Annotated in this window: 49 protein-coding genes (1 of these 49 cut by a window edge); 30 read left to right on the forward strand and 19 right to left on the reverse strand. The window is 51.2% G+C overall.

Features of this window, described 5'->3' with window-relative positions; all coding sequences use genetic code 11:
- Positions 1 to 817: the 3' portion of an MFS transporter gene (locus tag ACLJRS_RS00830; protein ID WP_000109271.1), read on the forward strand. 332 nt of this gene lie to the left of the window's left edge; only the last 817 of its 1,149 coding nucleotides appear in the window; the start codon falls outside the window, past its left edge; it ends in the stop codon at positions 815 to 817.
- Between the two features lie 217 nt (positions 818 to 1,034).
- Positions 1,035 to 2,456 (forward strand): APC family permease, encoded by a 1,422-nt coding sequence (locus ACLJRS_RS00835; RefSeq protein ID WP_001134264.1) that lies wholly within the window; start codon positions 1,035 to 1,037, stop codon positions 2,454 to 2,456.
- 300 nt (positions 2,457 to 2,756) lie between these two features.
- On the opposite strand, the gene pflA is transcribed toward ACLJRS_RS00835, so the two are convergent.
- Positions 2,757 to 3,554 carry a pyruvate formate lyase 1-activating protein gene (pflA, locus tag ACLJRS_RS00840; protein WP_000067927.1) on the reverse strand — a complete coding sequence of 266 codons (798 nt, stop codon included), beginning with the start codon at positions 3,552 to 3,554 and terminating at the stop codon, positions 2,757 to 2,759.
- A 118-nt stretch (positions 3,555 to 3,672) separates the two neighbouring features.
- Complete coding sequence (locus ACLJRS_RS00845) at positions 3,673 to 3,999, reverse strand: hypothetical protein (protein ID WP_010989001.1); 327 nt, start codon at positions 3,997 to 3,999, stop codon at positions 3,673 to 3,675.
- Positions 4,000 to 4,129: 130 nt separating this feature from the next.
- On the opposite strand from ACLJRS_RS00845, the gene sopD2 reads away from it, so the two are divergent.
- Positions 4,130 to 5,089 (forward strand): SPI-2 type III secretion system effector SopD2, encoded by a 960-nt coding sequence (gene sopD2, locus ACLJRS_RS00850; RefSeq protein ID WP_410957735.1) that lies wholly within the window; start codon positions 4,130 to 4,132, stop codon positions 5,087 to 5,089.
- A 75-nt stretch (positions 5,090 to 5,164) separates the two neighbouring features.
- On the opposite strand, the gene pflB is transcribed toward sopD2, so the two are convergent.
- From pflB to ycaO, 3 genes are all read right to left on the reverse strand, one after another.
- Positions 5,165 to 7,447 (reverse strand): formate C-acetyltransferase, encoded by a 2,283-nt coding sequence (gene pflB, locus ACLJRS_RS00855; RefSeq protein ID WP_001292799.1) that lies wholly within the window; start codon positions 7,445 to 7,447, stop codon positions 5,165 to 5,167.
- A 59-nt stretch (positions 7,448 to 7,506) separates the two neighbouring features.
- A complete protein-coding gene (gene focA / locus ACLJRS_RS00860; RefSeq protein ID WP_000642539.1) occupies positions 7,507 to 8,364 on the reverse strand; it encodes a formate transporter FocA in 858 nt (285 codons plus the stop codon).
- Between the two features lie 404 nt (positions 8,365 to 8,768).
- The gene (ycaO, locus tag ACLJRS_RS00865) at positions 8,769 to 10,529 is read right to left on the reverse strand and encodes a 30S ribosomal protein S12 methylthiotransferase accessory factor YcaO (RefSeq protein ID WP_000194821.1); all 1,761 of its coding nucleotides are present in this window, start codon (positions 10,527 to 10,529) and stop codon (positions 8,769 to 8,771) included.
- A 136-nt stretch (positions 10,530 to 10,665) separates the two neighbouring features.
- Here ycaO and ACLJRS_RS00870 point away from each other — a divergent pair, with 136 nt between their 5' ends.
- From ACLJRS_RS00870 to ACLJRS_RS00935, 14 genes are all read left to right on the forward strand, one after another.
- Positions 10,666 to 11,358: a DUF421 domain-containing protein gene (locus ACLJRS_RS00870; RefSeq protein WP_000642866.1), complete on the forward strand. Its 693-nt coding sequence runs from the start codon at positions 10,666 to 10,668 to the stop codon at positions 11,356 to 11,358.
- A gap of 185 nt (positions 11,359 to 11,543) precedes the next feature.
- Positions 11,544 to 12,632, forward strand: a complete 1,089-nt coding sequence (gene serC, locus ACLJRS_RS00875) for a 3-phosphoserine/phosphohydroxythreonine transaminase (protein ID WP_000079584.1) — start codon at positions 11,544 to 11,546, stop codon at positions 12,630 to 12,632.
- 70 nt (positions 12,633 to 12,702) lie between these two features.
- Positions 12,703 to 13,986 (forward strand): 3-phosphoshikimate 1-carboxyvinyltransferase, encoded by a 1,284-nt coding sequence (gene aroA, locus ACLJRS_RS00880; protein WP_000445186.1) that lies wholly within the window; start codon positions 12,703 to 12,705, stop codon positions 13,984 to 13,986.
- 142 nt (positions 13,987 to 14,128) lie between these two features.
- Positions 14,129 to 14,890 (forward strand): M48 family metallopeptidase, encoded by a 762-nt coding sequence (locus ACLJRS_RS00885; RefSeq protein ID WP_000792301.1) that lies wholly within the window; start codon positions 14,129 to 14,131, stop codon positions 14,888 to 14,890.
- Between the two features lie 172 nt (positions 14,891 to 15,062).
- Positions 15,063 to 15,746: a (d)CMP kinase gene (cmk, locus tag ACLJRS_RS00890; protein WP_000125007.1), complete on the forward strand. Its 684-nt coding sequence runs from the start codon at positions 15,063 to 15,065 to the stop codon at positions 15,744 to 15,746.
- Positions 15,747 to 15,859: 113 nt separating this feature from the next.
- Positions 15,860 to 17,533: a 30S ribosomal protein S1 gene (rpsA, locus tag ACLJRS_RS00895; protein WP_000140324.1), complete on the forward strand. Its 1,674-nt coding sequence runs from the start codon at positions 15,860 to 15,862 to the stop codon at positions 17,531 to 17,533.
- 155 nt (positions 17,534 to 17,688) lie between these two features.
- Entirely contained in the window at positions 17,689 to 17,973 is a 285-nt protein-coding gene (gene ihfB / locus ACLJRS_RS00900; protein WP_000167332.1) for an integration host factor subunit beta, read from the forward strand.
- Positions 17,974 to 18,202: 229 nt separating this feature from the next.
- The gene (locus tag ACLJRS_RS00905) at positions 18,203 to 20,467 is read left to right on the forward strand and encodes a ComEC family protein (protein ID WP_000705772.1); all 2,265 of its coding nucleotides are present in this window, start codon (positions 18,203 to 18,205) and stop codon (positions 20,465 to 20,467) included.
- A 36-nt stretch (positions 20,468 to 20,503) separates the two neighbouring features.
- Positions 20,504 to 22,252: a lipid A ABC transporter ATP-binding protein/permease MsbA gene (gene msbA / locus ACLJRS_RS00910; RefSeq protein ID WP_000551246.1), complete on the forward strand. Its 1,749-nt coding sequence runs from the start codon at positions 20,504 to 20,506 to the stop codon at positions 22,250 to 22,252.
- Positions 22,249 to 23,226, forward strand: a complete 978-nt coding sequence (gene lpxK, locus ACLJRS_RS00915; RefSeq protein WP_000561677.1) for a tetraacyldisaccharide 4'-kinase — start codon at positions 22,249 to 22,251, stop codon at positions 23,224 to 23,226. Before msbA ends, lpxK begins: the two co-directional genes overlap by 4 nt.
- Positions 23,227 to 23,269: 43 nt before the next feature.
- On the forward strand, positions 23,270 to 24,502 hold the full coding sequence (locus ACLJRS_RS00920) for a winged helix-turn-helix domain-containing protein (protein ID WP_000056925.1): 1,233 nt from the start codon (positions 23,270 to 23,272) through the stop codon (positions 24,500 to 24,502).
- 51 nt (positions 24,503 to 24,553) lie between these two features.
- Positions 24,554 to 24,736, forward strand: coding sequence for a protein YcaR (gene ycaR, locus ACLJRS_RS00925; protein ID WP_000350061.1), 183 nt, complete (start codon positions 24,554 to 24,556; stop codon positions 24,734 to 24,736).
- Complete coding sequence (gene kdsB / locus ACLJRS_RS00930; protein ID WP_000011576.1) at positions 24,733 to 25,479, forward strand: 3-deoxy-manno-octulosonate cytidylyltransferase; 747 nt, start codon at positions 24,733 to 24,735, stop codon at positions 25,477 to 25,479. The genes ycaR and kdsB overlap by 4 nt, the downstream gene beginning before the upstream one ends.
- Positions 25,480 to 25,689: 210 nt before the next feature.
- A complete protein-coding gene (locus ACLJRS_RS00935) occupies positions 25,690 to 26,583 on the forward strand; it encodes a YcbJ family phosphotransferase (RefSeq protein WP_000436889.1) in 894 nt (297 codons plus the stop codon).
- On the opposite strand, the gene elyC is transcribed toward ACLJRS_RS00935, so the two are convergent.
- Positions 26,563 to 27,339: an envelope biogenesis factor ElyC gene (gene elyC / locus ACLJRS_RS00940; RefSeq protein WP_000899548.1), complete on the reverse strand. Its 777-nt coding sequence runs from the start codon at positions 27,337 to 27,339 to the stop codon at positions 26,563 to 26,565. The genes ACLJRS_RS00935 and elyC overlap by 21 nt on opposite strands.
- 135 nt (positions 27,340 to 27,474) lie before the next feature.
- On the opposite strand from elyC, the gene cmoM reads away from it, so the two are divergent.
- The 7 genes from cmoM to ACLJRS_RS00975 all read left to right on the forward strand — a co-directional run bounded on the left by cmoM (position 27,475) and on the right by ACLJRS_RS00975 (position 38,419).
- Positions 27,475 to 28,278 (forward strand): tRNA uridine 5-oxyacetic acid(34) methyltransferase CmoM, encoded by an 804-nt coding sequence (gene cmoM / locus ACLJRS_RS00945; RefSeq protein WP_001154027.1) that lies wholly within the window; start codon positions 27,475 to 27,477, stop codon positions 28,276 to 28,278.
- Positions 28,271 to 29,593, forward strand: coding sequence for a chromosome partition protein MukF (gene mukF, locus ACLJRS_RS00950; protein WP_001288828.1), 1,323 nt, complete (start codon positions 28,271 to 28,273; stop codon positions 29,591 to 29,593). The genes cmoM and mukF overlap by 8 nt, the downstream gene beginning before the upstream one ends.
- Complete coding sequence (gene mukE / locus ACLJRS_RS00955) at positions 29,574 to 30,278, forward strand: chromosome partition protein MukE (protein WP_000060024.1); 705 nt, start codon at positions 29,574 to 29,576, stop codon at positions 30,276 to 30,278. Before mukF ends, mukE begins: the two co-directional genes overlap by 20 nt.
- Entirely contained in the window at positions 30,278 to 34,744 is a 4,467-nt protein-coding gene (gene mukB, locus ACLJRS_RS00960; protein ID WP_000572746.1) for a chromosome partition protein MukB, read from the forward strand. Before mukE ends, mukB begins: the two co-directional genes overlap by 1 nt.
- Positions 34,745 to 35,088: 344 nt before the next feature.
- Entirely contained in the window at positions 35,089 to 36,936 is a 1,848-nt protein-coding gene (ldtD, locus tag ACLJRS_RS00965) for a L,D-transpeptidase (RefSeq protein WP_410957736.1), read from the forward strand.
- 259 nt (positions 36,937 to 37,195) lie between these two features.
- Entirely contained in the window at positions 37,196 to 37,744 is a 549-nt protein-coding gene (locus ACLJRS_RS00970; RefSeq protein ID WP_000357052.1) for a YcbK family protein, read from the forward strand.
- Positions 37,745 to 37,771: 27 nt separating this feature from the next.
- Complete coding sequence (locus ACLJRS_RS00975) at positions 37,772 to 38,419, forward strand: MBL fold metallo-hydrolase (protein ID WP_001109471.1); 648 nt, start codon at positions 37,772 to 37,774, stop codon at positions 38,417 to 38,419.
- A 61-nt stretch (positions 38,420 to 38,480) separates the two neighbouring features.
- Here ACLJRS_RS00975 and aspC read toward each other — a convergent pair whose 3' ends face one another.
- Positions 38,481 to 39,671 (reverse strand): aspartate transaminase, encoded by a 1,191-nt coding sequence (aspC, locus tag ACLJRS_RS00980; RefSeq protein WP_000462653.1) that lies wholly within the window; start codon positions 39,669 to 39,671, stop codon positions 38,481 to 38,483.
- A 184-nt stretch (positions 39,672 to 39,855) separates the two neighbouring features.
- Positions 39,856 to 40,947, reverse strand: a complete 1,092-nt coding sequence (ompF, locus tag ACLJRS_RS00985; protein WP_000977709.1) for a porin OmpF — start codon at positions 40,945 to 40,947, stop codon at positions 39,856 to 39,858.
- A 283-nt stretch (positions 40,948 to 41,230) separates the two neighbouring features.
- On the opposite strand from ompF, the gene ACLJRS_RS00990 reads away from it, so the two are divergent.
- Positions 41,231 to 41,389, forward strand: coding sequence for a hypothetical protein (locus ACLJRS_RS00990; protein ID WP_001132012.1), 159 nt, complete (start codon positions 41,231 to 41,233; stop codon positions 41,387 to 41,389).
- A 164-nt stretch (positions 41,390 to 41,553) separates the two neighbouring features.
- On the opposite strand, the gene asnS is transcribed toward ACLJRS_RS00990, so the two are convergent.
- Together asnS and ACLJRS_RS01000 are read right to left on the reverse strand one after the other, a co-directional pair.
- Positions 41,554 to 42,954 (reverse strand): asparagine--tRNA ligase, encoded by a 1,401-nt coding sequence (asnS, locus tag ACLJRS_RS00995; RefSeq protein ID WP_000117870.1) that lies wholly within the window; start codon positions 42,952 to 42,954, stop codon positions 41,554 to 41,556.
- A 200-nt stretch (positions 42,955 to 43,154) separates the two neighbouring features.
- Positions 43,155 to 43,616 (reverse strand): Lrp/AsnC family transcriptional regulator, encoded by a 462-nt coding sequence (locus tag ACLJRS_RS01000; protein WP_000762343.1) that lies wholly within the window; start codon positions 43,614 to 43,616, stop codon positions 43,155 to 43,157.
- 316 nt (positions 43,617 to 43,932) lie between these two features.
- Between ACLJRS_RS01000 and dpaL the strand changes: the two genes are divergently transcribed.
- Positions 43,933 to 45,147, forward strand: coding sequence for a diaminopropionate ammonia-lyase (dpaL, locus tag ACLJRS_RS01005; RefSeq protein WP_000544853.1), 1,215 nt, complete (start codon positions 43,933 to 43,935; stop codon positions 45,145 to 45,147).
- A gap of 245 nt (positions 45,148 to 45,392) precedes the next feature.
- The gene (locus tag ACLJRS_RS01010; RefSeq protein WP_410957737.1) at positions 45,393 to 46,826 is read left to right on the forward strand and encodes an alanine/glycine:cation symporter family protein; all 1,434 of its coding nucleotides are present in this window, start codon (positions 45,393 to 45,395) and stop codon (positions 46,824 to 46,826) included.
- Positions 46,827 to 46,906: 80 nt separating this feature from the next.
- Here the strand turns inward: ACLJRS_RS01010 and pncB are convergent, their stop codons facing one another.
- From pncB to ACLJRS_RS01050, 8 genes are all read right to left on the reverse strand, one after another.
- Positions 46,907 to 48,109, reverse strand: a complete 1,203-nt coding sequence (gene pncB / locus ACLJRS_RS01015) for a nicotinate phosphoribosyltransferase (RefSeq protein WP_000191406.1) — start codon at positions 48,107 to 48,109, stop codon at positions 46,907 to 46,909.
- 194 nt (positions 48,110 to 48,303) lie between these two features.
- Entirely contained in the window at positions 48,304 to 49,596 is a 1,293-nt protein-coding gene (locus ACLJRS_RS01020) for a tyrosine-type recombinase/integrase (protein WP_001262314.1), read from the reverse strand.
- 44 nt (positions 49,597 to 49,640) lie between these two features.
- Entirely contained in the window at positions 49,641 to 49,889 is a 249-nt protein-coding gene (gene xis / locus ACLJRS_RS01025) for an excisionase Xis (protein ID WP_000065276.1), read from the reverse strand.
- Positions 49,890 to 49,929: 40 nt separating this feature from the next.
- The gene (locus ACLJRS_RS01030; protein ID WP_001237031.1) at positions 49,930 to 50,169 is read right to left on the reverse strand and encodes a DUF4060 family protein; all 240 of its coding nucleotides are present in this window, start codon (positions 50,167 to 50,169) and stop codon (positions 49,930 to 49,932) included.
- Positions 50,170 to 50,211: 42 nt separating this feature from the next.
- Complete coding sequence (locus ACLJRS_RS01035) at positions 50,212 to 51,369, reverse strand: RecT family recombinase (RefSeq protein WP_077906096.1); 1,158 nt, start codon at positions 51,367 to 51,369, stop codon at positions 50,212 to 50,214.
- Positions 51,332 to 54,511: a RecE family exodeoxyribonuclease gene (locus ACLJRS_RS01040; protein WP_410957738.1), complete on the reverse strand. Its 3,180-nt coding sequence runs from the start codon at positions 54,509 to 54,511 to the stop codon at positions 51,332 to 51,334. The genes ACLJRS_RS01035 and ACLJRS_RS01040 overlap by 38 nt, the downstream gene beginning before the upstream one ends.
- Positions 54,512 to 54,640: 129 nt before the next feature.
- Positions 54,641 to 54,976 carry a hypothetical protein gene (locus tag ACLJRS_RS01045; protein WP_000799631.1) on the reverse strand — a complete coding sequence of 112 codons (336 nt, stop codon included), beginning with the start codon at positions 54,974 to 54,976 and terminating at the stop codon, positions 54,641 to 54,643.
- 74 nt (positions 54,977 to 55,050) lie between these two features.
- On the reverse strand, positions 55,051 to 55,335 hold the full coding sequence (locus ACLJRS_RS01050; protein WP_000613375.1) for a YdaE family protein: 285 nt from the start codon (positions 55,333 to 55,335) through the stop codon (positions 55,051 to 55,053).
- A 430-nt stretch (positions 55,336 to 55,765) separates the two neighbouring features.
- Between ACLJRS_RS01050 and ACLJRS_RS01055 the strand changes: the two genes are divergently transcribed.
- A complete protein-coding gene (locus tag ACLJRS_RS01055) occupies positions 55,766 to 55,945 on the forward strand; it encodes a hypothetical protein (protein ID WP_024135615.1) in 180 nt (59 codons plus the stop codon).
- A 443-nt stretch (positions 55,946 to 56,388) separates the two neighbouring features.
- On the opposite strand, the gene ACLJRS_RS01060 is transcribed toward ACLJRS_RS01055, so the two are convergent.
- Entirely contained in the window at positions 56,389 to 56,814 is a 426-nt protein-coding gene (locus ACLJRS_RS01060; RefSeq protein ID WP_001224472.1) for a helix-turn-helix domain-containing protein, read from the reverse strand.
- 96 nt (positions 56,815 to 56,910) lie between these two features.
- Here ACLJRS_RS01060 and ACLJRS_RS01065 point away from each other — a divergent pair, with 96 nt between their 5' ends.
- Together ACLJRS_RS01065 and ACLJRS_RS01070 are read left to right on the forward strand one after the other, a co-directional pair.
- Positions 56,911 to 57,165, forward strand: a complete 255-nt coding sequence (locus ACLJRS_RS01065; RefSeq protein WP_001033909.1) for a helix-turn-helix domain-containing protein — start codon at positions 56,911 to 56,913, stop codon at positions 57,163 to 57,165.
- On the forward strand, positions 57,152 to 57,646 hold the full coding sequence (locus tag ACLJRS_RS01070) for a hypothetical protein (RefSeq protein ID WP_001669257.1): 495 nt from the start codon (positions 57,152 to 57,154) through the stop codon (positions 57,644 to 57,646). The genes ACLJRS_RS01065 and ACLJRS_RS01070 overlap by 14 nt, the downstream gene beginning before the upstream one ends.
- Positions 57,647 to 57,671 lie beyond the last annotated feature (25 nt).

Raw genomic sequence — 57,671 nt, forward strand, 5'->3', positions numbered from 1 at the left:
TTGGGTGGTTGTCGAGAGCGCGTTGATGTGCAGCGGAACCTCGCATAATCGCGGGCGCCTGCTGGCTGCCTATATGATGGTCTATTATATGGGGACCTTCCTTGGACAATTATTGGTCAGTAAAGTATCTGGTGAATTGCTGCACGTTCTTCCCTGGGTGACCGGAATGATTCTGGCGGGAATTCTGCCGCTACTCTTTACCCGAATTGTAAATCAGCAAACGCAGGCACGTCATTCCTCTTCTATTAGCGCCATGCTGAAGCTACGCCAGGCGCGTCTTGGCGTGAATGGTTGTATTATTTCCGGCATTGTTCTTGGTTCATTATATGGCCTGATGCCGTTATATCTGAAGCATCAGGGGATGGCTAACGCCAGCATCGGTTTCTGGATGGCGGTGCTGGTGAGCGCCGGCATTTTGGGGCAATGGCCAATGGGACGTCTGGCGGACAAATTTGGTCGCTTGCTGGTGTTACGCGTACAGGTATTCGTTGTCATACTCGGTAGTATTGCCATGTTAACCCAGGCGGCGATGGCGCCAGCTCTGTTTATTCTGGGGGCGGCGGGTTTTACGCTTTATCCCGTTGCAATGGCCTGGGCCTGTGAAAAAGTCGAACACCACCAGCTTGTGGCAATGAACCAGGCGCTGTTGTTAAGTTATACGGTAGGGAGCCTGTTGGGGCCGTCTTTTGCTGCGATGTTAATGCAGAATTATTCAGATAATCTGCTGTTTATTATGATCGCCAGCGTATCGTTTATTTATCTGCTGATGCTGTTACGTAACGCCGGCCAGACGCCTAATCCTGTCGCCCACATCTAACTGTTCTCTGAATCGTATGCAGGACGTGAGTCTTGCATACTCTTTGTTTATGTTTTACGTAAAATAATTGACCTGCATAATTTTCTTGCTTTACTGAAAAATAAAATGTGCCGAAGGTTATAATTTTGCGCTCCTCTATTTTCTCTCTTCGTCTTTACCGCGCATAATCCCCCGCTTCATTTATAGTAATAGCATTGTGTTCACGAAGGATCGCGTTATGCCGAATGTGCAGGAAAAACAGTTGCGATGGTACAACATCGCCTTGATGTCGTTTATTACCGTTTGGGGATTCGGCAATGTTGTCAATAACTATGCTAACCAGGGGTTAGTGGTTGTCTTCTCCTGGGTGTTTATTTTTGCGCTCTATTTTATTCCTTATGCCTTAATCGTGGGGCAACTGGGCTCAACCTTCAAAGAGGGAAAAGGGGGCGTCAGTACCTGGATTAAGCATACGATGGGGCCGGGGTTGGCTTACCTTGCGGCATGGACTTATTGGGTCGTGCATATTCCCTACCTGGCGCAAAAGCCGCAGGCGATACTCATTGCATTGGGATGGGCTTTAAAAGGCGACGGCTCGTTGATAAAAGAATATACCGTCGTTGCCTTGCAGGGGCTGACGCTGGCATTGTTTGTTTTCTTTATGTGGGTTGCTTCCCGGGGGATGAAATCGCTAAAGGTTGTTGGGTCTGTGGCCGGGATTGCCATGTTTATCATGTCAATTTTATATGTTGTGATGGCAGTGACTGCGCCAGCAATTACAAACGTTGAAATTGCGACCACTAACATCACCTGGCAGTCATTTATTCCTCATATCGATTTTACCTATATCACCACCATCTCTATGTTGGTCTTTGCGGTTGGTGGGGCAGAGAAGATCTCGCCTTACGTTAACCAGACGCGGAATCCAGGAAAAGAATTTCCGAAGGGGATGCTCTTTTTAGCCGTCATGGTTGCGGTCTGCGCTATCCTCGGTTCGTTGGCGATGGGAATGATGTTTGATTCCCGGCATATACCTGACGATTTAATGACCAATGGGCAATATTATGCATTCCAGAAATTGGGTGAGTATTACCATATGGGTAATTCATTAATGGTGATTTATGCCATTGCCAATACTCTGGGGCAAATCGCCGCGCTGGTGTTTTCTATTGATGCGCCACTGAAAGTCTTACTGGGTGATGCAGACAGTAAATATATCCCGCAGCGCTTATGTCGTACTAACGCTTCAGGTACGCCAGTTAACGGTTATTTGCTGACATTGGTGTTGGTCGCTATCTTGATTATGTTGCCAACGCTTGGCATCGGCGATATGAACAACCTGTACAAATGGCTGCTTAATCTCAACTCAGTTGTTATGCCGCTGCGCTATCTGTGGGTATTTGTCGCCTTTATTGCTGTCATTCGACTGGCGCAAAAGTACAAACCCGAATATGTGTTTATTCGCAACCGGGCGTTGGCGTTAACTGTGGGAATATGGTGTTTTGCCTTCACCGCGTTTGCCTGCCTTACCGGTATTTTCCCCAAAATGGAGGCGTTCACACCGGAGTGGACATTCCAGCTGACGTTGAACATCGTGACGCCTTTTGTCCTGGTCGGGTTGGGATTAATTTTCCCACTGCTGGCGCGTAGAAACACATAACGACGTTCTTTTCCACGGCGCTCCTGCCAGGCGAGCGCCTTTTAAGGTTACAGGTGCCTGGGTTCCAGGCGGAGACCATGGTATTAACAGGCGCCGGGGGCAGCAATAGTTGTCAGACCTTCAACCCAGCAGCAGATAAGCGACTCAACGTCTCTACATTTGATACCTGGTAAGCGCAATATTGTTAACCAGGCCTGTCTGACGGCAGGGTCGGGTATTTTAGCGGTAAGAGCGTTATCCAGACAGCAAAACGGCTACCGTCATGGGTAGCCGTTTAAAAGCGGGTAAGATAGCAGGCGATTAATACATCACTTTATGACCATACTGCTCAAGAATACCCTTTACACGTTCAATGGTCTCTTTTTTAGGCGGCTTCACGCCATCCAGTTTATATTCTTCGCCCATTGCCACCCATTTATGTTTGCCCAGCTCATGATAGGGCAGCAGTTCGATTTTTTCGACATTACCCATATCGCGGGTAAACTCGCCCAGGCGATGCGCGGAATCATCGTCGTCAGACCAGCCGGGAACGACAACGTAACGGATCCAGACCTTCACATTTTTCTTTGATAAATACTGCGCGAATTCCAGCGTCCGGTGATTGGAGACACCGACCAGATTCTGGTGGATCTCATCATTCATCTGCTTGAGATCGAGCATCACCAGATCGGTAACGTCCAACAGTTCATCAATCACCGGGTCATAACGGCGCACAAAGCCGTTGGTGTCGAGACAGGTGTGGATACCTTCTTTTTTACAGGCGCGAAACCAGTCGCGTACAAATTCTGCCTGCAAAATGGCCTCGCCGCCGGATGCCGTCACGCCGCCGCCAGAAGCATTCATAAAATGCCGATAGGTCACCACCTCTTTCATTAAGTCTTCAACGGTGATTTCTTTACCGCCATGCGTATCCCATGTGTCGCGGTTATGGCAATACAGGCAGCGCATCAGGCAGCCCTGAAAAAAGGTAATAAAGCGGATGCCTGGGCCATCAACGGTGCCACAGGACTCAAAGGAGTGAATGCGACCAATAACCGGCTTTTTATCAGCAGTTACTGCAACACTTTCATTTGTAATACAATCGGTTAAGTTACTCATATCGCTTCGGCTAGCTCTAAATAACATGGGGTTTATGGACACATTCCGGGCATGTTGAGCACCCTGGTAAGGGGGTTGCATCCTGTAAAAAAGCGGTACTGCGAGCGTAAATTTTGGACTACAGAATGTGTGGCTGTTCCAGAATGTGCTGCAATGGAGCTATTTTACCTCTATTCAGTATAAAATATACGGCAAATCTATGCTGCATAACTCGCACCGCCAGAAATTCTGGCTCATTCATCAGCTCGTAACGCCTCAACCGCAATACATACTGCAAGTGTATCATCCATAGCGCCCTGGTTTTACTGTTTATGATCCGCCTCTTTTTTCGAATGGTTGGCGCCGTTTTGTTGTGGTCAGAACGAAAATAATTCTCAACATAATTCAGATGTGTCCAAAGAACGTTATGCGCTGTCCAGCGCCTGGCGTCGCATTCAACGCGCAATCAGGTGTAAATCTGATGTCATTTCTAAACCCAGGCTGATTCAATCTCTTAAATAGAGTGTGGTTTTAATCAAAAAATGAGAGCAACGGATTGGATCTTGCTTTCGCGGTAAATAATCAAGGGAGTTATTATGCCAGTTACGTTAAGTTTTGGTAATCGTCATAACTATGAAATTAATCATTCACGGCTAGCCCGTTTGATGAGTCCTGATAAAGAAGAAGCGCTATACATGGGGGTATGGGATAGATTTAAGGACTGCTTCAGAACACACAAAAAACAAGAGGTGCTGGAGGTATTATATACACTCATCCATGGATGTGAACGTGAAAATAAAGCTGAACTTAATGTTGATATAACCGGCATGGAGAAGATACATGCCTTTACACAATTAAAAGAATATGCTAACCCATCTCAACAAGACCGCTTTGTTATGCGTTTTGATATGAATCAGACACAAGTTTTATTTGAGATTGATGGCAAGGTTATTGATAAATGTAATTTGCATCGTCTCCTCAATGTTTCAGAAAACTGTATTTTTAAAGTGATGGAAGAAGATGAAGAAGAGTTGTTTCTTAAAATATGTATTAAGTATGGAGAAAAAATTGCCCGCTATCCAGAATTATTAGAAGGATTTGCTAATAAACTTAAAGATGCAGTTAATGAGGATGATGACGTTAAGGATGAAGTTTATAAGCTTATGCGATCTGGAGAAGATCGAAAAATGGAATGTGTTGAATGGAATGGTACTCTTACTGAAGAGGAGAAGAATAAACTACGCTGTCTTCAAATGGGGTCTTTTAATATTACTACCCAATTTTTTAAAATAGGTTACTGGGAATTAGAGGGGGAAGTCCTGTTTGATATGGTTCATCCAACACTTAGCTATCTGCTACAAGCATATAAACCGTCATTGTCATCTGATTTAATAGAAACTAACACCATGCTGTTTTCTGATGTATTAAATAAGGATTATGATGATTATCAAAATAATAAAAGAGAAATTGATGCTATTCTAAGAAGAATATATAGATCACATAATAACACTTTATTTATAAGTGAAAAGTCGAGTTGTCGCAATATGCTTATATAAAAAGTCATTAAAAAGGCCCCACTGATATGGAGCCTTTTTTGTACGCTTTTTATGGCGTAATTTCAGTCAAACCCATTACATGGTCTGCGTGAAGGTACGAGTAATAACGTCCTGCTGCTGTTCTTTCGTCAGGGAGTTAAAACGTACTGCGTAACCAGATACACGGATGGTCAGCTGCGGATATTTTTCCGGATGTTCCATCGCGTCCAGCAGCATTTCACGGTTCATGACGTTGACGTTCAGGTGCTGACCGCCTTCGATGGACGCTTCGTGGTGGAAGTAACCATCCATCAGACCTGCCAGGTTAGTCTTACGAACTTCGTCGTCTTTACCCAGTGCGTTCGGAACGATAGAGAAGGTATAAGAAATACCATCTTTCGCGTAAGCAAATGGCAGTTTAGCAACGGAGGTCAGAGAAGCGACAGCGCCTTTCTGGTCACGACCGTGCATCGGGTTAGCACCTGGTCCGAACGGCGCGCCAGCGCGACGACCATCCGGGGTGTTACCGGTTTTCTTACCATACACAACGTTAGAAGTAATGGTCAGAACAGACTGTGTCGGGATAGCGCCACGGTAGGTGGTCAGTTTCTGAATTTTCTTCATGAAACGTTCTACCAGGTCAACCGCCATGTCATCTACACGAGCGTCGTTGTTACCAAACTGCGGGTATTCGCCTTCGATTTCGAAGTCGATAGCCAGACCATCTTCGTCACGAATCGGTTTAACTTTCGCATATTTGATGGCAGACAGGGAGTCAGCAGCAACGGACAGACCTGCGATACCACACGCCATGGTGCGGATAACGTCACGGTCGTGCAGCGCCATCAGAGAGGCTTCGTAGCTGTACTTGTCGTGCATGTAGTGGATAACGTTCAGCGCGGTGACATACTGTTTAGCCAGCCAGTCCATGAAGTGATCCATGCGATCCATCACTTCGTCGAAGTTCAGAACATCGCCTTTGATCGGTTCGGATTTCGGACCAACCTGCATTTTCAGTTTTTCATCAACGCCGCCGTTGATAGCGTACAGCATGGTTTTCGCCAGGTTTGCACGCGCGCCGAAGAACTGCATTTGTTTACCAACGATCATCGGGCTTACGCAGCATGCGATAGCGTAGTCATCGTTGTTGAAGTCCGGACGCATCAGGTCATCGTTCTCGTACTGCAGAGAAGAGGTGTCGATGGAGACTTTAGCGGCGAATTTCTTGAAGTTCAGCGGCAGTTTTTCAGACCACAGAACGGTGATGTTCGGCTCCGGAGACGGCCCCATGGTGTACAGGGTGTTCAGGAAACGGAAGCTGTTTTTGGTGACCAGAGTACGGCCATCAACGCCCATACCGCCGATAGATTCGGTTGCCCAAATCGGGTCGCCGGAGAACAGTTCATCATATTCAGGAGTACGCAGGAAGCGAACCATACGCAGTTTCATGACCAGGTGGTCAATCATTTCCTGTGCGTCTTGCTCGGTGATTTTGCCTGCTTTCAGGTCACGTTCGATGTACGCATCCAGGAAGGTGGATACACGACCGAAGGACATTGCTGCGCCGTTCTGAGATTTAACCGCAGCCAGGTAACCGAAGTAAGTCCACTGGATTGCTTCCTGAGCGTTAGTCGCCGGACCAGAGATATCGCAGCCGTATTTAGCTGCCATTTCTTTGATCTGACCCAGAGCGCGGTGCTGTTCAGCGATTTCTTCACGCAGACGGATAGTCGCTTCCAGATTTACGCCGTTTTCCAGATCGGATTGCAGAGACGTAAACTGTGCGAATTTGTCTTTCATCAGGTAGTCGATACCGTACAGCGCTACGCGACGGTAGTCACCGATGATACGGCCACGGCCATACGCATCCGGCAGACCGGTCAGAACGCCGGATTTACGGCAACGCAGGATGTCCGGAGTATAAACGTCGAACACGCCCTGGTTGTGAGTCTTACGGTATTCGGTGAAGATTTTTTTGATCATTGGGTCCAGCTCGCGATTGTACGCTTTGCAGGAACCTTCAACCATTTTGATGCCGCCGAACGGGATAATCGCACGCTTCAGCGGAGCTTCAGTCTGCAGACCAACAATTTTCTCAAGCGCTTTGTTGATGTAGCCAGCGTCGTGAGAAGTGATGGTGGAAGCAACGGAGGTGTCAAAGTCAACAGGCGCGTGAGTGCGGTTTTCCTGTTTAACGCCTTCCATTACGCTGTCCCACAGCTTGGTGGTCGCGTCAGTAGCGCCAGCCAGGAAGGACTCGTCACCCTCATACGGAGTGTAGTTTTTCTGAATGAAGTCACGGACGTTTACTTCATTCTGCCAGTCACCTTTGGTAAAACCTTCCCAGGCTGTGGCTAACTTTTCATTAAGCTCGGACATGTAACACCTACCTTCTTAAGTGGATTTTTTATTTACTGCGTGTAATGGGCATCAACAGATTAATGATGCTCGTTACCACGCAGGTAAATGACCCAGTATGTCAACCCGACCAACAAACCGCCGCCGATAATATTACCGATCGTGACCGGAATCAGGTTATCAGTGATGAAGCTCATCACGGTCAGGTGAGAAAAACTTTCCGGAGACGAACCAACCGCGGTCCAAAACTCCGGTGTAGCAAAATCGCGTATTACAATACCCATAGGAATCATAAACATGTTTGCGATACTGTGCTCAAAACCGCTGGCGACAAACATGGCGACGGGCAGTACCATGATGAACGCTTTGTCCATCAGGCTACGACCTGAGTAGCTCATCCACACGGCCAGACAAACCATCAGGTTCGCCAGAATACCGAGGCAGACAGCTTCAATAAAAGTGTGGTGCATTTTGTGGTCGGCGGTTTGCAGGACGTTAAGTCCCCATTGACCGTTGGCAGTCATATACTCGCCGGAAAGCCACATCAGTAACACGAAAAGCAGAGCGCCAATCAGGTTACCAAAATAGACGTTTAACCAGTTTTTAGCCAGTTGCCCCCAGGTGATGCGACCGCTAGCTTTAGCTACAACGATCAGAACAGTAGAGGTGAAGAGATCAGCGCCGCAAATAACACAGAGAATCAGTCCCAAAGAGAAACAGATACCCCCGATAAGTTTCGCCATGCCATAAGGCATCGCGCCAGTACCGGTTGTCGCAGTAATATAAAAAACAAAGGCAATTGAAATGAATACGCCGGCGGTAATCGCCAGATAGAAAGTCTTAAGCGGATGTTTCGTTGCTTTATAGACGCCTGCTTCTTCAGCCACTTTGGCCATTGCTGCAGGGAGTAAAAGGTCAAAAGGGTTGTCAGCTTTCACACTAACTCTCTCTTTATTAAGTCGGCGACGAGATACTAACAAAGCATTATAGATGAGAATTTGATATAGATCATATCTCGCCTGGCTTATAGGCCCGTAAGTCGCATGGCTTTTATGCAATTACGGTGTAACTTTTTGATTATCCTAATAAAAATAAATTTTAAAAATTATAAATAGAGTTGAATTTTTTCCTGACTCCTCCTGCTGCACGGTTAATTAATATGGAGTAATCAACAAATAAAGTAACATCACTATGTCAATTAATTTAATATCAACAACCAATATTTAACCTTGTTATTACATTTTTCGCCGTTTAGCGAAAATAAATAAAACGGGGCCGCAAAGGCGCCCCGTAATATAACGCAGCCGAGAGGGTAAACCTACCCTAAGTCACTCATATGGCCTTATTTTGACCAGTATGCCGCTTTCGCGCGCTGTAATTTATCATACGCTTTTAACAAGGACTGATGCGCCGGGAACGCTTGTAGATCGTGGTCGACAGCCGGTAGTCCATAAAAAGCCGCTTCACCGCTAAGCGCGGCGCTGGCGGCCTCTACAGCCTCTGCGCCATACATTTTTATAAAAGCATTGAGATATTGCAGTGGCTGACGCGCATCTTCTTGCGACAGGAGCAGCAGAGTTTGCAGGCAACGGTAATAGTTTGCGCGTGCCGGACTAAAGACCGACGAATTGAACTCCATCGTCCATTCTGTCCAGATTAGCGCCTGCTCCAAATCGCCGCCCGCTAACGCTAACATTGCTTTTAATTCGCCGACGCGCAGTGTATACCAACCATTGTCCGCTCCGGTCGCCAGACCCAACAGTTCACGCACGCGGGTGAAATCGTCAAAACCTTCTTCATCCAATTGTTCAATCAGATTGAGATAATCTTCTTTATTCCAGGCGCTACCGGGCAGCGAAAGCAGAGTCTCACGAAGATGGCTACCCATATTGTTGTTGGCCAGCCACAGATCTTCGGCAGGATAAATATCAGACATTCCCGGTACGATAATACGACAGGCGTATACGCCGAGATGCTCGTAATCGGCAATGTAAACTTCTTTATCTTCAGCAGCAAAGATGGCCATCAGCGTGGCGAATTCTTCTTCGGTAGTGCCGGAAAAACTCCAGTCCGTGAACGGATAATCGGCGTCCTGTTTGAACAGATCCCAGGAAATCAGGCCGCTGGAGTCGATGAAGTGGGTCTCCAGATTAGTGTGCTCCGCGACTTCTTCATCATCGAACGTTGGTGGCGTGAAGACATCAAGATCTTTCAGTCCGCGTCCCTGGAGTAGCTCGGTCACTGTACGTTCCAGAGCAACGCCAAAGTCAGGATGCGCGCCAAAAGAAGCAAAGCAGGTACCGTTAGCCGGGTTGAACAGCACGACGCAGATAACCGGATACTTACCGCCCAGCGAGCCGTCATAGGCGAAAATCGGGAAACCCTCGGCTTCCAGCGTGGCGATTGACTCCATTACCGCCGGATAACGCGCCATCACCTCTGCGGGAATCTCCGGCAGACTGATACTTTCCGCAATGATGCGATTTTTCACATAACGCTCGAAGACTTCCGACAGTCCCTGAACGCGGGCTTCATTACGCGTATTGCCGGCGGACATTCCGTTAGAGACGTACAGGTTGCCGATAATATTCATCGGAATATACACGGTCTGGTTATCGGACTGACGGGTAAATGGCAGACCACAGATGCCGCGAGCTTCATTGCCGGACTGAAGATCAATTAACTGGCTTCCGGTGAGTTCATTTTCCGGATCGTAAAACGCGCGCAGACGGGCATCAAGCAAGCCTTCCGGTACGTCGTCATTTTCAGTCAGCGGAAACCACTTTTCGTTCGGATAATGCACGAATGGCCCGTTGGCGATCGTTTCGCCAAGCCAGAAATCAGCAAAAAAGTAGTTGGTTGACAGACGCTCGAAGTATTCGCCCAGCGCCGAGGCCAGCGCCGCTTTTTTGGTCGCGCCTTTTCCGTTGGTAAAGCATAACGCGCACTCTTTATCGCGAATATGCACTGACCAGACGTTTGGCACCGGGTTCAGCCAGGAGGCCTCTTCGATGTGAAAGCCGAGGTCGAGTAACTTTTGCTGGAAGCGGGCGATGGAGTCTTCCAGCGCGGCGTCTTTGCCGGGAATAAATGTTTGCGTCATGAAAATCACTTTTGTCGTACGGAAAGCGCGCAATGATACGGGTTTTATGTGACGGGCGCTATCTCGCCGGGACATCGGCGGAAATAAAAGTATTGGCTATGCTTTTACACTGGAATTCACAGGAAGAGCATAAAAAATGAAAGCATTTGATTTGCAACGAATGGCGCTGGATAACGTGCCGGTAGCGTTTTTGGGGGAAGTGGCGCTACGTAGCTTTTACACCTTTGTTCTGGTGTTTCTTTTCTTAAAGGTGACAGGACGACGCGGCGTACGGCAAATGTCGCTTTTTGAAGTGCTGATCATTTTGACATTGGGGTCGGCGGCAGGCGACGTCGCGTTTTATGATGACGTTCCGATGCTCCCTGTTCTGGTGGTATTCATCACCCTGGCGCTGCTCTATCGCCTGGTCATGTGGCTGATGGCGCATAGTGAAAAGTTGGAAGATCTGCTGGAAGGCAAGTCGGTGGTCATTGTTGAAGACGGCGAACTGGCGTGGGAAAAACTGCAGCGCTCGAACATGACGGAGTTTGAGTTTTTTATGGAGCTTCGCTTGAATGGCGTTGAGCAACTGGGGCAGGTCAGACTGGCCATTCTGGAGACAAACGGACAAATCAGCGTCTATTTCTTTGAAAATAAAGACGTTAAGCCGGGGTTAAGCATTCTTCCTGAGCACTGTACGCCACGCTTTATCGTGGCGCCGGAGGCTGGCGACTATGCCTGCGTACGTTGCAGTGAAGTGATACGCATGAACGCCGGGGAAAAGCAATTATGTCCGCGCTGCGCAAATCCAGAATGGACGAAGGCAAGCCGGGCTAAACGCGTTGTTTAACAGCGAAAATATCGGATTTATACGGTTAATCCGGAAGATTCTGTTGTGTGACGCATGCCGCATTTTCTCCTCGCATTGTTTTACCCATTGCGGCGCGTGTCACTGAATGATAAAACCGATATTCACATGAATAACGTTTGCCTGATGTCTGTCAGGCAGGAAACAATGCAGCGTGGTGAGGGGAAATGGCTCAGGTCTTTAATTTTAGTTCAGGTCCGGCGATGCTACCGGCGGAAGTACTTAAACTGGCGCAACAGGAGCTGTGTGACTGGCACGGTCTTGGTACGTCGGTAATGGAAATTAGCCATCGAGGCAAAGAGTTTATCCAGGTCGCTGAAGAGGCGGAGCAGGATTTTCGCGATCTCCTTAATATCCCCTCCAACTATAAAGTCTTATTTTGTCACGGCGGCGGTCGCGGGCAGTTTGCTGGCGTGCCGCTCAATCTGCTGGGCGATAAAACCACGGCGGATTATGTCGATGCCGGTTACTGGGCGGCGAGCGCCATCAAAGAAGCCAAAAAATACTGTGCGCCGCAGATTATCGACGCCAAAATCACCGTGGACGGCAAACGTGCCGTAAAACCGATGCGCGAGTGGCAGCTTTCCGATAATGCCGCTTATTTGCACTATTGCCCGAATGAGACCATTGACGGCATCGCCATCGATGAAACGCCGGATTTTGGCCCGGAGGTGGTCGTCACGGCGGACTTTTCTTCTACCATCCTGTCTGCGCCGCTGGACGTCTCTCGCTATGGCGTAATTTATGCTGGCGCGCAGAAGAATATCGGTCCGGCAGGACTGACGCTGGTTATCGTCCGGGAGGATCTGTTAGGCAAGGCGCATGAGAGCTGCCCGTCCATCCTCGACTACACCGTCCTGAATGATAACGACTCGATGTTTAATACGCCGCCGACTTTCGCCTGGTATCTTTCCGGTCTGGTGTTCAAATGGTTGAAAGCGCAGGGCGGCGTGGCGGCGATGCACAAAATCAATCAGCAAAAAGCGGAGTTGCTGTACGGTGTGATTGATAACAGCGATTTCTACCGTAACGATGTCGCACAGGCCAACCGTTCGCGGATGAATGTTCCGTTCCAGTTAGCGGACAATACGCTGGACAAGGTCTTTCTGGAAGAGTCTTTCGCCGCCGGTCTGCACGCCTTAAAAGGGCACCGTGTTGTTGGCGGTATGCGCGCCTCTATTTATAACGCCATGCCGATTGAAGGGGTAAAAGCGCTGACCGATTTCATGATCGATTTTGAGCGTCGCCACGGCTAATACGTTTCTTTTTTCATCCCCACGGCCAGTCTGTGGGGTTTTTATTTCTGTTTTTTGAGAGTTGAGTTTCATGGAATCCCTGACGTTACAACCCATCGCGCGGGTCGATGGCGCCATTAATTTACCTGGCTCCAAAAGTGTTTCAAACCGTGCTTTGCTCCTGGCGGCTTTAGCTTGTGGTAAAACCGTTCTGACGAATCTGCTGGATAGCGATGACGTCCGCCATATGCTCAATGCCTTGAGCGCGTTGGGGATCAATTACACCCTTTCTGCCGATCGCACCCGCTGTGATATCACGGGTAATGGCGGCGCATTACGTGCGCCAGGCGCTCTGGAACTGTTTCTCGGTAATGCCGGAACCGCGATGCGTCCGTTAGCGGCAGCGCTATGTCTGGGGCAAAATGAGATAGTGTTAACCGGCGAACCGCGTATGAAAGAGCGTCCGATAGGCCATCTGGTCGATTCGCTGCGTCAGGGCGGGGCGAATATTGATTACCTGGAGCAGGAAAACTATCCGCCCCTGCGTCTGCGCGGCGGTTTTACCGGCGGCGACATTGAGGTTGATGGTAGCGTTTCCAGCCAGTTCCTGACCGCTCTGCTGATGACGGCGCCGCTGGCCCCTGAAGACACAATTATTCGCGTTAAAGGCGAACTGGTATCAAAACCTTACATCGATATCACGCTAAATTTAATGAAAACCTTTGGCGTGGAGATAGCGAACCACCACTACCAACAATTTGTCGTGAAGGGAGGTCAACAGTATCACTCTCCAGGTCGCTATCTGGTCGAGGGCGATGCCTCGTCAGCGTCCTATTTTCTCGCCGCCGGGGCGATAAAAGGCGGCACGGTAAAAGTGACCGGAATTGGCCGCAAAAGTATGCAGGGCGATATTCGTTTTGCCGATGTGCTGGAGAAAATGGGCGCGACCATTACCTGGGGCGATGATTTTATTGCCTGCACGCGCGGTGAATTGCACGCCATAGATATGGATATGAACCATATTCCGGATGCGGCGATGACGATTGCCACCACGGCGCTGTTTGCGAAAGGAACCACGACGTTGCGCAATATTTATAACTGGCGAGTGAAAGAAACCGATCGCCTGTTCGCGATGGCGACCGAGCTACGTAAAGTGGGCGCTGAAGTCGAAGAAGGGCACGACTATATTCGTATCACGCCGCCGGCGAAGCTCCAACACGCGGATATTGGCACGTACAACGACCACCGTATGGCGATGTGCTTCTCACTGGTCGCACTGTCCGATACGCCAGTTACGATCCTGGACCCTAAATGTACCGCAAAAACGTTCCCTGATTATTTCGAACAACTGGCGCGAATGAGTACGCCTGCCTAAGTCTTCTGTTGCGCCAGTCGACGGGCTGGCGCGCCGAGTCCGTATTCGCACTATTTTTATAATTATGACTAATGCTAATTTGTTGATGATTTAACACATTGATTTATGTGTTTTTTATAATAGTTATCAACGGAAGATTAGTATGAAAAATAAATCATTACTACTGGCGGTGGCGATTTCCGCCACGCTACTGGCAGGATGTAAAAATGGCGTGAATGGCAATTTAATCGCCAGTTCAGGCATGTCAGCCTACAAAGCCGCCACACTGTCCGATGCGGATGTTAAGGCATTATCTAATAATGCCTGTAAACAAATGGACAGCGAGAATCAACTGGCAGGTTCGAAAAGCAAATACACCAAACGTCTGAGCAAAATCGCCAAAGCGCTGGGTAACAACATTGACGGTACGCCGGTTAGCTATAAAGTCTATATGACCAGCGATATCAACGCATGGGCGATGGCGAACGGTTGCGTTCGCGTATACTCCGGCCTGATGGATCTGATGACCGATAATGAAATTGAAGGCGTACTGGGCCATGAACTGGGCCATGTCTCTTTAGGGCACTCTCGCAAGGCAATGCAGACCGCTTATGCCACGCTGGCGGCTCGCGATGCGATTTCCGCCACCAGCGGCGTCGCAGCGCAGCTTTCCCAGTCTCAATTGGGCGATCTGGCGGAAGGCGTCATCAATTCGGCGTTTTCTCGCAGTCAGGAGTCGGATGCGGATGACTTCTCTTACGATCTGCTGAAAAAACGCGGGATTAACACCCAGGGCTTAGTCACGGCATTCGATAAATTCGCCACAATGGACGCAGGTCATGCAAAATCATTGATGGACTCCCACCCGGCTTCAGCCGATCGCGCGCAGCATATGCGCGACAGAATTGCCGAAGATAAAAAGTAAATCATTGTCATCTTTCGGGCTGGTTTCTCGCCGGCCCGCTATAATTGCGCAATTATTCCGCATCTGATTACAGACAAAACTGGTTTTTGCACGCAACGTTAACGGTCGCGAGCGTTGGCGCGTATAATGCGCGGCGTTTACGTTAACGGTACGCCTGTTTAAGGAGATAAAGATGACGGCAATTGCCCCGGTAATAACCATTGATGGCCCAAGCGGTGCAGGTAAAGGCACCTTGTGCAAAGCAATGGCGGAAGCATTGCAATGGCATCTGCTGGATTCCGGCGCGATATACCGCGTACTGGCGCTGGCGGCATTGCATCACCATGTCGATCTCGCCTCTGAAGATGCGCTGGTGCCGCTGGCGTCCCATCTGGACGTGCGTTTCGTCTCAACGGACGGCAACCTGGAAGTTATCCTGGAAGGCGAGGACGTTAGCGGCGAAATCCGTACGCAGGAAGTCGCGAACGCGGCATCCCAGGTGGCAGCATTCCCACGCGTGCGTGAAGCGCTTCTTCGCCGCCAACGCGCATTCCGCGAAGCGCCTGGTTTAATCGCCGATGGACGCGATATGGGGACCGTGGTCTTCCCGGATGCGCCGGTAAAAATTTTCCTTGACGCCTCCTCGGAGGAACGTGCGCATCGACGTATGCTACAGTTGCAGGAGAATGGCTTTAGTGTTAACTTTGAACGCCTTTTGGCCGAGATCAAGGAACGCGACGATCGCGATCGTAATCGCGCTGTAGCGCCGTTAGTTCCTGCTGCTGATGCATTAGTTTTGGATTCTACCCGATTAAGCATTGAGCAAGTGATTGAAAAAGCGTTACAATATGCGCGCCAAAAATTGGCTCTCGCTTAAATGCGACCGAATTTGTAGTACCCCCGTTGCAAAGGATTGACAGCGGGTATGTTAAACAACCCCATCCGGCACGGAGCCAGGTGGACGTTAAATATGAAACCTGAAGATTAAACATGACTGAATCTTTTGCTCAACTCTTTGAAGAATCCTTAAAAGAAATCGAAACCCGCCCGGGTTCCATCGTTCGTGGTGTTGTTGTTGCTATCGACAAAGACGTAGTACTGGTTGACGCCGGTCTGAAATCTGAGTCTGCCATTCCGGCTGAGCAGTTCAAAAACGCCCAGGGCGAACTGGAAATCCAGGTTGGTGACGAAGTTGACGTTGCTCTGGATGCAGTAGAAGACGGCTTCGGTGAAACTCTGCTCTCTCGTGAGAAAGCTAAACGTCACGAAGCATGGATCACGCTGGAAAAAGCTTACGAAGATGCTGAAACTGTTACCGGTGTTATCAACGGCAAAGTTAAGGGTGGCTTCACTGTTGAGCTGAACGGTATTCGCGCGTTCCTGCCAGGTTCTCTGGTAGACGTTCGTCCGGTGCGTGACACTCTGCACCTGGAAGGCAAAGAGCTTGAATTCAAAGTAATCAAGCTGGACCAGAAACGTAACAACGTTGTGGTTTCTCGTCGTGCCGTTATCGAATCCGAAAACAGCGCAGAACGCGATCAGCTGCTGGAAAACCTGCAGGAAGGCATGGAAGTTAAAGGTATCGTTAAGAACCTCACTGACTACGGTGCATTCGTTGATCTGGGCGGCGTTGACGGCCTGCTGCACATCACTGATATGGCCTGGAAACGCGTTAAGCATCCGAGCGAAATCGTGAACGTTGGCGACGAAATCAACGTGAAAGTGCTGAAATTCGACCGCGAGCGTACCCGTGTATCCCTGGGTCTGAAACAGCTGGGCGAAGATCCGTGGGTTGCTATCGCTAAACGTTATCCGGAAGGTACCAAACTGACCGGTCGCGTGACCAACCTGACCGACTACGGCTGCTTCGTTGAAATCGAAGAAGGCGTTGAAGGCCTGGTTCACGTTTCCGAAATGGACTGGACCAACAAAAACATCCACCCGTCCAAAGTGGTTAACGTTGGCGACGTAGTGGAAGTGATGGTTCTGGATATCGACGAAGAACGTCGTCGTATCTCCTTAGGGTTGAAGCAGTGCAAATCTAACCCGTGGCAGCAGTTCGCAGAAACCCACAACAAGGGCGACCGCGTTGAAGGTAAAATCAAGTCTATCACTGACTTCGGTATCTTCATCGGCCTGGACGGCGGCATCGACGGCCTGGTTCACCTGTCTGACATCTCCTGGAACGTTGCAGGCGAAGAAGCAGTTCGTGAATACAAAAAAGGCGACGAAATCGCTGCAGTTGTTCTGCAGGTTGACGCAGAACGTGAACGTATCTCCCTGGGCGTTAAACAGCTCGCAGAAGATCCGTTCAACAACTGGGTTGCTCTGAACAAGAAAGGCGCTATCGTAACCGGTAAAGTCACTGCAGTTGACGCGAAAGGCGCAACCGTAGAACTGGCTGACGGCGTTGAAGGTTACCTGCGTGCTTCTGAAGCATCCCGTGACCGCGTTGAAGATGCGACTCTGGTTCTGAGCGTTGGCGACGACGTTGAAGCTAAATTCACCGGCGTTGATCGTAAAAACCGCGCAATCAGCCTGTCTGTTCGTGCGAAAGACGAAGCTGACGAGAAAGATGCCATCGCAACTGTTAACAAACAGGAAGATGCAAACTTCTCTAACAACGCAATGGCTGAAGCATTCAAAGCAGCTAAAGGCGAGTAATCCTCTGAAACTTCGGGTCTTTTAGTCCGAAGTATAACGAGATTACTTGACAGATTGCAGGTTTCGGCCTGTAATCAAGCACTAAGGGCGGCTACGGCCGCCCTTAATCAATCTCACGGCTGCAGCCAATTTGCCTTTAAGGAACCGGAGGAATTATGACCAAGTCAGAATTGATTGAAAGACTTGCAACCCAGCAATCTCACATTCCCGCTAAGGCGGTTGAAGACGCGGTAAAAGAGATGCTGGAGCATATGGCCTCGACTCTTGCGCAGGGCGAGCGTATTGAAATCCGCGGTTTCGGCAGTTTTTCTTTGCATTACCGCGCGCCTCGTACCGGACGTAACCCCAAGACCGGCGATAAAGTGGAACTGGAAGGAAAATACGTTCCTCACTTTAAACCGGGTAAAGAACTGCGCGATCGCGCCAATATTTACGGTTAAGTTTTAACGCAAAACTTGAACCCGAAAAAAGCACCGTCAGGGTGCTTTTTTCATTTATACGCCGTCAGGCGCAAACGCTATTCGACCGAAAACTGGAAAACGTTTCGCATTTTTTGCTGCGTCTTACATTTATCAGGTAAAAAACCTGGAATCCGCGCCGTATAGCACAAAATCCCCTCCAGACAATGGCGTCCTGAACCTGCACACTTTCCCGCACAGGGAGGTGTCTATGAAGATAACGACGGTCAGCGTATGCGTAGTATGCGGCATACTTCCGCTCATGATATTGCCAGTATTACCTGATACGTGGATTCTCGCGGTGCTGTTTTGTCTGGCATGTTTGCTTTGCCTCATACCCCATCACTATGCGCGCTACGCGGCATTAACCTTGCTCTTTTTCATGTGGGGGATATTTGCCGCCAGGCAGGCCATCTGGGCGGGAAACGTCCTGCCCGCCGCGACGCAGGAGGCGACAGTCGTCATTACTGCCACCGATCATATGACCACTCATTATGGGCGAATTACCCATTTGCATGGAAAGCCACTCTTTCCTGCTGTAGGGATTGTCCTGCATGGCCAGTACTTACCCACGGAAGTGTGTGCCGGACAGCAGTGGGCGATGACGCTGAAGGTCAGAGCGGTACACGGACAGCTTAACGAAGGCGGTTTTGATAGCCAGCGTTACGCGCTAGCGCAGCACCAACCGTTGACCGGGCGTTTTCTACAGGCTAAAGCGATTAACCCTGAGTGTAGCTTGCGTGGGCGCTATCTTGCTTCGCTTCGCGCTACGCTTGCGCCTTATCCGTGGCAGCAGGTTATTCTGGCGTTGGGAATGGGGGAGCGGGGAGCGGTGTCGCAGGAGGTGAAGGCCGTTATGCGCGATACGGGGACTGCCCATTTGATGGCGATTTCCGGCCTGCATATCGCTTTTGCTGCGTTATTGGCTGCCGGATTAATCCGTGGCGGACAATTCTTTTTGCCGGTCAGATGGATTCGTTGGCAGACGCCATTGCTGGGCGGCATTCTTTGCGCGATATGTTATGCCTGGCTTACCGGCTTACAACCGCCTGCGCTGCGCACGGTGGCGGCGCTGAGCGTCTGGGGAGGATTAAAATTAAGCGGACGACAGTGGAGCGGCTGGCAAGTCTGGTGCTGCTGTCTGGCCGCGATTATTTTCGCCGATCCTGTGGCGGTTATATCACAAAGTCTTTGGCTGTCAGCATTTGCGGTTGCCGGCCTGTTATTCTGGTATCAGTGGTTTCCTGCGCCAAACGGAAATTTTCCACGGGGCTTACGTTGGTTGCTTAACCTGCTTCACCTACAGGCAGGCATTACACTTCTGCTTTTGCCTCTCCAGGTGGCGCTTTTTCATGGCATAAGCGTTACCGCAATGCTGGCGAATCTTTTTGCCGTACCCTGGGTCACATTTGTGACGATTCCGCTCATCCTGGCGGGAATGATTCTGCATTTAACCGGGCCGTTTTTTCTTGAAGAGTGGGTATGGTACCTGACCGATCGCGCGTTAGCCGCGCTATTTTACCTGTTGAATGCTTTACCGCAGGGCTGGGTGAATATTGATAACCGTTGGCAGTGGCTGACGTTTTTGCCCTGGCTAATGCTTATCGCGTGGCGATTAAACGTCTGGCGTACCTGGCCGGCGGTCTGTTTATGCGGGTTATTGTTGATGAGCTGGCCACTCTGGCGGCCGATAAACGCCAGCGGATGGCAGGTGCATATGCTGGATGTCGGTCAGGGGCTGGCGATAGCGATCGTCAGGGGCGATAAAGTAATACTCTACGATACCGGTCGGGCATGGCCGGAGGGCGACAGCGGGCAACAGGTTATTATTCCCTGGTTGCGCTGGCATAATCTGACGCCGGAGGGCGTTATTTTGAGTCATGAGCATCTGGATCATCGGGGCGGGCTGCGTTCGCTACAGCAGGTCTGGCCGTCAATGTGGATTCGCAGCCCGTTAGGCTGGCAGGGACATTTGCCCTGTTTTCGCGGCGAGCAGTGGCAATGGCAGGGGCTAACGTTTCAGGCGCACTGGCCGTTACGCGAAAGTGCCGATCGAGGAAATAACCGTTCTTGTGTGGTCAAAGTGGATGACGGTGTACATAGCATCCTGCTCACGGGCGATATCGAAGCGGGCGCTGAACAAAAAATGCTAAGTCGTTACTGGCGACATCTTGCGGCGACGTTTATCCAGGTGCCGCATCATGGTAGTAATACGTCGTCGTCGCTACCATTTATTCAGCGCGTACATGGTGAAGCGGCGCTGGCGTCCGCATCGCGCTATAACGCATGGCGGCTGCCGTCCCGCAAGGTAAAACAGCGCTACCGACAGCAGGCGTATCAGTGGTTTGATACACCCCACCAGGGGCAAATTTTGCTGCTGTTTTCTCCGCAGGGCTGGCGCATACAAGGCTTACGGGATCAAATTTTACCTCGCTGGTATCATCAGTGGTTTGGCGTGTCCGAGGATAACGGGTAGAATATGCGGCTATTTCAACAAATGCTGGTTTTTTGAATGCATAACGATAAAGATCTCTCTACGTGGCAGACCTTCCGCCGACTGTGGCCAACCATAGCGCCTTTTAAAGCAGGTCTGATCGTGGCGGGCATAGCGTTAATTCTCAACGCAGCCAGCGATACCTTCATGCTATCGCTCCTCAAGCCATTACTGGATGATGGTTTCGGTAAAACGGATCGCTCAGTGTTGCTGTGGATGCCGCTGGTGGTTATTGGGCTGATGATATTACGAGGCATCACTAGCTATATCTCCAGCTACTGTATTTCATGGGTGTCAGGCAAGGTGGTAATGACCATGCGCCGTCGCCTGTTTGGCCATATGATGGGAATGCCCGTCGCCTTCTTTGATAAACAGTCTACCGGTACGCTGCTGTCGCGTATTACATACGATTCAGAACAGGTTGCCTCTTCTTCATCTGGCGCGCTGATTACCGTGGTGCGTGAAGGGGCATCGATCATCGGATTGTTTATCATGATGTTCTATTACAGCTGGCAGTTGTCGATCATCCTGGTTGTTTTAGCGCCGATTGTGTCGATTGCGATTCGCGTTGTCTCAAAGCGGTTCCGCAGCATCAGTAAAAATATGCAGAACACGATGGGACAAGTGACTACCAGCGCTGAACAAATGCTGAAAGGACACAAAGAGGTACTGATTTTTGGCGGTCAGGAAGTCGAAACTAAGCGCTTTGATAAAGTCAGCAATAAGATGCGACTGCAAGGCATGAAAATGGTCTCTGCCTCGTCAATTTCCGATCCTATCATTCAGCTCATTGCCTCGCTGGCGCTGGCGTTTGTCCTCTATGCTGCGAGCTTCCCAAGCGTAATGGATAGCCTGACGGCTGGGACCATCACCGTGGTGTTCTCCTCCATGATCGCGCTGATGCGTCCATTAAAATCGCTGACAAACGTTAACGCGCAGTTCCAGCGTGGGATGGCGGCTTGTCAAACGTTGTTTGCGATTCTGGATAGCGAACAGGAGAAAGATGAAGGTAAACGTGTCATTGACCGCGCGACCGGCGATCTCGAATTCCGCAATGTGACGTTTACTTACCCGGGCCGTGAAGTGCCGGCATTGCGTAACATCAATTTGAAAATTCCTGCCGGGAAAACCGTGGCGCTGGTGGGGCGTTCCGGATCGGGTAAATCAACTATCGCCAGTCTGATCACCCGTTTCTACGATATTGATGAAGGACACATCCTGATGGATGGTCACGATCTACGCGAATACACTCTGGCCTCTCTACGTAATCAGGTGGCGCTGGTTTCGCAAAACGTGCATCTGTTTAACGACACGGTCGCCAATAACATTGCTTATGCCCGGACGGAAGAATACAGCCGCGAGCAGATTGAAGAGGCGGCGCGCATGGCCTATGCCATGGACTTTATCAATAAGATGGATAATGGCCTGGATACCATTATCGGCGAAAACGGCGTACTGCTTTCCGGCGGTCAGCGCCAGCGTATCGCGATCGCCCGCGCCTTACTGCGCGACAGCCCGATTCTGATCCTTGATGAAGCTACGTCCGCGCTGGATACCGAATCTGAACGTGCGATTCAGGCAGCGTTGGATGAGCTGCAGAAAAACCGTACCTCTCTGGTGATTGCGCACCGTCTCTCCACCATCGAACAGGCAGATGAGATCGTTGTAGTCGAAGACGGTATTATCGTTGAGCGCGGCACTCATAGCGAGTTGCTGGCGCAACACGGCGTTTACGCCCAGCTACATAAGATGCAATTTGGCCAATGATTGCGCGTATCTGGTCGGGTGAATCCCCGCTATGGCGGTTACTGCTGCCGCTCTCCTGGCTGTATGGTCTGGTGAGCGGGGCGATTCGTCTGAGCTATAAGCTTGGTTTTAAACGCGCCTGGCGAGCGCCGGTACCGGTGGTTGTGGTAGGGAATCTTACGGCTGGCGGTAACGGTAAAACCCCCGTAGTCATTTGGCTGGTGGAAAAGCTGCAACAGCGTGGCGTGCGCGTGGGGGTTGTTTCCCGCGGCTACGGCGGGAAAGCTGCCGCTTATCCGCTGCTCCTGACGCCGGAGACGACAACCGCAGAAGCGGGAGATGAACCGGTATTGATTTATCAACGGACCGGCGCGCCTGTCGCGGTGGCGCCTGAACGCGCCGCGGCGGTGAAAGCGATTCTGGCGGCGCATAATGTGCAGATTATTATCACCGACGATGGGTTGCAGCATTACCGGCTCGCGCGAGATATTGAAATTGTGGTGATTGACGGCGTGCGCCGTTTTGGCAACGGCTGGTGGCTTCCTGCCGGTCCTATGCGCGAACGCGCCAGTCGCCTGAAAACCGTAGACGCCGCTATCGTGAATGGCGGCGTCGCCCGGGCGGGCGAAATCCCCATGCAGCTAGCGCCTGGACTGGCGGTGAACTTACGTACGGGAGCGCGTTGCGATGTGGCGCAACTGAGCAATATTGTGGCGATGGCGGGCATCGGTCATCCGCCGCGCTTTTTCGCCACGCTGGAAGCCTGTGGCGCGCATCCGCAAAAGTGTGTCCCTCTGGCGGATCATCAAACGCTCGCCCCTGCTGACGTTCAGGCGTTGGTCGGTGAAGGGCAGACCCTGGTAATGACGGAAAAAGACGCGGTGAAATGCTGTGCTTTTGCCGAAGATAACTGGTGGTTCTTACCGGTTGATGCGCGTTTGTCCGGTGAGCAGCCTGATAAGTTGCTTGAACATATCACCTCGCTGGTTCGCTAGCGTACCCCAATGCAGCGGCAGTGATGAATTTATGGAGTCATGAATGTCATTGCCGTACCTTTCTCTTTCCCAGGCCCGTTGTCTTCACCTTGCTGCGCAGGGGCTATTGAAAAAGCCGCGCCGTAACGCGATGCCTGGCGATGTTCTTGCCGCCATCTCACGCATGGCGTTGCTGCAAATTGATACCATCAATGTTGTCGCACGTAGCCCCTATCTGGTGCTGTTTAGCCGTCTCGGCTCGTACCCGCAGGCCTGGCTGGATGAGGCGCTGCGACGCGGCGAGTTAATGGAATACTGGGCGCATGAGGCCTGTTTCTTACCACGCCGTGACTTTAAACTTATCCGCCATCGTATGCTGTCGCCGGAAAAGATGGGCTGGAAATATCGCGCGGCATGGATGCATGAGCACGCGGAAGAAATAGAACAGCTAATGCGGCATATTCAGGAGCACGGCCCGGTGCGATCTGCCGATTTTGAACATGCGCAGAAAGGCGCCAGCGGCTGGTGGGAATGGAAACCACATAAACGCCACCTTGAGGGTTTATTTACCGCCGGAAAAGTCATGGTTGTTGAGCGGCGTAATTTTCAACGTGTATATGATTTAACGCGCCGTGTGATGCCGCACTGGGATGATGAACGCGATGGACTGTCACAGCCGCAGGCGGAAAGCCTGATGCTGGATAATAGCGCGCGCAGTCTGGGGATTTTCCGTGAACAGTGGCTGGCGGATTACTACCGCCTGAAACGTCCTGACCTGAAGGGATGGCGGGAGAGCCGGGCGGAACAGCAGCAGATTATTCCGGTCGAGGTGGAAACGTTGGGGCGGATGTGGCTTCATGCCGATCTTCTTTCGCAGCTTGAACCGGCGCTAAATAACGCCTTAAAGGCGACCCATAGCGCAGTACTGTCGCCTTTCGATCCTGTGGTATGGGATCGCAAGCGGGCAGCGCAGCTCTTCGCATTTAACTATCGGCTGGAATGTTATACGCCCGCGGCGAAGCGCCAGTACGGTTATTTTGTGCTGCCGCTATTATACCAGGGCCGTTTAGTCGGGCGAATGGATGCCAAAATGCACCGTAAAACGGGGGTGCTTGAGGTTATCTCGCTGTATCTGGAGGACGATATCCGCCCTGGCGTTAGTCTGCAAAAAGGAATCTGGCAGGCGATTAGCGCGTTTGCTGCCTGGCAACGGGCATCGCGCGTGACGCTGGGACAATGTCCGCCAGGCCTGTTTAGCGCCATGCGTCATGGCTGGGAAATAGACCCTGCACCATAACTGATTATGTTAATATTGAAGGATTCACAATCCGGTCCATCTGGAGGAACTATGGATCATCGTCTGCTTGAAATCATCGCCTGCCCGGTATGTAACGGCAAACTCTGGTATAACCAGGAACAGCAAGAATTAATTTGCAAACTGGATAATCTCGCTTTCCCGTTACGCGACGGCATTCCTGTATTGCTGGAAAATGAAGCTCGCGCCCTGACATCTGATGAGAGTAAATCATGAGTTTCGTCGTCATCATTCCGGCCCGTTTTTCATCTACCCGACTGCCAGGCAAACCATTAGTGGATATTAATGGTAAGCCCATGATTGTTCATGTCCTGGAGCGGGCGCGCGAATCTGGCGCGGAACGCATTATTGTCGCCACCGATCATGAAGACGTGGCTCGTGCGGTAGAAGCGGCTGGCGGCGAAGTGTGCATGACGCGCGCCGATCACCAGTCCGGCACCGAACGGTTGGCGGAAGTGGTAGAGAAGTGCGGATTCAGCGACGATACCGTTATTGTGAACGTTCAGGGCGATGAGCCGATGATCCCGGCGGTTATTATTCGCCAGGTCGCGGAAAATCTGGCGCAGCGCCAGGTTGGCATGGCGACGCTGGCGGTGCCGATTCACAGCGCCGAAGAAGCGTTTAACCCGAATGCGGTAAAAGTCGTGCTGGATGCTGAAGGCTATGCGCTCTACTTTTCCCGGGCGACGATTCCCTGGGATCGCGACCGCTTTGCAAAAAGTCTGGAAACGGTAGGGGATACTTGCCTTCGTCACCTGGGCATTTATGGCTATCGCGCGGGATTTATCCGCCGTTACGTGAGCTGGCAACCCAGCCCGCTTGAACATATTGAAATGCTGGAGCAACTCCGTGTGCTGTGGTACGGCGAAAAAATTCATGTCGCCGTCGCCAAAGCGGTGCCCGGCACGGGCGTAGACACCGCCGACGACCTGGAGCGCGTACGCGCTGAAATGCGTTAACATGATCCTGTTCATGATCGTCTTAGACGGTCATGAACAGCGCGGTATGATAGCGCAAAGATGAATACTCACGTCTGCTCATCAGTGGCGGCTTTCTCGTACCGTTACGATTTTCCTCATTTTTCTTTTCTTCCCTTGATCTGATACGGGTGACATCTGTCCATACGACGCTCATTATTAAAGCAGTAGCACTAATGGGGTTAATCTGGAATGGAACAGTTGCGGGCCGAACTCAGTCATTTGTTGGGTGAAAAACTTAGCCGTATAGAGTGCGTGAATGAGAAAGCGGATTCCGCATTGTGGTCATTATATGACAGCCAGGGCATTCCGATGCCGCTGATGGCGCGAAGTTTTACCACTCCCGGCGTTGCGCAGCAACTGGCATGGAAAACCTCAATGCTGGCGCGTAGCGGTACGGTGAGGATGCCGGTAATCTATGGCGTATTGACGCATGAAGAGCATCCTGGTCCGGATGTGCTGCTACTGGAACGACTGCGCGGTGTGCCGGTCGAGGCGCCGGCGCGCACTCCGGAACGCTGGGAACAGCTAAAAGATCAGATTGTCGAAGGGCTGTTAGCCTGGCATCGGCAGGATAGCCGCGGTTGCGTTGGCGCCGTAGACCATACTCAGGAGAATATCTGGCCTTCCTGGTATCGTCAGCGGGTGGAGGTGCTGTGGACGACGCTAAATCAGTTCAGCAATACCGGTCTGACGATGCAGGACAGACGCATTCTGTTTCGTACCAGAGAATGTCTTCCTTCGTTATTTGAAGGGTTTAACGACAACTGCGTACTGGTGCATGGCAACTTCTGCCTGCGCAGTATGCTTAAAGACGCCCGTAGCGATCAGCTTCTGGCGATGGTCGGCCCCGGGCTGATGCTGTGGGCGCCGAGAGAGTTCGAACTGTTTCGCCTGATGGATAATCCATTGGCGGAGGGATTGCTTTGGCATTATCTGCAACGCGCGCCAGTGGCGGAGTCCTTCATCTGGCGGCGTTGGCTCTATGTGCTGTGGGACGAGGTTGCGCAATTGGTCAATACCGGACGTTTTAACCGTACCAATTTTGATCTGGCGGCGAAATCATTACTCCCCTGGCTTGCCTGATATGCCTTTCAGCCATTGCCAAAGTCGCCCTAATGTTTCATACCCAGCGCGATCGCTGTGCATCAGCCAGACCGGGGACGGAATTGCCCGCTCCCAGGGATTGAGCGGCGAATCGATCGCCAACTGATTCGCCGGCGCGGGAAGCGGATTCAGCCCGGCATGCTGAAAGAAAATCATCGCACGCGGCAAATGCGAGGCGGAGGTTACCAACAGGAAAGGGGCGTCGCCGATGGCCTGCTTAACGGCGGCGGCTTCTTCTTCCGTATCTTTTGGTTTATCCAGCGTAATAATATCGCTACGCGGTACGCCCAGCGACTGCGCCACCCGCGCACCGACCTCCGCCGTGCTTACCGTATTGGTTTTTGCTACGCCGCCGGTAAAAATCAGCTTGGCTCCCGGATTCGCGCGCCACAGCCGGATGCCTTCCGCCAGCCGCGGCAAGCTGTTGTTAATTAAATTAGAGCTCGGCGCCCACTGCGGGTTCCAGGTATAGCCGCCGCCGAGAACCACAATATATTCCACCTTTTGCGGACCCTGCCAGGTAGGGTAGCGGTTTTCTATCGGACGCAGCAAATGGTCAGAGACGGGTTGCAGGCTTAATAGCAATAGCGCCAGCCAACCTACGCTGATAAATACTTTTCCGATCTTCTGAAAGCGGCTAAACCAGAGCAGCGCCAGGCCGACGCCAATGATCAGCAACATCAGCGGAAGCGGCAATAACATACCGCCAATCACTTTCTTTAGCGTAAAAAGCATCCTTTTTGGTTCCTTTTTTAACCATATAGCGGAGGATTAACGGTGATATTACACCAGACAGGTTCATTCTCGCCGCGGCTGTGACAAAATAGCGGTTTTATCAGATAACGCCTGAGCCAGCCTGTGGAGAGTCCGATGCAGGATCGCAATTTTGATGACATTGCTGAAAAGTTTTCCCGTAACATTTACGGCACGACCAAAGGACAACTGCGGCAAGCCATTCTGTGGCAAGACCTGGATCGCGTGCTGGAGGAGATTGGCGGGCGGAAACTGCGGGTGCTGGATGCCGGCGGCGGCGAAGGGCAAACGGCGATTAAGATGGCGGAACGCGGCCATCAGGTGACGTTATGCGATCTGTCTGGCGAAATGATCGCCCGCGCGCGGCAGGCGGCCGAGGCAAAAGGTGTGAGCAAAGACATGCATTTTATACAATGCCCGGCTCAGGACGTCGCTTCGCATTTGGAAAGCCCGGTTGATCTGATATTGTTTCATGCTGTGCTGGAGTGGGTAGCCGATCCTGTCGGCGTATTAGAAACGCTCTGGTCAGTATTGCGCCCTGGCGGCGCGCTGTCGTTGATGTTCTATAACGCTAACGGTTTGCTGATGCACAATATGGTGGCGGGTAATTTTGACTACGTGCAGGCGGGGATGCCTAAACGCAAGAAGCGCACGCTGTCGCCTGACTACCCGCGCCACCCCGCGCAGGTTTACCAGTGGCTGGAGGCGATTGGCTGGCAGATTACCGGTAAAACCGGCGTGCGTGTGTTTCATGATTATCTGCGTGAAAAACACCAGCAGCGTGACTGTTATGAGACCCTGGTCGAACTGGAAACGCGTTATTGCCGCCAGGAGCCGTATATTAGCCTTGGGCGCTACATTCATGTCACCGCGATTAAAAGCCCGGCGCTAGCCGCAGATGCAAGGATAACCTATGAGTGAATTTTCCCAGACAGTCCCCGAACTGGTTGCCTGGGCCAGAAAAAACGACTTTTCCATCTCGCTGCCGGTAGACAGACTTTCCTTTCTGCTGGCGGTCGCCACGTTGAACGGCGAACGCCTTGACGGCGAGATGAGTGAAGGCGAGCTGGTGGATGCATTCCGCCATGTGAGTGATGCGTTTGAGCAAACCAGCGAAACCATCGGCGTGCGCGCTAATAACGCGATTAACGATATGGTGCGTCAACGTCTGCTGAACCGCTTTACCAGCGAGCAGGCGGAAGGCAATGCGATTTACCGATTAACCCCGCTCGGGATTGGCATCACCGATTACTACATTCGTCAACGCGAATTCTCTACGCTGCGTCTTTCTATGCAGTTGTCGATTGTGGCCGGCGAATTGAAGCGCGCGGCGGATGCGGCAGCGGAGGGTGGCGATGAGTTCCACTGGCATCGCAACGTTTACGCGCCATTGAAATATTCGGTGGCGGAGATTTTCGACAGTATCGATCTCACCCAGCGCATCATGGATGAACAGCAGCAGCAGGTGAAAGACGATATCGCACAACTGCTGAATAAAGACTGGCGGGCGGCGATTTCCAGCTGTGAACTGCTGCTTTCTGAAACGTCCGGTACGCTGCGCGAGTTGCAGGATACGCTGGAGGCGGCGGGCGATAAGCTGCAGGCTAACCTGCTGCGCATTCAGGATGCCACGATGACGCACGACGATCTGCATTTTGTCGACAGGCTGGTGTTTGACTTACAAAGTAAACTCGACCGCATTATCAGTTGGGGTCAGCAGTCTATTGATTTATGGATCGGCTACGATCGTCACGTGCATAAATTTATCCGTACCGCGATCGATATGGATAAAAACCGTGTCTTCGCCCAGCGGTTGCGCCAGTCCGTACAGACTTATTTTGACGATCCGTGGGCGCTAACCTACGCGAATGCCGATCGTCTGCTGGATATGCGCGATGAAGAGATGGCGTTGCGTGACGATGAAGTCACCGGGGAGTTGCCGCCGGATCTGGAATATGAAGAGTTTAACGAGATCCGCGAGCAGTTAGCGGCCATCATTGAAGAACAGCTGGCTATCTACAAAACCAGACAAACGCCACTGGATCTTGGGCTGGTGGTGCGCGAGTATCTGGCGCAATACCCGCGCGCGCGTCATTTCGACGTGGCGCGTATTGTTATCGATCAAGCGGTACGTCTTGGCGTAGCGCAAGCAGATTTCACCGGACTGCCAGCCAAATGGCAGCCGATTAATGATTACGGAGCCAAGGTACAGGCGCATGTCATTGACAAATATTGAACAAGTGATGCCGGTTAAGCTGGCGCAGGCGCTGGCGAATCCGTTATTTCCGGCGCTGGATAGCGCATTACGTTCGGGCCGCCACATCGGGCTGGACGAACTGGATAATCATGCCTTTCTGATGGATTTTCAGGAATACCTGGAAGAGTTTTATGCGCGTTATAACGTGGAGTTGATTCGCGCGCCGGAGGGGTTCTTCTACCTGCGTCCGCGTTCTACCACGCTTATCCCGCGCTCGGTGTTATCCGAACTGGATATGATGGTCGGAAAAATTCTCTGCTACCTCTATCTTAGCCCGGAGCGTCTGGCCAACGAAGGGATCTTTACTCAGCAAGAGTTATACGACGAGCTGCTTACCCTTGCGGACGAAGCCAAACTGCTAAAGCTGGTGAATAACCGCTCGACGGGATCTGACGTTGATCGTCAGAAACTGCAGGAAAAGGTGCGTTCTTCTTTGAACCGCCTGCGTCGTTTGGGCATGGTATGGTTTATGGGCCACGACAGCAGCAAATTCCGCATTACCGAATCGGTCTTCCGCTTTGGCGCGGATGTCCGCGCCGGCGACGATCCTCGCGAGGCGCAGCGTCGTCTCATCCGCGACGGGGAAGCGATGCCCATTGAAAACCATCTGCAACTTAATGATGAGACCGAAGAGAATCAGCCGGACAGTGGAGAGGAAGAATAATGATTGAACGCGGTAAATTTCGCTCGCTAACGCTGATTAACTGGAACGGTTTTTTTGCCCGCACTTTTGACCTGGATGAACTGGTCACGACGTTATCCGGGGGCAACGGCGCCGGGAAATCCACGACGATGGCGGCGTTCGTCACGGCGCTGATCCCGGATCTCACATTACTGCACTTTCGTAACACCACGGAAGCCGGCGCCACCAGCGGTTCGCGCGATAAAGGTTTGCACGGTAAGCTGAAGGCGGGCGTCTGTTACTCCATGCTCGACACCATTAATTCCCGCCATCAGCGGGTGGTGGTCGGCGTGCGTCTGCAGCAGGTCGCTGGGCGCGATCGCAAAGTGGACATCAAACCGTTCGCTATCCAGGGGCTGCCGATGTCGGTACAGCCGACACAACTGGTGACGGAGACATTAAACGAACGTCAGGCGCGCGTACTGTCGCTTGCTGAGCTGAAAGACAAGCTTGACGAGATGGAAGGCGTGCAGTTTAAGCAGTTTAACTCCATCACCGATTATCATTCGCTGATGTTTGACTTAGGGATTATCGCCCGTCGTCTGCGCTCCGCTTCCGATCGCAGTAAATTCTATCGTTTGATAGAGGCCTCGCTGTACGGCGGGATCTCCAGCGCCATTACCCGATCGCTACGCGATTATTTATTGCCGGAAAACAGCGGCGTGCGCAAGGCATTCCAGGATATGGAAGCGGCGCTGCGCGAGAACCGACTCACGCTGGAAGCGATTCGTGTTACCCAATCCGATCGCGATCTGTTTAAGCATTTGATCAGCGAAGCCACCGATTATGTGGCGGCAGATTATATGCGCCACGCCAATGAGCGTCGGGTTCACCTTGATCAGGCGTTGGCGTTTCGACGCGAACTGTACACATCGCGCAAACAACTGGCGGCGGAGCAGTACAAGCACGTCGATATGGCCCGTGAGTTGGGCGAACATAACGGCGCCGAAGGTTCTCTTGAGGCGGATTACCAGGCGGCGAGCGATCACCTGAATCTGGTGCAAACCGCGCTGCGCCAGCAGGAAAAAATTGAACGCTACGAAGCGGATCTTGAAGAGCTGCAGATTCGACTCGAAGAACAAAACGAAGTGGTGGCGGAAGCCGCCGAAATGCAGGACGAAAATGAAGCGCGTGCCGAAGCCGCCGAGCTGGAAGTCGATGAACTCAAAAGCCAGCTTGCGGATTACCAGCAGGCGCTGGATGTACAGCAAACGCGCGCGATTCAGTATAACCAGGCGATATCAGCGCTCGCCCGCGCTAAAGAACTTTGCCATCTGCCGGATCTAACGCCGGAAAGCGCCGCCGAATGGCTGGATACTTTCCAGGCAAAAGAGCAGGAAGCTACGGAAAAACTGCTGTCGTTGGAACAAAAAATGAGCGTGGCGCAAACCGCGCACAGCCAGTTTGAGCAGGCTTACCAGCTAGTAGCGGCGATCAACGGCCCGCTGGCGCGTAGCGAAGCCTGGGACGTGGCGCGCGAGCTGTTACGGGACGGCGTGAACCAGCGTCATCTGGCGGAACAGGTACAGCCGCTGCGGATGCGCCTGAGCGAACTGGAACAGCGGCTGCGCGAGCAGCAAGAGGCGGAACGTCTGCTGGCTGAGTTCTGTAAGCGACAGGGCAAAAATTTTGATATTGACGAACTGGAAGCGCTGCATCAGGAGCTGGAAGCCCGCATCGCGTCCTTGTCTGAGAGCGTGTCGTCAGCCAGCGAACAGCGTATGGCCTTGCGTCAGGAACAGGAACAGCTGCAATCCCGTATCCAGCATCTGATGCAACGCGCTCCTGTCTGGCTGGCGGCGCAGAATAGCCTGAACCAGCTTAGCGAACAGTGCGGCGAGGAGTTTACGTCCAGCCAGGAAGTGACCGAATACCTGCAACAGCTACTGGAGCGTGAGCGCGAAGCCATTGTCGAACGCGACGAAGTGGGCGCGCGTAAAAATGCGGTTGATGAAGAGATCGAACGTTTAAGCCAGCCGGGCGGCGCGGAAGATCAGCGTTTGAATGCGCTGGCGGAGCGTTTTGGCGGGGTACTGCTGTCGGAAATCTACGATGATGTCAGTCTTGAAGATGCGCCGTACTTTTCCGCACTGTATGGCCCGTCGCGCCATGCGATCGTCGTACCGGATTTATCGCAAATAGCCGAACAGCTTGAAGGTCTGACCGACTGCCCGGAAGATCTGTACCTGATCGAAGGCGATCCGCAGTCTTTTGATGACAGCGTATTCAGCGTTGACGAGCTGGAAAAGGCGGTGGTCGTGAAAATTGCCGACCGTCAGTGGCGTTATTCGCGTTTTCCGTCGCTGCCTATTTTTGGCCGCGCGGCGCGTGAGAACCGTATTGAGAGTCTCCATGCGGAACGGGAAGTGCTTTCCGAGCGCTTTGCCACGCTCTCGTTTGACGTGCAGAAAACCCAGCGTTTGCACCAGGCGTTCAGCCGTTTTATCGGTAGCCACCTTTCCGTTGCCTTTGAGGACGATCCGGAAGCGGAAATTCGCCGACTGAACGGGCGTCGCGTCGAGCTGGAACGCGCGTTGGCGACGCATGAAAGCGACAACCAGCAGCAGCGCCTTCAGTTTGAGCAGGCGAAAGAGGGCGTTTCCGCGCTTAACCGTTTGCTGCCGCGGCTGAATTTATTGGCCGATGAAACGCTGGCCGATCGGGTCGATGAAATTCAGGAACGGTTGGATGAGGCGCAGGAAGCGGCGCGATTTGTGCAGCAATATGGCAACCAGTTAGCCAAACTGGAGCCGGTGGTTTCCGTTCTGCAAAGCGATCCGGAACAGTTTGAGCAGTTAAAAGAAGACTATGCATGGTCGCAGCAAATGCAGCGCGACGCGCGCCAGCAGGCTTTTGCTCTGGCTGAAGTTGTCGAACGTCGGGCGCATTTCAGCTATTCCGACTCGGCGGAAATGCTGAGCGGCAACAGCGATCTCAACGAAAAGCTGCGCCAGCGGCTGGAGCAGGCGGAAGCCGAGCGTACCCGCGCCCGCGAAGCGCTGCGCAGCCATGCCGCGCAGTTAAGTCAGTACAGCCAGGTCCTGGCCTCGCTAAAAAGCTCTTACGACACGAAAAAAGAGCTGCTTAACGATTTGCAGCGCGAATTACAGGATATTGGCGTTCGCGCCGACAGCGGGGCGGAAGAGCGTGCCCGCCAGCGTCGCGATGAACTGCACGCCCAGTTGAGCAATAACCGTTCGCGTCGCAATCAGCTTGAGAAAGCGCTCACCTTCTGCGAAGCGGAGATGGAGAACCTGACCCGTAAGCTGCGCAAGCTGGAGCGCGATTATCATGAAATGCGCGAGCAGGTTGTGACCGCGAAAGCCGGCTGGTGCGCAGTCATGCGGATGGTGAAAGACAATGGCGTGGAACGCCGTCTGCACCGTCGTGAGCTGGCTTATCTGTCGGCGGATGAACTGCGCTCCATGTCGGATAAGGCGTTGGGCGCGCTGCGCCTGGCCGTCGCGGATAACGAACATCTGCGCGACGTATTGCGTCTGTCGGAAGATCCGAAACGCCCGGAACGTAAAATCCAGTTCTTTGTGGCCGTTTACCAGCATCTGCGCGAACGTATTCGTCAGGATATTATTCGTACCGACGATCCGGTTGAAGCCATTGAACAAATGGAGATTGAGCTGAGCCGTCTGACGGAAGAGCTGACATCGCGTGAGCAAAAGCTGGCGATCAGTTCCCGCAGCGTGGCAAACATCATCCGCAAGACTATCCAGCGTGAGCAGAACCGTATCCGTATGCTGAACCAGGGGTTGCAAAGCGTCTCGTTTGGCCAGGTGAATAGCGTGCGGTTAAACGTCAACGTGCGTGAAACGCATGCCACCTTGCTGGATGTGCTTTCAGAACAGCAGGAGCAGCACCAGGATCTGTTTAACAGCAATCGTCTGACCTTCTCCGAAGCTCTGGCGAAACTGTACCAGCGTCTGAATCCGCAGATCGATATGGGGCAACGCACGCCGCAGACCATCGGCGAGGAGCTGCTGGACTACCGTAACTATCTGGAAATGGAAGTTGAAGTTAACCGTGGGTCCGACGGCTGGCTGCGTGCGGAATCCGGCGCGCTATCAACGGGGGAAGCTATCGGGACCGGGATGTCAATTCTGGTGATGGTGGTGCAAAGCTGGGAAGACGAAGCGCGCAGACTGCGCGGGAAAGATATTTCGCCATGTCGCCTGCTGTTCCTCGATGAAGCGGCGCGTCTGGATGCGCGCTCTATCGCCACGCTGTTTGAACTATGCGAACGTTTGCAGATGCAGCTCATCATCGCTGCGCCGGAAAACATCAGTCCGGAGAAGGGCACGACCTATAAACTGGTGCGTAAAGTGTTTCAGAATACTGAGCATGTTCATGTTGTCGGGCTGCGTGGCTTTGCGCCGCAGCTTCCGGAAACGCTTCCCGGTACGCAAACGGAAGATACGCCTTCAGAAGCGAGTTAAATACGGCAGAAACGATGACGTGCCTGATGGCGCCTCGTTTATCAGGCAAGGCCGGATAAGTCGGTTACGCCGCCATCCGGCACAACAAGTTCTGCTTTATCATTAGCCTGGGGCGGCGAAAGCCGCCTTTTTCTTTATCTGAAAAATCTCTCCGGGTAGTGCATTTTCTTTAAACTTCTTTACATTAGGTTAGGCAAAAACGTAACGAACTTTATATACTGGAGTTAAGCCTGACGAGTGAGCAGGCTGACTCGTCATACTAAACAAAAGCATTGGTTGCGGTTGACCCGCGCTGCGGGCAGCACAGTCATGCGGAGTATGATAACGAAAACAGGGGGCAAGGGATGTTGCTTAACAAGATGTGTGGTCGTTGTCTGTCGGCAATCAGTTTATGCCTGGCCGTAACATTCGCTCCACTGTTCAATGCGCAGGCCGATGAGCCTGAAATGATACCTGGCGATAGCGCCGTTGCCGCGACGGATCAGGCTGGGCCGCAGAAGCAATCCGCCGCGACGGCGATTATGGCCGGGATTCAGCCGCTGCCGGAGGGCGTTTCAGCCGAGAAAGTCCGGGCTGATTTACAGTCGCAGCTTCCTTCCGGCTATACGCCGGTCTATATGAGCCAGCTGACATTGCTGTATGCCGCGCGCGACATGAAGCCCATGTGGGATAATCGCGATGCGGTGAAAGCCTTCCAGCAACAGTTGGCGGAGGTGGCGATTGCCGGATTCCAGCCGCAGTTTACCGCCTGGGTGGCATTGTTGACCGATCCCGCCGTAAACGGTATGGCGCGCGATGTTGTGTTGTCAGACGCCATGATGGGCTATCTCCATTTCATTGCGAATATCCCCGTCAAAGGCCAGCGCTGGTTATATAGCAACAAACCTTACGCATTGGCGACGCCGCCAGTCTCGGTGATTAACCAGTGGCAAATCGCGCTGGAAGAGGGGCAGTTGCCGATGTTTGTCCCCAGCCTGGCGCCGCAGCATCCACAGTATGCGCCCATGCATGACGCGTTGCTGAAGCTGGTGGCGGACTCTCGCCCGTGGCCGCAGTTGGCCAATACCGCGACGCTGCGCCCGGGGCAATGGAGTAACGATGTGCCTGCGCTGCGCGAAATATTACAGCGTACGGGGATGCTGGATGGCGGTCCAAAGATAGCCTTACCCGGCGATAACACTGCTGATAGTGCCGTCGTCAGCCCCTCCGCCGCGGTAGTCGAAACATCGGTGGCGCAGCCGGTCGACGAACCAACGGCCCGCCGTAGTAAGTCGGCTCCGGCGGCACGCGCCTACGATCGTGAGCTGGTCGAGGCGGTAAAGCGTTTTCAGGCATGGCAAGGGCTGGGGGCGGATGGCGTTATTGGCCCGGCGACGCGTAACTGGCTTAATATGACCCCCGCGCAACGCGCAGGCGTACTGGCACTGAATATCCAACGTTTACGCCTGCTGCCGGCGGAACTCTCTACCGGTATTATGGTAAACATTCCCGCTTATTCGCTGGTCTACTATCAGAATGGCAACCAGGTGCTGGCTTCAAGGGTGATCGTTGGGCGTCCCGATCGTAAAACGCCGATGATGAGCAGCGCGCTGAATAATGTGGTGGTGAACCCGCCGTGGAACGTTCCGCCCACGCTTGCGCGTAAAGACATTTTACCGAAGGTGTGGAATGACCCAGGCTATCTGGAGCGCCATGGCTACACCGTGATGCGCGGCTGGAACAGCAAAGAAGCGATCGATCCGTGGCAGGTTGACTGGGCCACCATTACGCCATCGAATCTTCCGTTCCGTTTCCAGCAGGCGCCAGGCGCGCACAATTCGCTGGGGCGTTATAAATTTAATATGCCGAGTTCAGATGCTATCTATCTGCACGATACGCCTAACCATACTCTCTTTCAGCGTGACGCCAGGGCGTTAAGTTCCGGCTGCGTGCGGGTCAATAAGGCCTCTGAGCTGGCGAATATGCTCTTGCAGGATGCTGGCTGGAACGATGCGCGGATCTCAGGCGCCCTGAAGCAAGGCGACACGCGGTATGTCAATATCCGGCAGAACATTCCAGTAAATCTTTACTATCTGACCGCATTTGTCGGCGCAGATGGACGTATGCAATATCGTACAGATATTTACAATTACGATCTCACAGCGCGATCCAGCGCACAAATTGTGCCAAAGGTTGAACAATTAATCAGGTAAATGAAGAAGTTCTGGTAAATATGTTGTCCTAATGTTTGGCTTCAACGGGGCGTTTCGCTGTAGACCCCCGTTGTGGCTGGGGGAGGGCCATCTTGACGCGGGCTTTATCGGCAGTTAAGGTGCCTTTCGTGCGCCAGAAGTGCATATACAACAACCTTTAAGTCGACCGGGCCGTTCAGAAGTCTGTGCCAGCCGGTATCATGTCTGCTTAAAGGTAGAAGTGTATTAACGATAACATTGACCTGTAGACCTGATTATCATGGACAAATTTGACGCTAATCGCCGCAAGCTGCTGGCGCTTGGTGGTGTCGCTCTCGGCGCCGCCATCCTGCCCGCGCCAGCGTTTGCCACACTCTCGACCCCACGCCCGCGCATTTTGACGTTAAACAATCTCCATACCGGAGAGTCAATCAAGGCGGAGTTTTTCGATGGAAGAGCCTACATTCAGGATGAATTAGCAAAGTTAAACCATTTTTTCCGTGATTATCGCGCGAATAAAGTCCGATCAATCGATCCCCGCCTGTTTGACCAACTTTACCGACTTCAGGGGCTGTTAGGGACGCGTAAACCTGTGCAGCTCATCTCAGGCTACCGTTCTCTTGATACCAATAATGAATTACGCGCCCGTAGCAGCGGCGTAGCGAAAAAAAGCTACCATACAAAAGGGCAGGCGATGGATTTTCATATTGAGGGCGTGGCACTGAGCAATATTCGCAAAGCGGCGTTATCTATGCGCGCAGGTGGTGTAGGATATTACCCACGTAGTAACTTTGTGCATATTGATACCGGGCCGGCGCGGCACTGGTAATCAGCGAGGCTTAATCAAAGGAGCAGTATGAACTATCGTATTATTCCGGTCACCGCGTTCTCCCAGAACTGTTCATTAATCTGGTGCGAACAAACCCGGCTGGCGGCGCTGGTCGATCCGGGCGGCGACGCGGAAAAAATTAAACAGGAAGTGGACGCCAGCGGCGTGACGTTGATGCAAATTTTACTCACGCATGGGCATCTCGATCATGTCGGCGCGGCGAGTGAACTGGCGCAGCATTACGGCGTTCCTGTTATCGGTCCGGAAAAAGAAGATGAGTTCTGGCTGCAAGGACTGCCGGCGCAAAGCCGCATGTTTGGTCTGGATGAGTGTCAGCCGCTGACGCCTGATCGCTGGCTGAACGACGGCGATCGCGTCAGCGTGGGGAATGTGACGTTACAGGTGTTACATTGTCCGGGACACACGCCGGGACACGTGGTTTTCTTTGATGAACAGTCGCAACTGCTGATCTCCGGCGATGTGATTTTCAAAGGTGGCGTCGGGCGCAGCGATTTTCCTCGCGGCGATCACACCCAGTTGATTGACGCCATTAAGCGTAAATTATTGCCGCTTGGCGATGATGTGACCTTTATTCCTGGCCACGGCCCGCTCTCTACGCTCGGGTACGAGCGTCTGCATAATCCCTTCCTGCAAGATGAGATGCCGGTCTGGTAAGCAGAATGAAAAAGCCTGCAATGTGCAGGCTTTTTTATCGGTCACGCCAGTCGGCAGCTTTTTACAGTACCGCGACAATGGCTTCGCACAGCGGCGCCATATTATCCGGGGTCATGCCCGCCACGTTCACGCGACCAGAAGCCACGGCATAAACGCCAAACTCTTCACGCAGACGCAGCACCTGATCTTTGGTCAGACCGCTGAATGAGAACATCCCGTTCTGCTTGATAATAAAGCTGAAGTCACGGTTCGCGCCTTTTTCCTGCAAGGTATTCACGAACAGTTGACGCATACGCTGAATACGCTGGCGCATGTCCGTCAGTTCCTGTTCCCAGATAGCGCGCAGGGCGTCATTACTCAGGATAGTCGCGACGATGGACGCGCCGTGCGCTGGTGGGTTGGAGTAGTTAGCGCGAATGGCGGATTTCATCTGGCTAAAAGCGCGATCCACGGTTTCCGCATCGGCAGCCACGAGGGTGCAGGCGCCGACGCGCTCATTATATAAGCCGAAGTTTTTGGAGTAGGAGCTGGCGACAATGAGCTCTTTATGCAGCGCGGCAAAGGCGCGCAGACCTTCCGCATCTTCTTCCAGGCCGCGGGCAAAGCCCTGGTAAGCGAAATCGAATAGCGGCAGCCACCCTTTTTCAACGGAAAGCTCAGCCAGAACCTGCCACTGTTCCAGAGTAGGGTCAATGCCGGTTGGGTTATGACAGCAACCGTGGAACAGAACCACATCGCCGGCCTGTGCTTCGCTCAGGCTGGCTTGTAGCGCTTCAAAATCCAGCGTGTGATTTTCCGCATCGTAGTAAGCGTACTCCCGAACTTCCAGGCCGGCAGCGTTAAACACGCTTTTGTGGTTCGGCCAGCTGGGGTTGCTCACCCACACCCGTTTTACCGGAGTATTTTTTGCTAAAAAGTCGGCGGCAATGCGTAACGCGCCGGTACCGCCCGGCGTTTGCGCCGTGCGTGCGCGCTTATCGTTAATCAGCGCGCTGCCTTTGCCGAACAGCAGTTCCTGAGTGCAGCGAGCAAATTCCGGAATCCCGTCAATGCCGAGATAGTTTTTCGTCGTTTCATTTTCCAGTAAATACTGCTCGGCTTTTTTAACGCTGGTGAGCACCGGTGTTTTGCCGGTTTCATCTTTATATACGCCAATGCCAAGGTTAATTTTCCCTGGACGGTCATCGGCGCGAAACAGATCGGCCAGGCCCAAAATCGGGTCGGCAGGAGCGGCGGTTATGTTCTCAAACATGACGAGGTTCCATTATAGTTACAGAAGGGAAATCCGCTATCAGGTTAACGGCAGATTTACAAAATGCCAACCGTTAGCGCTAAAAAGCCCGCCTGTTTTTGAAAGACGCACATTTTCTCTAAGAGAGATAAAAAAACAGGACCGAAGTCCTGTTTTTGAGGCATAAAACAAAGGGGTCTGCTGATCAGAACTGGTAAGTAATACCGACAGCCGCCTGATCGTCGGTGCCAACGTAGCTGGAGCTGTAGTCGTTTTCGTCCAGCAGGTTGAAACGGTAGTCAACCCATACGTTCATGTTTTTGTTAAAGTAGTAAGTCGCGCCCGCCTGAATATATTTCGCCAGATCGGCCGAGCCGTCGGCGCCGTTCAACTGCTTACCTTTACTCTGCACATACGAGATTGCCGGACGCAGGCCGAAGTCAAACTGGTACTGAGCGACCACTTCCAGGTTCTGCGTTTTGTTTGCCATTTCCACGGTATCGGTAACCGTATTTTCAACAATGCTCATATTGCGGGTTTCAGCATATACGGCAGCCAGGTAGACGTTGTTTGCATCATATTTCGCGCCAACGGCCCACGATTCTGCGCGATCGCCATTACCATCGCGATCCTGCTGATCGTTAGTACGCTTGCTGTTGCTGTACGCTGCGGTGACGCCAAAGCCGTCGAACTCATATGCCATGGTGTAACCTACGCCATCGCCATTCTGAGAGTTAATGCTGTGGTTGTCCTGATTTTTACCCTGATACTGGATACCGAAAGAGAGACCGTCCACCAGACCAAAGAAGTCAGAGTTACGGTAGGTCAACAAACCGCCAGCACGGCTGGTCATGTAGTTATCAGTATAGGCGCCGCCCCAGGTTTCGCCGGAGAAGTAGGGGGCCATATCGGTATAGGATTCAACATCGTAAACGATACCGTAGTTACGACCATAATCGATTGAACCCACTTCCGCGTATTTCAAACCCGCGAAAGCCAGACGTACCAGATTCGAGTTCTGCTGTTCGCCTTCAGCGCGGTCTGCTTTAGTACGGTATTCCCACTGACCGAAACCGGTCAGATCTGTGTTAATCTGCGTTTCCCCTTTAAAACCAATCTGGGCATAAGTCTGGTCGGCATTTTTACTATCGCCGGTCGTTGTCCATACGTGACGACCCACGGCTTTACCGTACAGATCCAGCTTATTACCATCTTTATTATAAATTTCTGCTGCGTTTGCGGTTGCAGCAGCCAGCAGGGCAGGGATCACCGCTGCCAGGATTTTGCGCTTCATCATTATTTATTACCCTCATTGGTTTTTTTATATGACACCTGCCACTGCCGTCAATAAATTCCGTCAATAAAACTTTACAGAAATATTGATGAGAGTTTGGTGTCTTTATGTGTCTGACAGGCATCTTTCCATTCAAACTAACGTTTCGCTACCGTGAAAGTGCTACAAATATAAAGATTTAGTTTCAAAAGGAAAAAATATGTAAACAAATGTTATTTTTACGGAACTTTGTGAACAACGTCAAACTTCCCCTGAGTTATCGCTTTGATTTGATCGTTTTTCTTTTATGCCTATGATTTTATTGCATTTATTTGTTATCGGCACCGTTGTGCCTGAAAAAGCAGCAGACGAGCTATTTCATAAAAATAGCCATTTAGAAGTCTTGATGTCTGAAATTGCGGTGAAAAATTGTGCTATCAGAACAGAAAAATCTAATCCGCAATAAAATTAAGGATTAATTTTTATGTGTAAATATTTTCGTGAAATATTCAGTAACAAGATGTGGTAATTCAGAGGGTTGTAATTAAATTTATTTACTTATTGATAATAAAGCTGACATTCAGGCGGAAAAAAAGGCCAGCATAGCTGGCCTTGAGTGTGTCGTAAAAATCAGAAGCTGGCGTTGCGTGGGGTCCGTGGGAACGGAATAACATCGCGCACGTTTTGCACACCCGTGACGTAAGCGATAAGGCGTTCAAAGCCCAGACCAAAGCCGGAATGCGGTACAGTACCGTAGCGACGCAAGTCGCGATACCACCAGTAATCCTCTTTATTCAGCCCCATTTCGGCCATACGGGCATCCAGCACATCCAGACGCTCTTCACGCTGGGAACCACCGATGATTTCGCCGATTCCCGGCGCCAGCACATCCATGGCCGCCACGGTTTTGCCATCTTCGTTAAGGCGCATGTAAAACGCTTTAATTTCTTTCGGATAGTTTTTCACCACTACCGGCGCTTTGAAATGCTCTTCCGCCAGATAACGTTCGTGTTCGGAAGAGAGGTCGACGCCCCAGAACACCGGGTTTTCAAATGTCTTACCACAGCGTTCCAGAATGGCGACCGCATCGGTGTAATCCACCTGAGCGAAGTCGGTAGAGACAAAACGCTCCAGACGAGCGATAGCGTCTTTATCCACGCGTTCGGCAAAGAACTTCATGTCATCCGCACGCTCTTCCAGAACCGCGTTGAAGACATATTTCAGCATGGCTTCCGCCAGACGGGCGTTGTCTTCCAGATCGGCGAATGCCACTTCCGGCTCCAGCATCCAGAACTCCGCCAGGTGGCGGCTGGTGTTGGAATTTTCCGCGCGGAAGGTCGGCCCAAAAGTATAGATTTTGGACAGCGCGCAGGCATAGGTTTCACCGTTGAGCTGGCCGGAGACGGTCAGGAATGATTCTTTGCCAAAAAAGTCTTTGTCAAAATCTACTCTGCCCTGGTCGTTACGCGGCAGGTTTTCCAGATCCAACGTTGAGACGCGGAACATTTCGCCAGCGCCTTCGGTATCGGAAGCGGTAATCAGCGGGGTAGAGACCCAAAAGAAACCCTGCTCATCGAAGAAGCGATGCAGCGCCTGCGCCAGAGTATGGCGGACGCGCGCTACCGCGCCAATCAGGTTGGTGCGCGGGCGCAGATGCGCGACTTCACGCAGATACTCAATGCTATGGCGTTTTGCCGCCATCGGGTAGGTATCCGGATCTTCCACCCAGCCTGCGACCTCTACTTTCGTGGCCTGGATTTCGAAACTTTGCCCCTGTCCCGGCGACGCGACAACCTTACCTGTTACTACCACGGAGCAGCCTGTCGTCAGGTGTAATACTTCTTCATTATAATTGGGCAGAGAATTATTGATGACAGCCTGTACAGGATCAAAGCAGGAGCCGTCATAAACGGCGAGGAAGGAGATGCCAGCTTTTGAATCTCGGCGGGTACGCACCCATCCGCGCACGGTGACTTCTTGGTCAACGGCTACGCGGCCCTGGAGTACGTCGGCTACAGGCACAACGCTCATAATATTCTCTCTAGTTAATAGTCGGAAAAAATAAACACTTGTCCACCCGAAATGGGGGTATTCCTATGTTACCTGGCATCTGCAATCAGACAAGCAGAAATCGCATCTGGAAGCAGGTTTTCAGAAAGAAACCTGTAAAAAGTTCGCACCTGCTCGCGAACCATTGAGAATTTAGGCTGGTTTTGCAAGCTTTGCGCACGTTACTCGATCAGGACGCGCATCTCTTGCTTGGCGTTTTGCATCACGACAATCGTTTTAAAAGACTTTATATTGCCTGAGGAAAAGAAAAGCTCACGGGTAAGCGTTTCATATTCCGCCATGTCACGAACATTGAGCACCAGTAAAAAGTCGAAATCGCCCGTTACGTAGTAGACCTGCTGCACCTGCGGGCAACTGACAAACCGTTGACGAGCCTCTTCCAGTAAATTGAATCGCTCGTTTTCGATCACCACCTGCACCACAATCGTGACCGGGCGTCCCACTTTGCCAGCATCAATAAGGCTGACATTGCCTTTAATTATGCCCGCCTCCTCCAGTGCCGCGATACGACGATTCACTGCCGAAGGTGAAAGATTGACCTGTTCGGCGATTTCCCGCTGAGAAAGACGATTATCGCGCTGCAATAATGTCAGAATGTTTTTATCCCAGGCGTCAAGCTTCATATTGCAAATAACCTCTTTAATGTGATGACTATCACTGTGCGCAATTTTGCCGCGTCCAGGCCGTTAAAAAAAGGTGAAAATTGCACGACGATGGGCATTTTCGCGCCATTTAACAGCAATAAGCATAGTACTATCATAATCAGCGGAATAAAGAAAAGGACGTAATAGATATTGTGCGACTCTTTTATCAGTACGTTTATTAAAGTGAGGATAACCACTACTACAGCCACAAAACGCGAGTTCTTTGCTTGTTTCTACTCAATAATTGACAAAAATATATTATTTCAGTAAATAAACTTTAACAAAAGGTATCATTATGCATGAGCTTATTAAATATCAGTTTAATACACGTCGGAAAAAATATGGTACAGGAGCGGCCTTAAGTTTGCTTAACGGAAATGTTGGGCATGAGGTGTTAGCATTTCATAAAAAATTACCCAATTATGCCGTTACGCCGTTACATAATCTGGCGCATCTAAGCCGGCGGCTTGGACTAGGGTCCATCCATATTAAAGATGAATCCTGGCGTTTTGGCCTGAATGCTTTTAAAGGTCTGGGCGGCTCTTATGCTGTAGGAAAATATCTCGCTGATAAATTGCAATGTGATATTAACTCGTTAAGTTTTGCTGCCCTTAATACTCCTGAGATTAAAGAAAAAATTAAAGATTGTGTTTTTGTTACCGCGACGGATGGCAATCATGGCCGTGGTGTGGCGTGGGCGGCAGAGCAATTAGGTCTAAAAGCCGTCGTTTATATGCCTAAAGGATCATCGTTAATCCGGGCAGAGAATATTCGCCATCATGGAGCTGAATGCACCATCACCGATCTGAACTACGATGATGCAGTGCGACTGGCCCATAGAATGGCGCAAACAAAAGGCTGGGTGCTTTTGCAGGATACAGCCTGGACAGGGTATGAAGAGATCCCAACATGGATTATGCAAGGCTATATGACACTAGCGGTTGAAGCTTATGAGCAGCTCGCAGAAACAAACAGTCCGTTGCCAACCCACCTTATTTTACAAGCGGGGGTGGGATCGTTTGCTGGCAGTGTTATGGGTTATTTTGTTGAAAAAATGCAGGAAAATATCCCTAATATTATTGTGGTTGAGCCGCATCAGGCCAACTGTCTTTATCAATCCGCAGTTATGAATGATGGTCAACCTCACTGCGTCACTGGCGATATGGCGACGATAATGGCCGGGCTTGCGTGTGGGGAGCCGAATATTATCAGTTGGCCTATTATTCGGGACAACACCAGTTGTTTTATTTCCGCTGATGATTGTCTGGCGGCTAAGGGTATGCGCATTTCTGCCGCGCCGCGTCCAGGCACTGATACGCCTTTTATTTCCGGCGAGTCCGGAGCTATTGGCGTAGGGTTACTTTATGAGTTGATGAACAATATGCATTATCAGGATCTTGCTAATCGCTTACAGCTTGATGCCAATGCTCATGTTTTGCTTATTAGCACCGAAGGCGATACGTCCCCAGATATTTATGAAGATATAGTCTGGAACGGACGCAGTGCTTAAACATTACGACTAAAAAATTAGATAATAAAGGCAGCATGTAAAAAACGCGTTTTTTATACGCATAATAAACCTAATGCAGGAAGCAAAACTTCATAACAATATACCATTAAAACGGCATTTAGTGAGTAAGGGATGCTCCTACCCGCTGACTTTCCAGTTTAGTGTTGTTGGCAAAATTCAGGATTACGCTGAACTGGAAAGATTATTTCTGAGACTGAACGAATTAATTTAAATCCGAGGTCATTATGTTAGAGCAACTTTCACAACTCTTTGAATTTCTATGGGGTGGCCCATTATTTTTGTGTGTCATCGGCATTGGTTTTTATTTTACAGTACGCCTCAAATTTTTCCAGATTATCAATTTAAAAGAAATTTACCGTAATACAATTGGTACACTTGCCGGAAAAAATAAACAAAACACTACTGGCGAGGCAGCGTCTAAAAAATCCTTAAAATCAATAGAGGTGGCTGCCACTGTGCTATCCGGCTCATTAGGCGCGGGAACGATCGCAGGTGTTGCTGCGGCTATTGCGGTTGGCGGGCCTGGGGCAATTTTCTGGATGTGGATCATTGCGGTCGTGGGTATGATGACCAAAATGGTTGAAGTGACGCTGGCGGTGAAATACCGAAGTAAAGGTGAGAATGGCGAATATTATGGCGGCCCAATGCATTATATTAAGAAAGGGCTCAATAAAAAATGGCATCCCCTGGCAGGATTATATGCGTTTGCATTAATGATTCTGGTTATTACGGATGCCTGTTTTGTGCAAACTAATACGATGGCGGCGGTCATTCACTATACGTTTGACATCCCAACAAGCGTCATCGGAGGATTTATTGTCATCGTAGGCGCGTTGGTTATTTTAAAAGGACTCTCCAGTCTTGGTAAATTCTGTACGATTGCACTTCCACCGATCACCATTGCCTATTTCATTGGTGCCGCTGGTGTAGTGGTATTGAATATCGAGGCTATCCCACAGGTTATAAAAAGTATTTTCTATTATGCCTTTGCCCCTGCGCCAGCAGCCGGTGGCTTTGTCGGGGCAACCATCATGATAGCCATCAGTAAAGGAGCCAGTCGCGGAATATTCACTAACGAAGCCGGCATGGGTACCTCGGCCACAGTACATGCTACTGCCAACGTGGATTACGCTTTCCGTCAGGGAATGTGGGGGGCAGTGGAAGTTTTTTTTGTCTCAATGATTACCTGTAACTTTACTGCATTTGCTGTACTTGCTTCTGGTATGTGGACAGACGCCAGTTATCAAGGTATTCAGATTATCTTTGCCGCCTTAAAAGAAACATGGCATCCGATTATTGTTCAGGTTCTCTGTCTCGGTGTGGCGTTGATTCTGTTTACTTCTTATCTTGGCTCATATATTAAATTTCGCACTTCGATAAACTATATTTTTGGCGATAAGCTAGAACGCATCATTAAATGGCTATATTTTTTGCCGCCACTGATTGCCGTTAATATGGAAATCCCGGTAATCTGGTTAATGGCTGATATTGCTGTCGGTTTTCTGGTTATCCCCAACGTAATTGCTCTGTTCTTGCTGCGTAAAGAATTTATTAGCGAATTCAATTTATTCAGAACGCGTATACAGCGGGACACTAATTCTGAAAAAACAACGCAAATTACGCACGTAAATATGTCGAAGAGTGAAGGGGAAGAATAGTCACCATCGCGGCCAGAACAGGTAAGATGGTCAGAAGAGTAACAAAGCGCCCACTTTCCGGGCGCTTCGCACAGGCATGGTTAACTTGCTTTACGCACCTGCGGGAGATCGAACGCTTTACGCAGCGCGCGCACAAACGCTTTATCATGACAGATCGTTTTACCGGGGCTGTCGGAAAGTTTAGCCACCGGCTTTCCGTTACATTCCACGAGTTTAATCACGATATTGAGCGGTTTTACCTGAGGGATATCGCAGGTCAGGCGGGTACCGATGCCGAAGCTTAACTGCACGCGAGAGGCGAAATGGCGATAGAGCTCGACCGCCTTTTGCAGATCAAGGTTATCTGAAAAGACCAGCGTTTTTGTCAGCGGATCAATCCCCAGCTTTTCATAATGGGCAATCGCCTTTTCGCCCCATGCGACAGGGTCTCCTGAGTCGTGGCGTAACCCCTGATAACGGCTGGCGAATTCAATGCCGAAATCGCGTAAAAACGCATCCATTGTAATGCAATCTGTCAATGCGATACCAAGCTGGTCCGGATATTCGTTAAGCCAGGCGGCCAACGCGGCACGCTGGCTGGTCGCCAGGTCCGGACTGATTTGTTGATGCGCCTGGAACCATTCGTGCGCCTGAGTGCCCATCGGCGTCAGCGCCAGGCGACGCGCGAGATCATAGTTGCTGGTGCCGACGAACCATGACTCCTGCTGGAGACGTTTAACTATCGCCTGCTGCACTTCACGAGAGAAACGGCGGCGGGTGCCGAAGTCCATCAGGTGGAAGCGGGACATATCGAGATTGGCGGTTAACGCAGTGAAATCAACCAGCTTACTTTCCAGCGCGTCGAGCGCCTGATCAACACCCGCGTTTGGCGAGCGGTAGTGATGAACCAGCTCACTGATCACGGCCAGCAGCGGCACTTCCCACATAATGACTTCACGCCACGGGCCGGTTAAGCGAATATTCAGCTTGCCGTTATCGTTGGTGACACAGACTTGAGCCGGGTTATAGCGAAACTCGCGTAACCAGTTCAGATAATCCGGTTTAAAAAAGGGCAGGCCGGAGAGCCACTGGAACTCGTCCTCCTGGAGGCGCAGGTGCTGCATCGCGTCCACCTGCTCGCGAATAGCATCGGCATAAATACCCAGCAGGTCGTCGCCACGGCAACGAAACTCAGCCGCTACCTGCACATCATAGTAGTGGTGAAAAACGGCTTGCTGCATATGCAACTTATAAGCATCTGTATCCAGCAACGAGTGCAGAACAGGAGAAGCGAATTGTGTCATAGGTGCGCTGTTGCGTCCTCTCACGGGAGCGTTTAGTACAATAAACAACTAAGAAAACCGCTGGAGTATACCTTGTTTAGCGATTTATTGAACCCCGATCACACCATAAGCTGTCTTTAGGGTCGAGCGCATTTCGTGCCCCATGTTATAAAAATGTAGCGATGCGACTGCTAACCCCTTGAATTTAAGGATTTCTACTGCGCTGCTACCATGCTTTGGGGCAGTGATGGGGCATAGCGGGAAAGTGCCTGGTTGAGCAGAGAAACCTGTTCTGCGCTCTTCTCTGACATCCACTTTCCATACACCTTGTAAACCATCTGTGCATCGGTATGCCCCATCTGCGTTGCTATAAAGTTTGGGTTAGCACCAGCTGATAATGACCAGCATGCATAGGTATGTCGTGACTGATACGCGTTACGGTAACGAATGCCGGCACGCTTGATTATCGGGCCCCAAATTTTATTAATGGAATTAACCGCGTAGTGATATCCTGTGCGAGGTCCACGTTTGACGCATTGAGGGCTGAATACGAACGTGCAGGGCTGAATAACAGATTGTCCATATTCCCGCAACTTCACTTCAACCTCAAACTGCCGGCCAAGGCGTGTCAACTGGGCCTGATTCCTCAGGGCATCAATAGCTGGTTGAATGAGATATATCACCCTGTCAGTACCTGCGTCGGTTTTTGGCAGGGTGAACTCATCCGTCTGGGTAAGGTTGCGCTTCACAATGATCGTCCCGGCATGCAGATCGATATCTTCCCAGGCCAGACCGCACAACTCCCCATGCCTCATTCCGGTATAGACTGCCAGTGACCAGAGATTTCTCATCTGCTGGTGGCCGCATGCCTGGATAAACCTGATGAACTCGTCTGTCGTGAGTGGATCAGGTTCCCCTTTCGCTTTCTTGAGACGGTTAATTCCGCTAAACGGGTTTTCCTTTGCATAGCCGTTATCTGTTCCAAACTGGAAGATCTCGGCCATCAGCATCATGTAATTATTCACTGTGGACGATTTCCGGCCTTTAACCTGAGTCCGGTGATCCTTCTTCATTACCTGAAAGCCCGTCAGCAACTCCTTCCTGACATACAGCAAATCCTCAGTAGTCACCGCAGAAACCATTTTGTTTTCGCCGATGAGTGGAAGCATGTTTTTTATGATAGATTCGTACCTACTCATGGTATTAGAGCTGATCTCCATTCTCTTCAGCTCGGACCATCTTTCGGTAAGCTCCAGCACAGTAATTTCCTTTCTATCCTGACCGAACCGGGCAAGGTTCGGTGAGTTTGGGAATTTTTCCACATAGTTAAAATTCCCCATCCTTATCGCAAAACAAACCGAAGAACGCAGTTCGCCAGCTATCTTGCGATTTTTTGCAGTGTCAGGGACACCAAGGTTTTCCCTGACACGTTTACCTTTATACAGAAACCAGATGCGGAGCGAACCGCCGTGGTTTTCGACGCCTGTCGGGTATGATGCATTAGCCATTAATCCCTCCTGACGTCCAGGAGCATTGACGAGTGTACTGCTTTTCATGTTGTCTTCGCACCTGGTTGATTTTTTTTCTGCGCCTCGATCCACTGATCAACGGCTTCTCTGTTGTATATGCATTCGCTCGAAGGCTTCGGATTTCCGTCTGGTGAAATGTGCAGGTACTCGCGGCCCAGCATCCAGGATTCTTTTCTGGCGCGGGTAATGGTTCCGGGCTTAAGCCCGGTAACCGCAATCAGAACTTTTTCGCTAACCCACTTGTTTGGCGTCAGTTGGATAATGTTGCTCATCGTTTTCTCCAGTGGCCCCGCAGCGGGCCATCGCTAATATTCAGTTTGCCTGTGCTGGCAGATTTCTAAGTTTCCGGACGCCGATCATTGCGGTGGCTACGTAGCTGGTGGCCCGGTTAACTACTTCGACAGGAACCTTTACGCCATCCACTACAACGGTGTAATTGGTAACGTGCTTTTGTCTGCCGTAATCGCCGAACTTCTCATGATGCGCAGCCAGTGCAACATCACATGCGCGACGGCCCAATGGCGATTGCTTACTGCGATTTATAAGGCGCATAAAGCCTCCTCAGGCGGGAGGGCGTAACCCCTCCCGATGCAATTAGCCGATGTATTCCGGTTTCATATCGTCCAGGGTGATGCGGTACTTATCGTGCAGCTCGTCGCCAAGATGACGTTTAGCAGCGCCAAGCATACTTTCAGCTTTAGCAAACATCTCTGCGGCTTCCGGTTCGCCAGGGTTTGGAATTGAGTTGATCACTGCCTCGACTTTGTTCTGTGCATCGACTTGGTAATAGCGCTTCACTGCTTTGTTTTTTAATTCGGTGAACAGCGCAGTACCCAGCAACGCTTTCTGTGATTCGATATCCGCACGGATTGCTTTTGCCTGATCAACGGAACTTGCTGTATCAATGCGTTCGCGAAGATCGTCGGCAACAGCATCAACGTTAGCTGCCGACTCCTGCGCGCTGGTCCTGGTGCTAACCTCGCTGGTGATTTCCTGTACGCTCATGCGCTGGACTGGAGCAGGGTTAATCTCTCGTTCTTCTCGTTGTTCAACCTCATCAGGGCTGTACACGCCGAGGATCACTTCCGGGCAGTACAGGCGAGCCCAATATTTAACGCCCAGATAGGCAATTTGCTGTTTAGGGTTTGAAACCCATAGCGGAGAATTGCGGGTAACAACGCCGGAGAGGTAAAGAGGTTCTCCCCAGGTGATTTCAGATTCACCTCGCATAATGGCACCAACCTGAACGAACAGGCCGATCTCGTCCTCATCCGTCCAGCCACGAACGCGCTCAGTGACGGTGTACTTCCCACTTTTACCGTTTTTATCGCGTGTGATTTCCTGTGTCCTGGTGCAGCGCTCCCAGTCACCCCCATAGCGGTAATGAAAACGGCCATGAATGGCACTGGAGCTTGCGATTACTGCGTTGACCAGTTGTGCCTCGTAACCAAGAACACCGTTAACCAGGTGTGTTTTCTGCGCCACAGCGTAAGGATTCATACCCCATTGCATAGCCTGCATGACGATAGCCATACAGTCGGCTGGTTTCCCTGCAAGGTGTGCCGGTACCGTCACCTGTGAGTCTGCCATCAGGTTAGCGAAAGCTGTTAACTGACCCAGCGCCTGAACGTTAAAAATTGCGTTACTGGCAGAAATGGTGTTTGGTGCCTGCTGCTCAGTGGTAATAATATTGGTGTTTTCCATGATTTTCCCCTTATGCCTGTACGCGCAACGCTTCAAGGCGGCGCACATCAAAATCGTTCAGTTCGTCGGTGTAGTCTTCTGTGATAGGCGCTGGCCATTCACCAGTGTCGAAGCCGTTTGCTATCGCTCGCATTGTTTTGCGGTATTCCAGCATGCCAAGTTCCAGCAACTCGGTAGACGCCTCAATGATGGCGACCCAGTGGTAGTTCTCGTCTTTGTTGACGAAAATCCAGAAAAACTGGTCCAGCGCCGCAGTTTCGCAGTACATGGCCGCGCTCAGGTGATAGTCCCGGTCGATGATTTCCCGGTGCAACTTCGCACGCAGGCCTTCCTGCTTGATGTTCCACATGCTGATAGTTTTCAGGTCGGCGCCAATGCGCAGGCCGCCCATATCGATCTCAAGGTCAGGGCGTACCCGAACTTCCAACCCGGTTTCCTCATCAATCCCAAAATAGCTAACCTCGACAGCGCGGCTTGGGTGAGTCAGCAATTTGCCGGCGGTCGGGTGCTCCAGCAGGGCTTTCTGAATGTTCAGCGCGGTGCTGAGCTGTTGGCGGGTGACCAGCACTTTCCCTTCGGTGTTCTCCCGCCACGCATCCAGCAATTCGTCGGCGAATACCGCTGCCGGGTTGACTGATTTCACGGCCTGAATCAGATCGGCCTTCGTGCCAGATACTTTCAACGGCGACGATTTTTGCGCTTCCTGAGCGACCAGGTCAGGGTTGATTATTGCCAGTTGCTCCAGCAGCGCGTCACGGCTGCCGCTGGTTTTAACCGGCGCGGGCAGGGTGGCGTTGTACTCTTTGATGCAGGCTTTCATCGCCGTGGCTGTATGTTTGGCGCCGTTTTCAATGCGCTGGAATTCTTCGGGAAGCTGCTCATACGATGCATAGGTTTCATCTACCGAAGCTCCAAGCGGCATCTGCGACGGCAGGGTGGCGTTGTACTCTTCCAGCAGCGCTTTGATATCATCAGCACTCAGCAGCGCTGGCAGGCTGGCGTTGTGCGCGTCGATGAACTCGCGCAGGGTGGCGGTGGTGGTGAAAGCACCCTCAGGGATCTCCGGCTCTACGCTGAACTCCGCTTCGAGGTTTTCCGGCTGTAGAGCCAGAGCATGTACCAGGTTGCCCATATCAAGCACTGGAGAGCGCTCTTTGACGATAGTCTTCTCTACGTGACGCGCGTTAAAGTACATCAGCGACACGCGAGCATCTTTCACCTGAGTTGAGCTGATCCCGTTGGCGGCGTGGTAAACCTCGTTTGGTACACCTTCATAGCGGCCCGGCTCGAAGTATTCCGGCCAGGCTGCTTCTGGCTCTTCTTGTTGCGATTCCGGTACGTTTTGTTGCGCCTCAGGTTCAGATTGGCTCACAGAATCGTTGTTCTGGTGCGTTTCAGCCTGATTATGGTTCTCTACGGTAACTGCTTCTTTACCAGTACCCAGATCGCCTTCGCCTGCCTGCACCGCATCACCAGCCTGTTTTTCATCACTGTCAGCTTCTTGAACCTGCACATTGCTGGTGATCTCCGGATTCGTTTCTGTGCCATGAGTTGATGAGTTCTGCATTAAAGCGGACACGTCGAAAATACCGTTGCCAACATTTTTAACCAGTTCAGGTTCGGTGGTCGGCTGGTTTGTCTCTGTCTTCACCCACTTCGGATCGTTCGGGTCGCTGATGCCTTCGACATATTCACCGCGCGCGGCTGCCAGTTGTTTACCAACATCAACCGGGTTTTTGGGTGGAATGTTTTTACGTGCTTCGTGCAGTTCTGCCCGTATTTTCTGGTAGCCTGCTTCTGTCTGGCTTACAGGTGGCTCATTCTCCAGCGGCTGCGGGTCCGGATGATGTTCAGTTGTGTCCTGTTCCACTGCTTCAGGCGTTGCTGGTTCATTTGCCAGTTCGCCTGTCGGTTGCGGTTTTTCTTCATCACACTGAAATCTCCCTGTCTCAATATCCCGCAGACATTTGCCCGCCTGACGAAGCCTTGCTGCATTTTCTTCATGGGTTGTTGGGGTGTTATCAGGCACATATTCGTACCAGTCCGGATCGCGAACACCATGAACGGCAAGAAAGCTTTCGCACCACGTCCGGCGAAGATCAGGATTACCGTTATGTACGGCCTTTGGCGCTTTGCGTACCAGGTCAATAATGGTCTGTCGGTCGTAGCCTTTGATGTCGGGAATAATGCCCACTGTCATCGACATTTGTTTCCAGTCTTCCCGGTCTTCGGCGATGATACGTTTTGCAAAATCCATTGCAGGACGCAGGTTATTCAGATCCAGCTCCTCACAGAAACCACAGGCGAGCTCATAGTTAATCGTTCTGTGTGTCGGTTTTTCGCTACGGCGTGGACGTTCTGGCTTATTTACGTCGTCGACAATTACTTTATGTGGCCCGGTTTTTTTAACGGGTGCAGGTTTATTCTTCAGGCGTTCAGCCCATTCCTTAACCAGCAGGCCGTGGTTAATGTGTTCAGCACTGAACCATTCCTTAAAAAACTTAATAGTGGTGCATAACTCAGGCACTTTTCCATCGACAGGAAATACCTGTTTATACGCATTCACTGCTTTGTGAATATCGTGCTCGATAGCTTTTTTGAACGGCTCTACATTTTCTGCGGCGAGTATCAGGTTCTGGACAGTGGTATTCTGAGTATCCATCTCCAGACACGCGATTTCTTTTTTCTGGCCTGTATCGACGTGATAAAGATATTCTCCATCGCCAATATACTGTGCCAGAACGCGATGGCGGAACGGCAGTGTCGCAACCACGGTCAGTTGAGGGTTTGCTGGCGGGTTATGAGATTCCTGTATCCCGTTTTCTCCGGCAGGAGTGCCAGCACCGTCGGCGAGTTCTGTTTCATCTGATTTAACAGCAGAAGCTGCGCCGGGGATAAGTGTCAGGGTTTTGCCGTCTTCGCCACCGGGTTCGCGGTTTTCACAAAATTTAGTGTCAAAGACACCCTCGGGCGGAATGTCATTTTCTACCGGAAAATGTACGCGTACAGGTCTGGCAAAATCAGCTTCATCAAATCCGGCAGCATCCATAGCCAGTTCGCCACGGGAGAGGGCGAGTGACTGCTTTTTAGCTGTACACCAGAAAAAACCGGCTTTAAAGCCGAGGCGTTTCCTGGCACTTTCATTTTTAACCTTGTAGTAAAATGAATATTCTTCCTGCTTAATGCTCATTGTTTTTTAACCTCAGTTAAGATTAAAATCGTTTTGCCAGTGAAAATCCTCTCCGGGTGCTCACTGGTCATGTCTCTGGTGGTGGGTCTGGTCGCTCACCTCAGCATCGCCGGGATGTAAAGCCGGGATTTAATGCAGGCTTTTTTCCTTTGAGGCCTCAGACATCGCCCGCGCAAAATCACTGGCAACAGACAGGCTCTTCAATGCACCAATAACATCCCGGGGGACGTCTTTCACTTTGAGCAACATGGCTGCTGCGGCTATAGAGGAGTCCCATGCCCCTGTTTTTTCATCTGCATATGCAGTTATTGATTTATTTATTGAATAGCCATTTTCGTTTCTGCTTAACTCGTATGAATAGCCAATAACTACCGGCATATTGTTTTGCTCGCATATCTTAAATATACGGCTGGTGAGTTCTTTTAGTTCCTGTAATACTGCTGCATCAGGCGTTGTATTTTTCATTTTTATTTCCTTTTTCAGGTTGAGTGAATCCCTGCCATTGCTGGCATAGTTTTATTGTTTCAGTAAATGATTAATTAAAGTTCATGTGCCATCTGGTCATGGCTGGCACAGCGTTTACTGCAATATTTTTGATTTTTACGTGAAATAAGCGTTCCGTGCATATATATCAGTTCATATTCGTATGCGGTCTCTTCCGGTATTGCTTTCTGACAATATGCGCAGTTAATTAATGTCGGGTCTCCTTTCTGGGTGAGTAGAGTATAAATTTTACGAATCAAGCCCGGCTTTCTGTTTATTGCAGTCTGCTGTTTAGCCGGACTGCGCATCCAGTCGGAACGAGGTGTAATGACAGGTATCATCGTTTTATCCTCTTTGCCTGTTTATAAGCGAATTTTGTTGGTGCGGTGCCTGGTGCCTCCAGGTGACGATAACCAGTTAACCATTACCGCCGACTACTATTTCCACCCACAACATGAAGGACCGTTATGTCTTTTTAACTGTGCCGCGTGCGCTTAGCCGCATTCACCACACCACAAAATTCGCTTTAAAAAGGGCGGAAACCAGAAAGGAATGAACTGGTACCGCCAAAGACTACACACAGCAATGTCACGGGTTCCACTCGCAACCGGAAGCGCGCTCAACCAGGATCGGTGGATTTAACGACAACCTTAGTTAAGTAACGAACGCGCTTTCGTGTTGTATGCTCCGTATCGTGGAGCTGACGCCTGTCTTTATCCACATCGGGGCGGTGGTATACTGGAGTTCCCACGCAACCAGTAAGGAAATATTATGTCTGATACAATCAGCCCTTTTGTTTTTCCTGAAAAAGCAGCTCACGAAGTGGTTCTTGAGTTAATCAGAGCGGGCAAAATTAGTTACGCAAGTGATGCTTCGGATGTTTTTACACATATGCTTAACCACTACCGCGCTGAGAGGGATCGACCTCAACAGGAAGATAAAGCTTCGTAAACGCCTCTCTCACCTCATGAGCCAGTTTCTCGACTGGCTCTTTATCTGCTCGCTGGTCATTGATTTTCATTTTTCTACGCAGAGTAGAAGCTGCGATAGCCTGAATCTCTACTGGAAGTTCTTGCATCTTCATCTTTCACCTCATCCGCTTAACGCCCGGCGGCGGAACGTTTTATCTACTGCGCTTGTTACTTACCAACAACTGCCGTCATGTTCGTATGCCTCAGGCTGGCTACTTAGCCCGACTCAGCAGCGGGATAACTCTTGGTATTGTCCGGCTGTTATCTGGTCTGGCGTTGTCTTGATGAATTCATTAAACACGAAATTGTGTGTAATTGTCAACACAAAATGTGTTTTTGATTAAAGGAAGGCGTTCTGCTGGGCTTGAGGCAATAAAAAACCCGCCAGTGGCAGGTTTTAAACTATTCAGGTCAAGTCTTAAGTTAGTTTTCTGGTGGTTGAGTTGAGTTTTTAAGCCGATTTCTTAGGTACGTTTCAACATAGTCATCAATCTCTTTTAAACGAACCTCAAAGAGATCAATCATTCGTTGTTGCTCTGAGCTTGGTAACTGATTGAATAACTCAAGTAATTTTTTATGTTGATCACTTAGCCATGCCTGCGAGGAGTCCTTTTCACCAAACAGAAGTTCGGGTGGGGAAATACCTAGTGCTTCACCAAGTACAACTGCATCATACACCCCAACATTTCTACTTCCTGCTTCATAGTTTCCTATGCGTGACTGAGTCCATCCACAAATCTCAGCCAGTTTACCTTGAGACAGGCCGAGCTTTTGTCTGCGCCCCTTGAGGCGCATTGCGATCTCATCATTAAGCCGGCTGGCGGCAATTTTTTCATTTTCTTTTCTCATGGCTCCCTTTTATCACGATGCGTGATTTACGCAAAACACAAAACAACTTGACCATGCAACACATATTGTGTTTAGAATTGTTGGCGGAGGTTTTAAATGAACAAAATTTCAACATACAGAAAGCAACTGGGGCTATCTCAACGGCAGTTTGCGACTCACCTGGGATGGATACAGAGCCGTCTGGCGAACTACGAAGCAAATTTTCGCACACCCGGACTGGAGGAGTGCCGAAAAATTGTTGCCACACTTAACCATCTGGGATCTCGCTGTGTTCTTGATGATGTTTTCCCGCCTCATGTGAACGATAGCAGAACCATATTAGCGAAGGTGAACAACCATGATCACCCCTGAAACAGCCAGTCAGGCGTTATCGTCATGGCTGGCATATCTACAGATAACCCAGGAAACCGCCACGCAGCTGATCACCCGCGCGTTCCTGGAGCAGCCGGCGCGACCGCAAATAGCGGTTCACCGTATCGAGCGTGACGACGGAACGGTGGATTACGACGCATGGCGCCGTAACCGGATAAACATTTTTCAGCGCTGGCGGAAACGGGAAACGGCGGAGCACTGCGAGAAATTCTCTGCGCTGATCCCCGCTATTCTGGAGGCGATCCGCAAAAGTGCGCCGGAGTTGCATAAACGAATAACGGCAGGGCAGAGCATTGAATACCTGCTTTCACAGCTTTTAAAAAAACCGCAGTGGCCAGCGCGGTACTTCTTGGCGCGCCGCTGGCGGATTTTGAGCGGGAGTGTGACGAGGCCATATATGCGTTACAGGCGTTACGTAGCGGTTATCGCCAGCAGTACCAGAGACATGACCAGTGAGTAATTTTTATATATTCGGATCGCCCTGT

The sequence above is a fragment of the Salmonella sp. SAL00670 genome (assembly GCF_046552235.1).
GTDB classification, from domain to species: domain Bacteria; phylum Pseudomonadota; class Gammaproteobacteria; order Enterobacterales; family Enterobacteriaceae; genus Salmonella; species Salmonella enterica.

Coding starts and splice junctions, on each gene's coding strand:
- ACLJRS_RS00835 (WP_001134264.1), top strand. CDS start 1,035: ATGCCGAATGTGCAGGAAAAACAGTTGCGATGGTACAACATCGCCTTG.
- pflA (WP_000067927.1), bottom strand. CDS start 3,554: ATGAGTAACTTAACCGATTGTATTACAAATGAAAGTGTTGCAGTAACT.
- sopD2 (WP_410957735.1), top strand. CDS start 4,130: ATGCCAGTTACGTTAAGTTTTGGTAATCGTCATAACTATGAAATTAAT.
- pflB (WP_001292799.1), bottom strand. CDS start 7,447: ATGTCCGAGCTTAATGAAAAGTTAGCCACAGCCTGGGAAGGTTTTACC.
- ycaO (WP_000194821.1), bottom strand. CDS start 10,529: ATGACGCAAACATTTATTCCCGGCAAAGACGCCGCGCTGGAAGACTCC.
- ACLJRS_RS00870 (WP_000642866.1), top strand. CDS start 10,666: ATGAAAGCATTTGATTTGCAACGAATGGCGCTGGATAACGTGCCGGTA.
- serC (WP_000079584.1), top strand. CDS start 11,544: ATGGCTCAGGTCTTTAATTTTAGTTCAGGTCCGGCGATGCTACCGGCG.
- aroA (WP_000445186.1), top strand. CDS start 12,703: ATGGAATCCCTGACGTTACAACCCATCGCGCGGGTCGATGGCGCCATT.
- ACLJRS_RS00885 (WP_000792301.1), top strand. CDS start 14,129: ATGAAAAATAAATCATTACTACTGGCGGTGGCGATTTCCGCCACGCTA.
- cmk (WP_000125007.1), top strand. CDS start 15,063: ATGACGGCAATTGCCCCGGTAATAACCATTGATGGCCCAAGCGGTGCA.
- rpsA (WP_000140324.1), top strand. CDS start 15,860: ATGACTGAATCTTTTGCTCAACTCTTTGAAGAATCCTTAAAAGAAATC.
- ihfB (WP_000167332.1), top strand. CDS start 17,689: ATGACCAAGTCAGAATTGATTGAAAGACTTGCAACCCAGCAATCTCAC.
- ACLJRS_RS00905 (WP_000705772.1), top strand. CDS start 18,203: ATGAAGATAACGACGGTCAGCGTATGCGTAGTATGCGGCATACTTCCG.
- msbA (WP_000551246.1), top strand. CDS start 20,504: ATGCATAACGATAAAGATCTCTCTACGTGGCAGACCTTCCGCCGACTG.
- lpxK (WP_000561677.1), top strand. CDS start 22,249: ATGATTGCGCGTATCTGGTCGGGTGAATCCCCGCTATGGCGGTTACTG.
- ACLJRS_RS00920 (WP_000056925.1), top strand. CDS start 23,270: ATGTCATTGCCGTACCTTTCTCTTTCCCAGGCCCGTTGTCTTCACCTT.
- ycaR (WP_000350061.1), top strand. CDS start 24,554: ATGGATCATCGTCTGCTTGAAATCATCGCCTGCCCGGTATGTAACGGC.
- kdsB (WP_000011576.1), top strand. CDS start 24,733: ATGAGTTTCGTCGTCATCATTCCGGCCCGTTTTTCATCTACCCGACTG.
- ACLJRS_RS00935 (WP_000436889.1), top strand. CDS start 25,690: ATGGAACAGTTGCGGGCCGAACTCAGTCATTTGTTGGGTGAAAAACTT.
- elyC (WP_000899548.1), bottom strand. CDS start 27,339: ATGCTTTTTACGCTAAAGAAAGTGATTGGCGGTATGTTATTGCCGCTT.
- cmoM (WP_001154027.1), top strand. CDS start 27,475: ATGCAGGATCGCAATTTTGATGACATTGCTGAAAAGTTTTCCCGTAAC.
- mukF (WP_001288828.1), top strand. CDS start 28,271: ATGAGTGAATTTTCCCAGACAGTCCCCGAACTGGTTGCCTGGGCCAGA.
- mukE (WP_000060024.1), top strand. CDS start 29,574: ATGTCATTGACAAATATTGAACAAGTGATGCCGGTTAAGCTGGCGCAG.
- mukB (WP_000572746.1), top strand. CDS start 30,278: ATGATTGAACGCGGTAAATTTCGCTCGCTAACGCTGATTAACTGGAAC.
- ldtD (WP_410957736.1), top strand. CDS start 35,089: ATGTTGCTTAACAAGATGTGTGGTCGTTGTCTGTCGGCAATCAGTTTA.
- ACLJRS_RS00970 (WP_000357052.1), top strand. CDS start 37,196: ATGGACAAATTTGACGCTAATCGCCGCAAGCTGCTGGCGCTTGGTGGT.
- ACLJRS_RS00975 (WP_001109471.1), top strand. CDS start 37,772: ATGAACTATCGTATTATTCCGGTCACCGCGTTCTCCCAGAACTGTTCA.
- aspC (WP_000462653.1), bottom strand. CDS start 39,671: ATGTTTGAGAACATAACCGCCGCTCCTGCCGACCCGATTTTGGGCCTG.
- ompF (WP_000977709.1), bottom strand. CDS start 40,947: ATGATGAAGCGCAAAATCCTGGCAGCGGTGATCCCTGCCCTGCTGGCT.
- ACLJRS_RS00990 (WP_001132012.1), top strand. CDS start 41,231: ATGCCTATGATTTTATTGCATTTATTTGTTATCGGCACCGTTGTGCCT.
- asnS (WP_000117870.1), bottom strand. CDS start 42,954: ATGAGCGTTGTGCCTGTAGCCGACGTACTCCAGGGCCGCGTAGCCGTT.
- ACLJRS_RS01000 (WP_000762343.1), bottom strand. CDS start 43,616: ATGAAGCTTGACGCCTGGGATAAAAACATTCTGACATTATTGCAGCGC.
- dpaL (WP_000544853.1), top strand. CDS start 43,933: ATGCATGAGCTTATTAAATATCAGTTTAATACACGTCGGAAAAAATAT.
- ACLJRS_RS01010 (WP_410957737.1), top strand. CDS start 45,393: ATGTTAGAGCAACTTTCACAACTCTTTGAATTTCTATGGGGTGGCCCA.
- pncB (WP_000191406.1), bottom strand. CDS start 48,109: ATGACACAATTCGCTTCTCCTGTTCTGCACTCGTTGCTGGATACAGAT.
- ACLJRS_RS01020 (WP_001262314.1), bottom strand. CDS start 49,596: ATGGCTAATGCATCATACCCGACAGGCGTCGAAAACCACGGCGGTTCG.
- xis (WP_000065276.1), bottom strand. CDS start 49,889: ATGAGCAACATTATCCAACTGACGCCAAACAAGTGGGTTAGCGAAAAA.
- ACLJRS_RS01030 (WP_001237031.1), bottom strand. CDS start 50,169: ATGCGCCTTATAAATCGCAGTAAGCAATCGCCATTGGGCCGTCGCGCA.
- ACLJRS_RS01035 (WP_077906096.1), bottom strand. CDS start 51,369: ATGTGCGCCGCCTTGAAGCGTTGCGCGTACAGGCATAAGGGGAAAATC.
- ACLJRS_RS01040 (WP_410957738.1), bottom strand. CDS start 54,511: ATGAGCATTAAGCAGGAAGAATATTCATTTTACTACAAGGTTAAAAAT.
- ACLJRS_RS01045 (WP_000799631.1), bottom strand. CDS start 54,976: ATGAAAAATACAACGCCTGATGCAGCAGTATTACAGGAACTAAAAGAA.
- ACLJRS_RS01050 (WP_000613375.1), bottom strand. CDS start 55,335: ATGATACCTGTCATTACACCTCGTTCCGACTGGATGCGCAGTCCGGCT.
- ACLJRS_RS01055 (WP_024135615.1), top strand. CDS start 55,766: ATGTCTGATACAATCAGCCCTTTTGTTTTTCCTGAAAAAGCAGCTCAC.
- ACLJRS_RS01060 (WP_001224472.1), bottom strand. CDS start 56,814: ATGAGAAAAGAAAATGAAAAAATTGCCGCCAGCCGGCTTAATGATGAG.
- ACLJRS_RS01065 (WP_001033909.1), top strand. CDS start 56,911: ATGAACAAAATTTCAACATACAGAAAGCAACTGGGGCTATCTCAACGG.
- ACLJRS_RS01070 (WP_001669257.1), top strand. CDS start 57,152: ATGATCACCCCTGAAACAGCCAGTCAGGCGTTATCGTCATGGCTGGCA.